Here is a 54486-nt window from a genome sequence, read left to right as displayed (position 1 = left end):
GCAAGATGACGTATAGGGGCTGACGCCTGCCCGGTGCTGGAAGGTTAAGGGGATGGGTTAGCGCAAGCGAAGCTTTGAACCGAAGCCCCAGTAAACGGCGGCCGTAACTATAACGGTCCTAAGGTAGCGAAATTCCTTGTCGGGTAAGTTCCGACCCGCACGAAAGGCGTAACGATTTGGGCACTGTCTCAACGAGAGACCCGGTGAAATCATAGTACCTGTGAAGATGCAGGTTACCCGCGACAGGACGGAAAGACCCCATGGAGCTTTACTACAGCCTGATATTGAGGCTTTGTGCATGATGTACAGGATAGGCGGGAGACGTCGAGACCGGAGCGCCAGCTTCGGAGGAGTCACCCTTGGGATACCGCCCTTCATGCATAGAGTCTCTAACTCGCAGCCGTAATCCGGCTGGAGGACCGTGTCAGGCGGGTAGTTTGACTGGGGCGGTCGCCTCCTAAACAGTAACGGAGGCGCCCAAAGGTTCCCTCAGAATGGTTGGAAATCATTCGTAGAGCGCAAAGGCAGAAGGGAGCTTGACTGCGAGACCTACAAGTCGAGCAGGGACGAAAGTCGGGCTTAGTGATCCGGTGGTTCCGCATGGAAGGGCCATCGCTCAACGGATAAAAGCTACCCTGGGGATAACAGGCTGATCTCCCCCAAGAGTCCACATCGACGGGGAGGTTTGGCACCTCGATGTCGGCTCATCGCATCCTGGGGCTGGAGTAGGTCCCAAGGGTTGGGCTGTTCGCCCATTAAAGCGGTACGCGAGCTGGGTTCAGAACGTCGTGAGACAGTTCGGTCCCTATCCGTCGTGGGCGCAGGAAATTTGAGGAGAGCTGTCCTTAGTACGAGAGGACCGGGATGGACGCACCGCTGGTGTACCAGTTGTTCCGCCAGGAGCATCGCTGGGTAGCTACGTGCGGACGGGATAAATGCTGAAAGCATCTAAGCATGAAGCCCCCTCCAAGATGAGATTTCCCTTTGAGTAATCAAGAAAGACCCCTCAGAGACGATGAGGTAGATAGGTCACGGGTGGAAGCATGGTGACATGCGGAGCTGAGTGATACTAATCGGTCGAGGCCTTGTTCTAGCAGATGATTGTTGATGACTTCAGTTTTGAGGGCGCGAGCCCTGTCGTCTGGTGACGATAGCCAAGTGGTCACACCCGTTCCCATGCCGAACACGGAAGTTAAGCACTTGAACGCCGAAAGTAGTTGGGGGCTTCCCCCTGTGAGGATAGGACGTTGCCAGGCAATTAAAAAGGACCGATCTGCATCTTGCAGGTCGGTCTTTTTTCTCTTTAACAGACAGGCAATTCGCTACTTATTTTCTGCTAGGACAAAGTCGATAGGAAGGAAAAAAGAAAAAGATTACTATGTTGTCTACATGCTGAATCAAGCTGACAGCTGCTTAATTAAAAGCAAAAAGAGCATTTTCTGAGTTATTTTAAGAAAATATTTAAATAAAATTAATGAATTCCTTGTAATTTATGAAACGACATGTTATATTAATATCTGTCGAAACGTTATATCATCGCGGGGTGGAGCAGTCTGGTAGCTCGTTGGGCTCATAACCCAAAGGTCGTTGGTTCAAATCCAGCCCCCGCAACCAATTTTTAAATAATTCAAATCCGAAACGTTTATCGTCGCGGGGTGGAGCAGTCTGGTAGCTCGTTGGGCTCATAACCCAAAGGTCGTTGGTTCAAATCCAGCCCCCGCAACCAATTTTAAACTTAACTTCAACTTTACTACGAAACGTTCAGCGTTTCGTATTTTTTTTTGTCTTTTTTGTTCGGTACAATAGATACAATAGAGAAAGATGACAAGAGGAGGGACGCAGGATGATAGAACTTGAAATGGCAAATCTAGAAGAGACGACGGCTCTCGCAGTAACACTCGGACACCGTGCCTTCGCGGGGATGGTCATTACATTGGATGGAGATCTGGGAGCGGGAAAAACAGCGTTTACGCAAGGTTTCGCAAAAGGACTTGGTGTGACGCGTAACGTCAACAGTCCGACCTTTACAATCATGAAGGTCTATAATGGTCGTTTGCCGTTATACCATATGGATGTCTACCGTCTAGAGGGATCGGGTGACGACATTGGCCTTGAAGAATACTTGAACGGCGACGGGGTCGCAGTCGTTGAGTGGTCAGAGTTGATTGCAGACGTCTTGCCTCCGGAACGACTCGTCATCACAATCGAACGGACAGGGGACAATGCACGACGTTTCCGTCTAGAACCGATTGGTGAGGCATACATTAAGATATGCGAGGGATTAAGCTTATGAAAATCGTAGCGATCGATACATCAACAAAACAACTTTCTGTTGCGCTGTCGGACGGAACACAAATCATTGCGGAAGCATCGTATGTGACGTCCTTGAACCATGCCACGAAGTTAATGCCGTTACTCGAACGATTGATGCAAGAAGCGAACTGGTTACCAAAAGAATTGACACGCATTGTCGTCGCAGATGGTCCGGGTTCGTATACGGGACTGAGAATCGGAGCGACGACAGCTAAAACACTTGCCTATACACTCGGCATCGAACTGGTTGCCGTCTCGACGCTCGAGTTGATGGCAGCATCAACAGGACGGACGGGACGGGTCGTCGCGATTCAAGATGCACGCCGCGGAACGGGATTTGTTGGTATGTACGAAAACGGTGAGCGCGTTGGCGACGAACAACACACGACAGTCGCTGACTTTGTTGCGACGTTACCGACAGATACGTTGATGACAGGTGATACGGAAAAATTCGTTGAAGCACTGCAACCGTTTGAAATCGTTGCGCCTGCGTTTCGGACACCACGGGCAGGTGTATTGGCTTTACTAGGCGCGACACGTGTCCCGGTCGATGTGCATGCATTTGAACCACGCTATTTACGCCTTGCCGAGGCAGAAGCGAAGTGGATTGAGGCGCAACGTCATGACTGACGCGCGTATTCGTAAAATGACAGTCGCCGATGCACCCGGTGTGCATGCGGTCGAACTGGAGTCCTTTGCGACACCTTGGACGCTCACAGCCTTCATCGCGGAAATGACGCAAAATCCGAATGCCTATTACCTTGTCGCAGAAACGGACGAAATCATTGGCTTTGCCGGACTTTGGCATATCGCGGATGAAGGTCATATCACGAACGTCGCTGTGAAACGTACGGCACGTGGGCTCGGGCTTGGTGAAGGGTTGCTGGAGGAATTGATTGAAGTCGCACGGGAACTCGGTCTGCGGGCAATGACGCTTGAAGTCCGCGTCTCGAATACACCGGCACGTACCTTGTATGAAAAACTCGGTTTTTTATATGCCGGAACACGCAAACGTTACTATCAAGACAATAATGAAGATGCAGCCATCTACTGGTTGGAACTAGAAGGAGACGAGACATGACACAACCATTGATACTTGCTATTGAATCAAGCTGTGATGAGACGGCAGCTGCCGTCGTCCGGGGAGGAACGGACGTCTTATCGAACGTCGTCTCGTCTCAAATCGAGAGCCATAAACGCTTTGGCGGAGTCGTCCCGGAAGTCGCATCACGTCATCACGTCGAGCGAATCACTTATGTCATCGATGATGCTTTGATGGAAGCGAACGTAACGATTGACGACATCGATGCGATTGCGGTTACGGAAGGGCCAGGTCTTGTCGGTGCACTTCTCGTTGGGGTCAGTGCAGCGAAGGCACTCGCTTTCGCGCACGGTAAACCATTGCTCGGCGTCCATCATATCGCTGGACACATCTATGCGAACCGCCTCGTCCAGGAACTCGAATTTCCGCTCGTCTGCCTGATTGCTTCAGGCGGTCATACGGAATTGATTTATATGCCAGAAGATGGTGTGTATGAAGTGATTGGTGAAACACGTGATGACGCAGCAGGCGAGGCATACGACAAAGTCGCACGGACATTGAAATTACCGTATCCCGGTGGACCCCGGATTGACCAATTGGCACAAACAGGACAAGACACATTCCACTTCCCACGGATTTGGCTCGAAAAAGATTCGTATGATTTTAGCTTCAGCGGCTTAAAATCGTCTGTCATCAATGCGGTGCATAATGCAGAGCAACGGGGTGAAGTGATCATCCCGGAAGATTTGGCAGCAAGTTTTCAAGCGAGCGTCGTCGAAGTGCTCGTCGCTAAAGCGATTCGTGCCGTCAAAGAGAAGGGTGGAAAACAACTCTTACTCGCAGGTGGTGTCGCAGCGAACAAAGGGTTACGCCACGGATTGACGGAAGCTTGTCAGCGTGAAGGGATCACCCTCGTCATCCCACCGATGCACTTATGTGGCGATAACGCAGCGATGATCGGAGCCGCCGCGATTCATCCCTATCGGGCGCAGCGCCAATCGACACTTGCCATGAATGCAGAACCTGGGCTAGATTTAAAGTAAGGAATACGAGAGACATGGGGGAACCAACATGAAAAAAGTCATTATCGTCGTACTTGGTATACTCGTCGTGGTTGCGATCGGACTACAGATTCGCGAAATCGTCGATGCCTATCAAGTCGCTTACAAAGAGGAACTTGTCCCGGATAAGAAAGCAGTCGAAACGAATACGAAACAAGAACCGTTGTACGAAATCGGTCGTGCTGAAGGAGAGCAAACGCGGATCGAGAAGCTGTATGCGTTTGACCGGACGGTAAACGGTGAACTAAAAAATGTTGTTCTCGTCGACCGGAAGTACGGATTGACGAACAAGGCAAGTGACGATTACTTCACGATCGCACCGGGGAAACCGGCGACCGATGCGGAAAAGGAATCCTTCCAGCCGATGGTCGACCGTCTTGACGCGGAGCAAGTACAAGCAGAAGTCATCTCAAAGCACGAAGTAATCGCAGTCGAGAATGATAAGAAACGCACACTGACGCTCTATAAAGTTTTTTATAAAGATACAGATCAAAAAGAGTACCTCTTCTTCATCGAAAAAGACGGTGGACTGAAGCTAGATCTCTTCAAAAAAGGATATTCGCGTCTTGCGAATTACTAAAAAACAGCCGATTTTCCTCGATGTAACGGAGGAGTATCGGCTGTCTTTTTAGTTAACTTCATTTCCATTCGAGCAAACCGTTCAAGTCGTCATAGATGCTGTCGGGGTCGAGGTTCAGTTCTTCGACCGGTAAGCCGGACCGGTTGATCCAGGCCGTCCGGAAACCGAAGCTCTTCGCTCCTGTGATGTCCCATCCGTTCGAGGACATGAACAAGACTTCTTCGCGTTTCAGACCGAGTGTGTTCAACGCATGCATATAAGCAGCAGGCGTCGGTTTATATTGTTTGATGTCGTCGACGCTGATGATGTGATCAAACAGTGATCCGAGTCCGGACTGCTCGATTAACGGATCAAGCATATCGTGGGAGCCGTTTGAAAAGACGGCCAATTGTTTGCCGCTCATCTCTTGTAAGACTGCTTCGACTTCGTCGTAATGCGACAGCTCGAGATAGGCCTCCATCAAGGCAGCAATATTTTCTTCCGTTACATGCAACTTCAATTGTAAGAGGGCATAACGGAGTGCATCACGCGTCACTTGACTGAACGGAACGTATTGTCCATTCAGTTGACGTAAAAAGGAATATTCCAGTTGCTTTTGACGCCAGACTTGGCTGATGTCTGCGCCATGCTCCGGGTAGAGTTCTTCTGCTTTGACTTTAACAGCATGAACGTCAAATAATGTACCATAAACATCAAAGACGAGTGCTTTTATTGATTGTGTCATAGTTATCACCTTTCTACTTTCCGTGGTCTCTTTTAGTAGTTCCCAACATCGTCGGCAGACGAAACCTGTCCAGTCAGGCGTGATATGTAAGAAAAGGGGGAAACGACTGAAAAGGGCTTGTCGTGAAAAAATGGGGGGATATGATGTCACAACAACGAAAAATCTTAAAGATTGTAGGTATAATAGCGATCGTCATCGGACTGATTTGGTTCAGTCGATCGTATTTGAACATTAGTCCGACAGAAATCAAGGAATGGATTCTATCGTTCGGAATGTGGGCACCGATTTTGTATATCTTCCTCTATACCGTACGTCCGTTGATTTTCTTTCCGGCGTCCGTCTTGTCAATCACAGGCGGACTGGCCTTCGGTGCCTTGATGGGAACGGTCTATACCGTCATTGGTGCAACACTAGGAGCAGTCGTCGCTTTTTTAGTCGCGAAAAAGCTCGGCAAAGGAGTTATTAAGAACGGTGCCGGAAAAGTCGATCAAATCCAGCAACAGCTCGAGAAGAATGGGTTCATCTATGTCTTAATCTTCCGTCTGTTACCGATTTTTAATTTTGACTTGATTAGTTACGCAGCTGGACTCTCGAAAGTTCGTTTGTTGCCGTTTTTCTTAGCTACGTTGATCGGAATCATTCCCGGAACGTTTGCCTATAACTTTTTAGGGAGCAGCATCGTTTCGAAAGACCCACGGATCATCATCGGTGCAATCATCGTCTTTTTAATTTTGACGATCGTGCCGTGGTATCTTCAAAAACGCTGGAAAGCGAAAAAGAATCTTGGTTAAGCATTACATCACGGGACTCTTCCGACATCGGAACAGTCCTCATCGTGTGACAACGTGATATTGGGCAATACAAGTGCATTCCGTCTTGAATCGCGTGAAGCGAGTAAGTCCTTTTGAACGAGATAAGGGTAGCAGATGTAATATCTGTTACCCTTCAGCGTGTAGACAAAGTAGTATGAGTGATAAAAGCTTGTCACCTTTCCGTTGCTTTCCTCGGGCGAGGGACAAGCCGTTGCTCCTTGATCCTAACGGACAACGAGCAGGGTCTTGCCTGCCTCTGAAAGTGCGTTAAAAACGCACTTTTCCCGTAGGAGTCAACGAAACGTGACGCTTTTTAGGTAATACCGTGAGGGAAATCCAGGCATACAGCCGGTTTAGAGCCCATTCCGTCTTGAATCGCTTTTAAAGCGAAAAGTAATCGGTCGCGACCCTGCAGCTTTGCTGTAGCGGCGCGGAAGATTGCCGCTTTGAAGACGAGGCAAGACAAGGAAGCGCGAACTGATTGCATCCTCATGTAGAATTTTCATGATTTATAAGAGTTTGTCTACAGCCTGAAGGGTAGCGGATGTAATATCTGCTACCCTTGTCTGCTCTTTATTACCTCGTCAGTTCATGACAAGCTGTTCGACGTGCTTGAAAAATTCTTGCGCAAATGACCGGCAAGCCTGTTGTTTGTCGGCCGTATCTGGGTCAAATTCAATCTTTAGACCAGGTAAGACGATTTGTGCATCAGCTGACGTCAGGGCTTGTTCAAGCAAATCGACGGCAGCACAATATTTCGGATAATCGCGGTCTCCGGAACCAAAGGCAGCAGCCGGAATGACGATTGAACTGGCAGCGAGCTCATCGACGAAGTCTTCTGCTTCATAGGGGAGATCACCGTCGCCCCACGTGTAAGAGCCAAGCAGGACGGCGTCATACTGCGCTAAGTCACTTGGATATAGTTGATCGAGTTCTTCCGTCTGCACAAGGCAGCCGTTTTGCTCGAGTTCTGATTTAAGTAAGTGCATGATGTCTTCCGTATTGCCAGACATGCTGACGAAACCGATCATGATTTTCATGACATGACACATCCTTTCAAGAGTGGGGCACGTCTTCATTCTAATTGAAAATGATTCTCAATGCAAAAAGAATAAAAAAAGACACCACATGCCCAGCATGGATGTCTTCTTTTCAGTCAATCTTGTAACTCAGCCCATTCTTCGATCGAACGAATTACAGGCTCAAGCTGACGACCTTTGTCTGTCAAACTGTATTGAATTTTTATCGGACGTTCCGGAATGACGGTCCGGGCTACGATACCTTCCGCCTCAAGTTCCTTCATGCGTTCCGTTAACATACGACCAGAGAGCTCGGGAATCGCATCTTGAATTTCATTGAAACGACAGGTCTTCGTCAAGAGATGACGTAAAATCAAACCCGTCCACTTCTTGCCCAATATTTCAAAGGCATGTTCGACTTTCGGACAAAGGGCCGTCGGAATTAGTGTATTCTCCATCAGCGCTCATCCTTTCTTATATATGTAGTATACCCACTTTGATGCGAAAATACGAATTATTTTACTTATAGTAATAAAAATAACGAAAACAAATCTATTTACTTTTAGTAAGTAATAGTTTATTATCGATATTAAGTTACTAATAGTAATTAAAAAACATTAAGTAAAAGGAGTTTTATACATGATGGATTTAGGATTATTTCTGATTCGGTTGATTATCGGCTTAACATTTGCGGCACACGGAACACAAAAATTATTTGGATGGTTCGGTGGACATGGTATCGCAGGGACAGGCGGTTGGTTTGAGTCCATCGGGATGAAGCCAGGGAAAACACTTGCACTGATGGCAGGGATTGCTGAACTGGTCGGAGGATTATTATTCGCCGGTGGATTATTCCTGTGGATTGCAGCCCTCCTGATCATCGGTTCGATGATCGTCGCAATCGTCAAAGTGCATGGGACGAATGGTTACTGGGTGACACAAAACGGGTACGAATACAACATGGCACTGATCGTCATCGCCTTAGGCGTTGCGATGATCGGAGCTGGAGACTATTCACTCGCAGCACTTATCGGGTGATCGAAAAGGACGGTTTTTATGAAATTTGATGCAGCAGACTTAAGTCCAAAAGAAAACTATAAATTGTTGATCGGCAGCATCATTCCACGGCCCATCGCTTTCGTGACGACGAAAGGTGCAGATGGAGTCGTCAATGCAGCACCATTTTCCTTTTTCACGGTCGCCTCAAGCAACCCGCCACAACTGGTCATCGCCGTCCAGCAGACGGAGCAAGGGCAAAAGGATACCGCAAAAAACATCTTGCTGAATCAGGAATACGTCATCCATATCGTCAGTGAAGAAATCGTCGAGGCAGTCAATGAAACCGCGGCACCACTCGCATATGGTGAAAGTGAACTCGAACGGACGAATTTGACGTTAGTCGATAGTGATTTGATCGATGTTCCGGCTGTCGCGGAAGCGAAGATCCGCTTTGAACTGAAGTTGACGAATCATCTCGAACTCGAAGGGGCGAACCTCCTGATTGGAGAAATCGTCCGGTATCACGTCGCGGACGAACTCGTCGAGTCGTTCCGGATTGATCCGGATGGTTTAAAAGCGATCGCCCGTCTCGCAGGTAACGACTATGCGAAAGTCGGAGACATCTTTACAATTGCCCGACCGACGAGCTGAAGGCGGATTGACGAGTAGAACCAGTATTTTTTAGAAGCAAAAAGGCACGTCCCGAACGCGGGGCGTGCCTTCAGCGTATAGCCAAACTCTTATAAATCACGAAAATTCTACATGAGGATGCAATCAGTTCACGCTTCCCTGTCTCGCCTCGTCTTCAAAGCGGCAATCTTCCGCGCCGCTACAGCAGAGCTGCAGGGTCGCGACCGATTGCTTTTCGCTTTAAAAGCGATTCGAGACGGATTGCGCTCTAAACCGTCTGCAATCTAAAAAGCGTCACGTTTCGTTGACTCCTACGGGAAAAAGTGCGTTTTTAACGCGACTTGCCAGAGGCAGGCAAGACCCTGCTCGTTGTCCGCTAGGATCAAGGAGCAACGGCTTGCGCCTCGCCCGAGGTAATCAACGAAAACAGACGCTTGATTGTGATAGTACCTTGTCTACAGTCTAAAGGCACGTCCCGAACGCGGGACGTGCCTTTTTATGTCGGACAACTGAAGAAGTTACTCTGCATGGTGACGTTTTTCGTACTGGAAACCATCGAGTAGAAAAAAGAGAATCGCCAGTGCCCAAATCCCGAGACAGCTGATCAAAAAGGCGACGAGCGGTGACACGGCACCGTAATAGCTGATGATTAACGGGTCATTCAGTTCAACGAACATCTGGGTCGTCAGCAACGTACAGATTAATCCGGATAAGAGGCTGATGAAGAGACCACTCCACGTCTTAATCACGAGGCCGATCATGCACGAGATGAGGATGAACAACAGGACGACGGCATTAAAGGCATCCGGCCGGATGAAGGCCGACACGTAGTCGGCATACATCGGAACGAAATAGAGAACCCCGGACAATAACCCTTGAACGAGGTTGATGACATAGCTTTTCGAGCGCATTAGTGGAAACTCTCCCATCGTTCCATCAGTTCGAGGAGGTCCGTATCAATCTGATCCCGTTCTGCCGACAGCGCCGTCGCCTTCGGAATATCGTTGAAGACTTCCGGTTCGCAAAGCAGTTGTTCGATTTCAGTTGATCGAGTTTCCAGGCGTTCGATGTCTTGTTCGAGTTGTTCAAGCTGTTGTTTCTTTTTTCGTTCTTCTTTTTGCGCATCTTTGTCGATGCTTTTCGAAGCAGCGACTTTGATTGCTTTTTCTTCCTCTGCTTCGAGGCGGGCGATTTCTTCTTTCTCGGCCTTCTTCTCCATATAGTAAGAGTAGTCGCCGAGATAATCCGTCACACCTTCCGGGTTCATCTCGATGACGCGTGTCGCAACCCGGTCGATGAAGTAACGGTCGTGGGAGACGAACAGGAGCGTGCCTTCATAGTCGACAAGCGCGTTCTCAAGCACCATCTTCGAATCAAGATCGAGGTGATTGGTCGGCTCATCGAGAATGAGGACGTTCGTTTTGCGTAATTTTAACTTCGCGAGAGCGAGGCGTCCGCGCTCGCCGCCGGATAATTCATGAACGAGCTTGAAGACATCATCACCACTGAACAGGAATTGACCGAGGACGGACCGGACTTGTTGTTCCCGCATCAACGGCCACTCGTTCCAAATTTCATCGATGACCCGGTTGCGGTCGTTGAGCTCGGCTTGCTCCTGATCGTAGTAACCGACGGAAACGCCGGTCCCGAAACGATGTTCACCGAATAACGGTTTAATCCGGTTGACAAGAACTTTCAGTAACGTCGATTTTCCGATTCCGTTCGGACCAACGAGGGCGAGGGATTCGCCACGTTGTAAGCGGAACGTGATGCCTTTTGAGACGGCTTCTTCATAGCCGACCGCGAGTTGCGTGACTTGTAACACATCGTTCCCACTTTGTTTTTCAATCGGGAACGACAGGACGGTGCTGCGTTCATCCCCATCCGGACGATCAATCCGGTCGACTTTTTCAAGACGTTTGCGGACGCTTTGTGCGCGTTTCGTCGTCGTCGCCCGTGCGATGTTACGCTGGATGAAGTCTTGCATCTTCGCGATGTCTTCCTGTTGCTGTTCGAACTGCTTCATCTCTTGTTCATACAGTGCTGCCTTTTGTTCCAAGTACTTCGTGTAGTTGCCGGTAAACTTCCGGCAGACGTTGCGTGACAGTTCATAAACGACGTTGACGACCTGGTCGAGGAAATAACGATCGTGGGAGACGATCAAGACCGCTCCACGGTAACCAGCCAGGTAACTTTCGAGCCAAGAGAGTGTATCGATGTCGAGGTGGTTCGTCGGCTCGTCAAGAATCAACAGCTCAGGTGCCTGGAGCAACATCTTCGCCAGTGCGAGTCGCGTCCGTTGTCCACCGGATAGCGTCTGGATCCGGCGTGAATAATCGTCCGGATAAAAACGCATCCCGTGCAGGACGGAGCGGATGTTGGCTTCGAACTGATAACCGCCGGCGTCCGAGAAGTCATGTTGGGCCTGATCGTATGTTTTCAACAGACGGTCGTAAGCAACAGCATCATTCAAGATATGGTCCATCCCCATCTCAATCTCCATCCGACGGAGCGAACGTTCCTGCTCTTGCAGGTGCTCGAACACGGTCAACATTTCATTCCAGATCGTTTCATTCGACTCAAGACCACTGTCCTGGGCGAGGTAACCGATTTTCACTTCCTTACTCTTCATGATCTCACCAGAGTCATGACTGAGCTCTCCGGCGATGATTTTTAAAAGTGTCGATTTTCCGGCACCATTTCGTCCGACGAGCGCAATCCGGTCCCGCTCCTGCACTTCGAGTTTAATATTGTCTAAAATCGGCTCAACACCGAATGATTTTGATAGTTGGTTCACTTGTAAGAGAATCATAAAAACATCCATCCTTCCACCCTTTAGTCTATCATGAAAAAAACGCAGGAGTCCCGTGGAATATATTATTTGTTAGTCTATGTGAAGTGGTTTACAATCAAAGAGAATAGAATTCTTTGCATTGATTTGGGTGCCACGTCAGAACGTGGCCGAAGGGGGAACTGCAGTATGAATGGGCCAGACACAAAAATACCACAAGCGACGGCGAAACGACTGCCGTTATATTATCGTTTCATTCAGAGTCTTTATAACTCAGGCAAGCTGCGCGTCTCTTCAGCAGAGCTCAGTGAAGCGGTCAAAGTCGATTCAGCGACGATCCGCCGCGATTTTTCCTACTTTGGGGCGTTAGGGAAAAAAGGATACGGTTACAACGTACAACATCTATTGACGTTTTTCCGAAAGACACTGAATCAGGATGAAGTCACGAATGTGGCACTTGTCGGGGTCGGACATCTCGGAACGGCGTTTGCAAATTATAACTTTTTAAAGAATAATAGTACTCGGATAGTCGTTGCGTTTGATGCGGACGAAAACAAGGTCGGAACAACGACGCAAGACGTTCCTATCTATCATGTCTCTGACATGAAAGAGCAAATCGAAGCGAACAAGGTTGATGTCGCCATCTTGACGGTCCCATCCCAGTTCGCACAGTCAGTAGCGGATGAGTTAGTTGAGTATGGTGTGACCGGAATCCTGAACTTTACACCGGCGCGGTTGAACGTACCGGCCCACGTTCGGGTCCATCACATCGATTTGTCGATCGAGTTGCAGTCACTAGTTTATTTCATGAAGCATTATTCGCAATCAGCTGAAGGAGTGAAATCATAATGGAAAACTTAATCCCATTTACACTCGGTATTGGACCAGGAAGTATCGCTTTAATCGGTGCCGTCGCCTTGATCATCTTCGGACCGAAAAAGTTACCGGAGCTCGGTCGTGCTGCCGGTCAGACGTTAAAAGAGTTCAAGAGTGCGACAAACGGCATCATGGACGATGATAAAGACAAAAAGGATGAATCGAAAGAGAAGTGATTAAATTATGGCGATTGATCAAGAACAGAGTGTGACATCGCATCTAGACGAATTGCGAAAGCGGATCGTCTGGTCACTCATCATCGTCGTCGTCTTGTTCGCCGCGGCCTTTCCGCTCGTCCGACCGCTCGTGCGTTTTCTGCAGTCGGACCTGAAAGAGCTCGGCATCGGATTGAATGCCTTTAATGTGGCCGATCCCCTGATGTTGTACTTGAATTTAGCGTTCATCATCGCGGTCGTCCTGGCTTCACCATTTTGGATGTACCAGCTATGGGCGTTCATCCGACCCGGTTTATTCGAACAGGAACAAAAAGCGACCTTGACGTATATTCCGGTCACGTTTTTCTTATTTTTGTCCGGAATCGCGTTCTCTTATTTTTGGTTACTTCCGTTTCTACTCAAAGTATCGACGGAACTTGGGCAAGAGCTCGGCATCGAGCAAGTCATCGGGGTCGAAAACTATTTCAGTTTCTTAATCCGGCTGACGATTCCGTTCGGTATCTTGTTCCAACTGCCGGTCGTGACGATGTTCTTGACCCGTCTTGGACTCGTGACGCCATTGTTCATGCGGAAAAATCGGAAATATGCGTACTTTGCGCTGTTTGTCATCGCGGCTTTAATCTCACCACCGGATGTGACGTCACATCTGATGATTTCGGTACCGTTGTTCGTCCTCTATGAAATCAGCATCATGATTTCAGCCCGGACGTACAAAAAAGTACTGATTCTTGAGCAACAAGCGGAGCTTGAACGGCAAGCGGATTTGATGCGTGAGTTGAATAAGTAACAGTCTCCTCTCGGTCGTTTCGGCGACGGAGAGGTTTTTGTTTGGAAGCGCTCTTTTTATATTGAAAAAGTGAATCGATATGGTTTATACTGATTACAAGAATATGAGGGGGCTTAGCTCAGCTGGGAGAGCGTTTGGCTGGCAGCCAAAAGGTCGTCGGTTCGAGCCCGATAGTCTCCATATGTACATCACTTGGCATTTGCCGAGTGGTGTTTTTTGTTATAGTGGTGGCGGCAAAACAGAAGCTTACAGCCTGGATGATGTTGATGAACCGATTGAAGTCGTTTTCTGTGTTTATCCTTTTGAGGGAATGGGAAATTTCTTAATAGGTAATCAAGAGGGGGAAGCATTATGAATCCATTTACGACGTTAATTGCCTTCATCGTCGGCTGTCTTGTTCTGTATCTCGGAATCCGTGATAAGAACGGTTGGTTGATTGGTGTCGCACTGATTCCGTTAGCAATTGTTGCGTATAGCGTCATCTATCTCATCATTCAAGTTTCAGCCTAGAAACTCCTTTTTTAAGGAAGTTTCTTTTTTTTTGAAACATAACTGGTAAACTGTAAGTATATGACAGTATAGACAGTTGAAACGAGGGAGGGCATTTCAGGATGGAACAAACGCTCCGAGAGGAACGATTACAGGCGTTGACGGTTGCTTATATCGAAAAAAATCAATTGCAGAATAAAAGTTGGATCATCGCTGCCTTGATGGCGACAGCAGGAACGTTTACGGAAATCTTCAGCACGACCATGTATTTGAGTCTGTTACCGCTTGTCTTTCTCGTGTTTGATCTCCCGTTTCGACTCGAAAAACGAAAAATCCTGGCGCGCTATCTCTCAAGCGACCAAGTGACGAACCAATCGTTGCTGTGGCTCGGGACTCAATTCGTCCTGTACGGTTCGCTGTACACCGTGATACTTGAGACGAAAGAGATGTCGATCTGGAAAATTGCCCTTTCGATGCTGATCATCCTCGCACCGGTCTATTACGTTACGGACTGGTTGTTTAAAAAGATTGCCCGGTCAGGCGATCCCGACTTCGTCAGTGATAAAGAAATTCATGCGAATGTCAAAGAAGTGGAGGAGTGACAGGGTGAGTACATTGATTGAAAAAAATACACGGCTCCAGCTGTTGGCAGCGCCGATTAAGAAAGTCCAGATGGGGGTGTTAATTCCCTTACTTTTGATTGGAGTCCTGTTTTGGTTCATCCCGAGCTTGCGACAAACGGGTTTATTTACAACGTTCGCACTCTCTTTACTGGCGTTAGGTGCTGCAGTGAGAGAAGTCATTCGCCTACAGGTTTTAAAGCAACGCCTCGCGAAGGACGTCTATAAAAAGACGGTCTTGAAAGTGGCACGTGTGTCGATGATCGGTTCGTTCATCCCGATCCTTCCACATTATGTGGGGACTGTTTTTCCACAATACGCCGGTATTTCTTTTACGGTCTTTCTTATGTCGATCATCGTCGCCTATTTGATTGTGTCCCGATTGAACAAACAAGCGAAACAATTAGATCCGGCATTCGTCACGATGCGTGAGATTGAGCGTTACCGTAAGTAAGCGAAACACACAAGAGGAGTGAACGGATGAGAAACACTTTAAGCACGTATCAAAAATGGACAAAAATCAGCCGGCAAATCCGGACGTATGTAATTGCGGGCGTATTTTTTGCGGTGCTGCTCTTCTCCGGAAGCGGGCACCTGACGGATTCAGCAGTTGGATTTTTGATTCTTACGCCGTTACTCGCCTATAATGGCATGCAGCGAGTGATCCAATCCGTTCTGTTAGTTCGGTCGAAGGTACAGGCGCGACCACTTGGTCTGCTGTTCGGTGGGATCACTTTGCTCGAAGCGGTCTTTATTGCGGGTGCCGCAGTTGTCGCCCCACACCTTGGACAGTGGGGCTATCTGTTTCCGCTAATGTTGTGGATTTCAGGGATGCTGCAATTTCAAAAGTGGACGGACCGGACGGTAACGAAGCTCGATAAAATGGATTTGCTTGAGATACCGGACCGAAAAGGAATCGAACACTGTCATCCGACGGGGGAAGGAATCAGGATGTAACGAGGAGGAAGACGATGGATAACATACAACACGAGCGGAAAATGGATTATATCCGATTTTCAAAACGGGCACGTTACATTCAAACGGCATTGTTTGGACTGGTATTGTTTACATTTCTTTTTTTAGCGGACGACTGGCACCTGACGGAATCATCGTTTCAGTACTTTTTGCTAGTCCCTTTGTTGTCCTATCAATGGATCGTCCGATTTTTGAAATACCGGTATTTCAAGAAGCGGTTTGACGGGCTTGAGGTCTGGGATCATCTCGGACTACCGTATATATTGATCAGTATCATCGAAGTACTGGTCGTCGTCCTGGGGCAAATCATCACGCCCTACGTAGCGCGTCCCGAATACATCGGACCGTTCCTTGTCTTTTTCCTAACGGTGCTGTCATTGGACCGGATTGTTGATAAACGGATTAAACGACTCGATCCGACACACTTATCGGAACAGGAATTGATCCGGGCGGAACGGGAAGAAAAACGAATCAAATATTAAAAACTGTTTTTTGCAAAAGGAGTCGAGGTCAGAAGAATGGCAAATCTAATCATCACAGTGATACTTTTTACATTGATTACAGTCGTTATCGTTTCTGTAGTCACGTTAGTAGTGAAAAAAATTAAGAAATAAGTCGACTTGAATGTTGATTTCTAAACGAAAGAAGGAGCGGACTCGAAATCCACTCCTTCTTTCGTTTTCATTTTTTTCGGTGACACGTGGATTGTTATTTCTTTGACAGCAAATAAATGAAGTAAGGAGCACCGATGATCGCAACGACGATTCCTGCCGGGATGCCTTGCGGGTCAGCGATGTTCCGACCAATCGTATCGGCGAGGACGAGTAACCATCCGCCAATCAAGACGGCGATCGGTAAGAACAGTTGATGCCTTGGTCCGACGAGGGCGCGCGCGATATGGGGCGCCATCAAACCGATGAAGGCGATCCCGCCTGTTACAGAAACGGCGGATGCAGCGAGTGCGACAGCGGCGAGTAACAGTTGGATGCGCTCCTTTTCAATCGCGACGCCGACGCCGATCGCAACCGGTTCATTCAGCGCCAGCAGATTGAGTTTGTTTGCTTTATAAAACGTAAACGGTACGAGAATAAGCAGCCAAGGCAATAACGCGTAGACGAATGTCCAGTCCGTTCCCCAGATGTTCCCGGCGAGCCATTTGGCGATGAAGTCGACCTTCTCGCGGCGCGCGGATGAAATCAGGACGACCATGATGCCGGATAACGCCATCGAGAATCCGACCCCGGTCAAAATCAGACGAATCGGTTGCAGGCCACGGACACGGTCATACGATAAGGCATAAATGGCAATCGCTGTGATCAATGCCCCGATGAAGGCAGCAACTGGTAACCCATAGATGAACGCACCGACATCGACCGGGAAGTAAAGGAAGAAGGCGGCGATGGCGACACCAGCACCTGTATTGATACCGATGATGCCGGGATCTGCGAGTTCGTTGCGGGTGATGCCCTGAAGAATCGCACCGGATAAGGCGAGTGCCATGCCGGCGAGTACCGTGATTAAAATCCGCGGCAGGCGGAGTGAGAACAAAACAAACTCTTCTTTGAACGAGCCTTGACCGAACAGTGTCGGCAGAAGCCGGTCGTACGAGAGGGAGGCGGGCCCAAGCCCGATACTGATGATGATCGTTCCGAGCAATAACAGACTAAAGACGATAAAGATCAACCGCTGACGGCGGCGGAGCGATGTTTCAATCATGAGAACGCACGACCTCCTTTGCGGACGATGAGTAAGAAGAACGGCAGTCCGAGCATCGAGACGATTGCAACGACCGGTGTTTCGTATGGAGCATACAGTGTCCGGCCAATCGTGTCCGCGAGTAACATGAACGTTGCACCGAAGACGGCGGTCATCGGGAGGATGAAGCGGTAATCGGTGCCGACGATTGCGCGGACGATGTGCGGAATCATCAAGCCGATGAATGCCATGTTACCGACTAAAGCAACGGCGGCCCCGGCGAGCAGGATGACGACGACGTAGAGTACACCTTTAATCCGGGTGATGTTTTGCCCGAGCCCGAGTGCGACTTCTTCTGATAAGCTTAAAATCGTTAATTGACGTGAGAAGATCATCGCAATCGCGATGCCAATCAGGATGACGGGGGTGATGATTTGCAGTTGCCCCCAGGTCGTTCCAATCAGCCCGCCGGATGTCCATTGCGAGACGTCTTGAGCGATTTTGAAGTAAATGCCGATCCCTTCTGCGATTGCGTATAAAAAAGCAGAAATCGCGGCCCCGGCGAGGACGATTCGAAGTGGTGAAAACCCGCCACGTTTTGAGGCACCGATCCCGAAGACAAGTAGGGCACCGGCTGCTGCTCCAAGGAAACACGCGAGCATGATGCCATAGTAATTGATACCGGGAATGAAGACGAGCGCAAGAGCAAGGGCCGCGTTCGCGCCTGCCGTCAGCCCAAGCAGTCCGGGATCGGCAAGGGGATTACGTGTCATCGCCTGCATGATCGCACCGGAGACACCGAGTGCAGCCCCGACCAGCATCGCAGCGACTTCGCGCGGTAACCGGATTTCCTGAATGATTTTTGCTTTATCGTTCAAGGGACCGAACGTCAAAGCGTTCCAGACCTCACGTATCGTCGTGTCGGCGGCACCGAACGTCATCGAGATCCAGAACATGACGACGAACAGGAGTAAACCGAACGTGATTTTCAGTCCGAACGGGAATCGACCGGATGACATAGTTATCGTCTCACTTTCATTAGATAGTCAAAAAGGAGGGACCGAAAAATCGGTTCCCTCCTTATTTTTGTTACGCGCCAAGGAAACTTTTCTTGAAGAACTCGAGCTGACGTTCGAGCGTCAATGGATCATTGAAGTAAAATTCTTTCGAATCGACTTCGAAGACGTGGTTGTTTTTAACAGCAGGAATATTTTTGTATGTGTCTGTTTCTGTAAACGAGTTATCTGCTTCTGCCGTCTTACTGAAGATGAGGTAATCCCCTGCATATTCAGGTAAGACTTCCGGTGATAGCGCGTAATAGCCGTCTTTTAAGGCCATTTCCGTAACTTTTTCCGGCATCTTTAATTTCATTTCCTGGTAGAGGATTTCTGTACCGCGTCCCCAGTTGTCGCCGAAGACGTAAAGCTGTTTATCGAAGCTTTCGATGACAGAGACCGTCGCATCGTCACCGATTTTTGCTTTAATCTCTGTTCCGGCGTCCGCTGCGCGTGTTTGAAAGTCTTTGACCCAATCGCGTGCTTCTTGTTCTTTATTGAGCAATTTACCGATTTCGATATGTTGTGTCAAATAGTCGACTTTGCCGTACGTGTACGTGACGGTTGGAGCGATTTCTTTAAATTTATCGATGTTTTTCGTTGTATTGTAGCCGATGATGAGATCGGGTTCGAGTTCGATGACTTTTTCGACGTTTTCTTCCGATACTTCCTGGACGTCTTTCAAATCAAACTTCGGATTCGATTTTGACCACGAATCGACACCGACGAGTGGGACGTCGAGTGCCATGACGTTTCCGGCGAAACCGGCAAGGACGACGACGCGTTTCGGATCAGCCGGGACTTCGACGTCACCTTCTTCCGATTTATAGGTGATCGTTTCTTTTTTCGTATCAGAAGACGTATCTTCTGTTTTATCTGTATTGCCGCAGGCGGCGATGACAAGCGTTAAGAGTAATAAAATCGGTAAGAGTACTAGTTTCTTCATGTGGTTAATCTCCCTTGATTAAGTTGTAGGTGACACACATCGGCTTATTCGTCCGTGGATCACGACCGATTTCGGCATCGATGTGGAATACTTCTTTTAAGACGTCATGCGAAATGACTTCCTCGCACGTTCCGGCTTTGACGACTTCGCCTTCTTTCATCGCGATGATGTAGTCGGCAAAACGGGCGGCCTGATTTAAATCATGTAACACCATGACGATCGTCCGGCCTTCCGTCCGGTTGAGATGCTCGAGCAGCTCGAGGACTTCGAGCTGGTGGGCGAGATCAAGGTAAGTCGTCGGCTCATCGAGGAAGATGATATCCGTTTCCTGCGCCAGCGCCATCGCAATCCAGACGCGTTGCCGTTGACCACCGGACAAGGCGTCGACCGGACGGTGTTTGAATGCCGTCGTATCCGTTGCCTCTAACGCCCAGTCAATGATCTCGTAATCATGTTTCGTTAAGCGACCAAATCCTTTTTGATAAGGAAAACGACCGTATGAGACGAGCTCTGCGACCGTTAGACCGCTTGCACTTTCCGGTGTCTGAGGCAGGATCGCCATTTTCCGGGCAAGCAGCTTTGTACTTTCCTTCGCAATATCGAGACCGTCAAGCAGGGCACGACCAGACTGATGGGGGATGATTCGGGTCATCGCTTTCAATAAGGTCGATTTACCGCAACCATTCGCACCGATGATTGTCGTGATTTGCCGATCCGGAATCTGAACCGTCAAGTCTTTGACGATGGTACGATCTCCGTATCCGATACTGATTTCTTCTGTTGCTAGACGTACCATACGCAGAGGCTCCTTCTCGTTTAAAGCTATTTTCATTGATAATGATTATCACTATCGTCTCCCTAACCATACCAGTCTCATAAAAACGCTGTCAACATTTTTTCTTGTCTTCAAGAGATGTTCACGTTATCATTGGGAATGAGAATGATAATCAGTCGTAGTCGAGAGCGAGGAGTGAGTGGGATGGAACAGCAGGAATTGTTTGATGTAACGGTAATTGGTGGAGGCCCGGCCGGGTTATACTCGACTTTCTATAGCGGATTACGCGGGATGAAGACGAAAATCATTGAATACCAGGCAGAGCTTGGTGGCAAGATTCATGTTTATCCGGAGAAGATGATTTGGGATGTCGGGGGACAGCCACCCATTACCGGAGCGAAGCTGATCGAGCAACTCGTCGAACAAGGCTTAACGTTTAATCCGTCCGTGCACCTGAATGAAAAAATCATTTCAATCGCAAAAGACGTATTCGGAAACTTCGTCCTCGAAGCGGAGTCGGGAGAAATTCATTATTCGAAGACAGTCATCGTCGCTGTCGGTGGTGGGATACTCAATCCTCAAAAACTGAAGATTGAAGGGGCCGAACGGTACGAAGTGTCGAACTTGAACTATACCGTCAAATCGATTGAGCGGTTTAAAGATAAGACGGTCCTGATTTCAGGTGGCGGTAACTCAGCGATCGACTGGGCGAACGAGCTCGAACCGATTGCGAAAAAAGTTTACGTCACATATCGGAAAGACTGTTTCACAGGTCACGAGGCACAAGTCGACCAACTCGTCCGAAGCTCAGCCGTCTGTCTCCTCAACACGACGATTCATAAGTTGATCGCAAGCGACGATCACCACCGGATTGCGTCCGTCGAATTGATTGATTGTGCGACGGACGTGACAAACATCGTTGACGTCGATGAAGTCATCATCAACCATGGCTACGAACGGGAAGCAGAGTTGCTCGCGAACTCGGAACTCGACATCAAACAAGTCGACGACTTTTACATCGCCGGTAACGCGTCGAGCGAATCAAGTGTACCGGGATTGTATGCAGCAGGAGATATTTTGACGCATGACGGCAAGGTGAACTTGATTTCGGGGACATTCCAGGATGCGGCAAATGCCGTCAACCGGGCGAAGCAGTTCATTGAACCGGATGCTGCCAAAGTCGCGATGGTCTCATCCCACAATGAAGTTTTCAAAAAACGGAACCGTGAATTGATTCAAGAAATGGTCAACGAAAAGTAAAAAACACCTGTCTTAAAGATCGCCCCTCGTCACATGGACGTCGGTCGTCTTTAGAGCAGGTGTTTTTTTGTTTAAGGATTAATCTTCATCTTCATCTTCATGCTCGTCGTCCGAGTCATCATCTGAATCATCATCTTCGTCCTGACCTTGATCATCGTCTTGCTCGTCTTCTTCAACGTGACGGTGCTCTGATTTCGTTTCTTCGTGATCGAAGTACTCGAGTTCAATCTCCAACTCGTAAGAACCAGAGAGAGCGAATAAGCTGACGAGTTGTGCCCGTAATTCCTCTTCCGTCATCTTCGGATGTGACTCGATGAACTGAATCAATTGGCGGACACGGGTTTCATCGACCGTTGCGTCATTCGTTTTGACACGCAGCTGACTCTTCTTCTTTTTAAACTGGTATTTAATCTGACTTTGCGTCGTCTCTGTCGCGAGAGCAATCTTCATTTTTTTCAGCATATCTTCATAGTGGTGACCGGCCTTGTTGCGTTCTTTGCCATCGAGAATTCCATCACCATCAGAATCCCGTTTATATGGTTTTGTCCCAAGCTCGAGTTCGATGGCGTTAGTTAAGCCATCACGGTCCGTATCTTCATGTGCGTCGCTGATCTTATCGCGGTCGCTGTCTTTCTTCCGTGGATTGAGTTTGAGCTTATATTCGGTGTAGTTGCTTAAGCCGTCATGGTCCGTATCTTGCTGCGCAAGTTTTTTCCCTTTAAGCTTGTACTTCTTTTCCCAGCTGTCATGGATTCCGTTCTTGTTGCGGTCATGCTTCGATGTCTTACTCTTGGCATCGATTGAGCCGAGCGGCGTCAGCATCAAGGCACAAGCAAGACCGGCAGTAACGACATAATTGATTTTTTTCATGTGAACGTAGTCTCCTTTTGTGAACTTCGGTAACTGGCAAGCATAGCTTGAAGCGGTAGCCCCTATAGTTTTGCGTCACCACATTTCTGTGGGTTTGCCCGTTCGATTCCGGTGAAGAACCGTATATTCAGTATAAGTGATTTGTTTCTATGGATAGATAAGGGTTTTCGATAATGAGTCAGTAAAATATAAATTATTTGAAGTGAGATAATAAATATATTCTAAATCACTTTTTTTAATAAAAGTAACTATTTTTAAAATAATATTTAAATTAAATTAAACTATGTTGACTTTTTATTTAATATAATTCATATTTGGATTATATTAAATAGAAGTGGGGTCTAGTTTATGGGGAGTTTATCGATTGCGATTGGTGTTATTATTTTCATGGTTGGACAATTTTATTTATCTAGGAAAAATGGAAAGCTCGCGTGGGTATTACCGGTACTGATTGTACTCGCTGGGATATACACCTATTTCTATGGAGGCGTCTGGTCTGAGGACAAAAAATCTTTAATACAAATCGGTACAATGATTAGTACTTCGACGTTGATTGGTATTGGATTGGATGGGGAAAAAGCGCGTAAAAAACGTTTGAAGCAGGAAAAGGATCGACTCGAAGTGCAAGATTTGTAACGTAAAAATAGATAGAGGAGTACACTACAATGGACAGAAATGAAGTTCCTCCATGGGTATTGGCATTAGAACAAGAACATCTTGAATTCATACGGAAGTTTGTTTTAAATTCAGGATCGCTTAAAGATATGGCAGCTGCGTATCAAGTCTCGTATCCGACGGTTCGAACGAAGCTGAATCAACTCATTCAACGGATTGAGTCAGTACAGGAAGATGATGTCGAATTCGTTAACATGATTAAGAACCTTGTCATCGATGAGCGGATTAGTTTAGATGTCGCGAAAGTAATCATTGATAAGTATCGAATGGATAAATCTCATTAAAAGAAAACAAGCGCGTCTTCGAATAGCGAAGGCGCGCTTGTTGATGAAAATACTTACTTATTCTTTATCATTTTTTTTGTTTTGTTCCTTCTCAATCATCTTCTTCGCAGCCATCCGGAAGCGGAAAATCAGATAGAGACGGTAAAAGTCGATTGCTGCGAACAGCGTCAACAGAATCGTCCAAAAGTTAAAGACGGTTCCTGCCTCGATCGAGTTGCTGTACGCGAGGTACATGAAGAGAATACCGAACAGGGCATAAAATAATGCCATGAAGTTTGAGCCTTGGCGCATGAAAACACTACCTTTCGTAAGTTAAGTCATTGCATAGAGTGCGAGTACGACAATTCCGTTATTGAAAACGTGAATCGCAATCGGTGCTATGATGCGGCGCGTTTTGACGAAGACGAGTGAGAAAACAAAACTCATCGCGACATAAATCAAAAACTTGTTGTCTCCGTGGATGAACCCGAAGATAACACCACTGAGAACGAAGCTGAAGACGAAGTTCAGTTTTGTCGACAAGTTCCCGAACATAATGTGGCGGAATAAAAATTCTTCCATAATCGGTCCGAGTAAGACGACCATCAGCTGTAAAATCGGGATGACTTGGATTGCTTTCATGATGTCATCCGTATTTTGTGATTTCGCGACGTTTTCGAGTCCACCAGACATCCAGGCATCAAGCAGGTTGACGCTAATCAGTAAGGCGTAAAGCAACACGATTCCGATCCCGATCCACTTTAATGTGTCAATCGGATCCGTCTGATTGCCCTCTGCTTTCCACTTTTGCCAGTCAGGACGAAGACAGAAGAACGAGACGATGACGGCAACGGTAAAGCCAATCGCAAGCCACCAGCCGAGGACACCCGGAATTTGGCTTTTTGAGAGAAAGCTCGGGAATGTTGCCGGTACGAGCTGGACGATCAAATAAATCACAATCGGAATGATGTGACGGATTTGCCACTTATCAGCCATGTTGAACGGCAGATTGACGGAATTTTTCATCGGTCGGGACACAACTCCTTTGTATTGAAGGTACTGTCCCGATTGTAACAAACAAACCGGCCGGGCGCACGAATGGTGATGGTTCAAAGATGGCGATTTCGGGAAAACGGATAAGGGTTCAGGGTTGAATTTCGATTGAAAACCGTTTAAGATAAAAATATGTTAGCACTCCATTAAAGTGAGTGCTAAAAAACAGTCATTTTCAAGGAGGATGTTTCGCATGTTAAAACCACTTGGTGATCGCATCGTGATCGAAGTCGTTAAAAAAGAAGAAACAACACTCGGAGGAATCGTTCTTCCTGGGTCAGCGAAAGAAAAGCCACAAGAGGGTAAAGTCATCGCTGTCGGTACAGGCCGTGTGACAGAGCAGGGTGTACGTGTACCACTTGAAGTGAACGTCGGCGACCATGTCATCTACGCGCAGTACGCCGGGTCAGAAGTCAAAGTCGATGGCAATGAATACTTAATCTTACGCGAAAGCGATATTTTAGCAGTAGCACAATAATAAAAGGGGGATTTCAGTCATGGCAAAAGATATCTTATTCAGTGAAGAAGCACGCCGCGCGATGCTCCGCGGTGTCGACGCATTAGCAGACGCAGTCAAAGTGACGATCGGACCAAAAGGACGTAACGTCGTCCTCGAACGTAAATTCGGTTCACCACTCATCACGAACGATGGTGTGACGATCGCAAAAGAAATCGAACTTGAAGACCACTTTGAAAACATGGGTGCGAAGCTCGTCGCGGAAGTCGCGTCGAAAACGAACGAAATCGCAGGGGATGGTACGACAACAGCGACAGTCCTCGCACAAGCGATGATCCGTGAAGGACTCAAAAACGTCACAGCGGGTGCGAACCCGATGGTAATCCGTAAAGGAATCGAAAAAGCCGTCCGTCGTGCCGTCGAAGAGCTCCACGAAATCGCAAAACCGATCGAAGGTAAAGAAGCGATCGCACAAGTTGCGGCGATTTCTGCTGCTGACGAAGAAGTCGGTCAATTGATCGCAGAAGCAATGGAACGTGTCGGTCAGGACGGTGTCATCACGATCGAAGAATCACGCGGCTTCACGACAGAACTCGACGTCGTCGAAGGGATGCAGTTCGACCGTGGATATGCGTCACCATACATGATCACGGATTCCGACAAGATGGAAGCGGTGCTTGAGAACCCGTACATCTTAGTCACAGATAAAAAAATCTCGAACATCCAGGAAATCTTGCCGGTCCTTGAGCAAGTCGTCCAACAAAATAAACCGCTCTTAATTATCGCGGAAGACGTCGAAGGCGAAGCACTTGCGACACTCGTCGTCAACAAACTCCGTGGTACGTTCAACGCGGTTGCGGTGAAAGCACCGGGCTTCGGTGACCGCCGTAAAGCAATGCTCGAAGACATCTCGATCGTCACAGGGGCAGAATTGATCACAGAAGAGCTCGGTCTTGATTTGAAAGAAACACAAATCATGCAACTCGGCCGTGCGTCGAAAGTCGTCGTCTCAAAAGACAACACGACAATCGTCGAAGGACACGGACACAGTGATTCAATCGAAGCACGTGTCGGCGCAATCCGTGCGCAAATCGAAGAAACATCAAGCGACTTCGATCGTGAAAAACTGCAAGAGCGTCTCGCGAAACTTGCTGGCGGCGTAGCTGTCGTCAAAGTCGGGGCAGCAACCGAAACGGAACTGAAAGAACGCAAGCTCCGGATTGAAGATGCACTCAACGCGACACGTGCAGCCGTCGAAGAAGGAATCGTTGCCGGTGGGGGAACAGCCTTCATCCACGTGACGAAAGCCGTCGAATCGATTCTTGCCGTCTCAACAGGCGACGAAGCGACAGGCGTCAACATCGTTCTCCGTGCGCTCGAAGCACCACTCCGTCAAATCGCGGAAAACGCCGGTCAAGAAGGTTCAGTCATCGTCGAGCGTCTTAAACATGAAGCACAAGGCATGGGCTACAACGCCGCGACAGACGAGTACGTCGACATGATTGAAGCGGGAATCGTCGACCCGGCGAAAGTGACGCGTTCAGCACTTCAAAACGCAGCGTCTGTTTCAGCGATGTTCTTAACGACGGAAGCCGTCATCGCCGATAAACCGGAACCAGCCGGATCTGCTCCTGCAATGCCTGATATGGGCGGCATGGGTGGAATGGGCGGAATGATGTAATATAAGCATTCAACCCGTTGATTGGTAGAATTAGATCGAAGGATTGCTATTCTACTTTTGATTTTTGGGAAGACCCTTTGTAAGTTCACTGAACTTATAGAGGGTCTCTTTTTTGTTTCGTTAATATAGAATTTTATTGAGAACTGCTTTAAATATCAGGGTTTCAATTGAATTGTATGCGTCTACTTCTGATGGTTTTGGGGATTAGAGTAAATTTTTTTGTTGAAATATAATCTGGGAGCAGGAAAATTATATAATTAGAAACCGGATAAACAAAGAATCTATAAAGGAGAAGAAAAATGAAAAATAAAATTCATATCATGGGAGCTTCGGGATCTGGAACGTCAACACTGGGTAAAGCTTTAGCAGAAGTTCTTCCCCACAAAATTTTTGATACAGATGATTACTTTTGGATATCTAAATTTACCGAACAACGACCTATACCTGACAGAATAGAAATGCTAAAGAATGATTTATCACAATCCGAACAGTGGATTTTATCGGGAGCCACGGTAAACTGGGGAGATTATTTCAAGTCTTATTTCGATCTCGTTATTTTCTTGTGGGTTCCATCGGAAATTAGACTCGAAAGATTGCAGAAGCGAGAAATCGAAAGATATGGGAAAGAAGTATTACCGGATGGGGATAAGCATGAACAATCGCAAATTTTTTTGGAGTGGGCTTCACTATATGATCATGCTGGTCCAGAAGTTAGAAGCAAAGTTCTGCATGAGCAGTGGATGAATGAATTATCTTGCCCGATATTAAGAATTGAAGGTGATTACTCGGTTGAAGAATGTGTGGCGATGGTTAAGGGGTACTTGAGTAAGTCATATTAAAATTAACTCTAAATTGAGAAGAAACTTTCGATATTTAACTGAAGAATTAACTTGGAAAATACATAGTGAAGGGTGAAATTAATGAATCAATCTAAAAAAATCGTGATTCGGCCTTTAAAAAATCAATTTATAACTATCATCAACGACACAAATGAATCGTTCCCGATCATCGGCAAAATTCTCCCGAGTTTTTCGAACGGTCTTTGGTCATATGAAGAACAGTTATACGATGCTCCATCAGAAATCCGTTTCCCGGATGACAAACTGGATTGGTCTACTTATATCGACAGTAGTGAAAAAATTGTTTTGTTAGCTTTTCATGAGAACGAATGCATTGGAAAGATCCGTCTCTTCAAAGACTGGAATCGTTTTGCCTACATTGAAAATATCGCTGTCCGAAGCAGTTTTCGGAAAAGTGGCGTCGGCCATTTGTTGCTTGAAGCAGCTGAAACCTGGGCGAAGGAACAGTCGTTAATCGGACTGTCGCTTGAAGCACAAAACGATAATCTGATTGCCTGCCGTTTTTACGTCAAAGAAGGATTTGTTCTTGGCGGGGTAGATACGCTGAAGCAGTCTGCTAATCCGGAAATCGATATCACGTTGTACTGGTATAAACTTTTTTAAACGGTCCGGACGCACACTCATACGAATAGAACAGAGGGAGCCGGAATTAACATTCGGCTCCCTCTGTTCGTTTAGCAGAAATCATTTGAATCACGCGACTCCTACAGGAAAGCGCGTGAAGAAAAAGTGATTTCTTAATTCGTTTATTGTTCCAAGCCGTTCTTCTCAATGATGGCGTCCGACAAGCGCAAATCCTTCCGGACGTCCACTTGTTTTTTACATAAATCAAGGTCGACTTTGCTTGTCGTCGAGACGTCATAACAGACACCGTTGCCGGCTTTTTTCGTTAAGTCCGCTTCATAATAATAGTTTTGATACCGGAACGAGCCGTCGCGGAACGCCGTCACGTTCGGTTCATCATCGACGAGCGAGTTGCCCATCATGTAGGATGACTCGAGGTTGAGCAAGTCGACGATCGTCGGAGCAATATCGATTTGTCCGCCGTTTTCTTTGATGATCTTTCCGTCCTGTTGATTCGGTTTCTTGATGAACAGCGGGACTTGGCGATCGAGTTCGAACAGGTCGACCGGGTTGTCGATTCCGGCTTTCTCCCGCAGTTCGCTGCCTTCGTTCGTCAAGCCGCTGTCGTGGTCGCCGTAAAAGATTACGAGCGCGTCATCCCACATGTTTTTCGCTTTCAATTCATCAATCATCAGTCCGACACCTTGATCGACATAATGAACGGTCTGGTAATACCGTTTCAGCATCGGATCGTCGTACCCTGTTAAGTCGAGTTCGCGTTCGTCTTTTGGAATCTCATACGGCGTATGACTCGTCAAGGCGACGAGGAACGAGAAGAACGGCTCTTGTAGCGTCTCCATATGTTCGATCGATTTCGTCAAAAACTGTTTATCATTTAATGCCATTCCGATTTCTTTGTTGTCGGGGTAGTCTTTGTTGCTGAAAAAGTGATTGAATCCGAGGTTGTCGTAAACTTTGTCCCGGTTCCAAAACCCTTTGTCGTAGGCATGCATTGCGGCTGTGTCATAGCCGCTGTCTTTTAACAGTTGCGGTAAGGCGCCGAACTCATTGTCCGGGAAACGGGTGTAGACCGAGCCCGACTTCAACGGGTACAGCGATGTATTCGTAATGAATTCCGCATCCGACGTCCGTCCTTCGTGCGTTTGGTGATAAAACGACTCGAAGTAGAGCGACTCCTGTTTGAGTTCGTTTAAGTGCGGCGTCAGCTCCTGCCCGTTAATCGTCTGTCCGATGACGGACCCTTGGAAGGATTCCAACTGGACCATGATGATGTTCGGTGTGTTGACAGCACCAGCCGTTTCATCCGGTGCGGATTGTTCGAGCCGTCGCCGCTCCGCTTCCGTCAATGATTCGTCCGGACTGATGGCCCGCGTGATTCCACGGGCGAGATCGACACCGTGATATCCCCAAAACCCGAGCTGGTAGTAGTCACGCATGTCGGAAATCGACTGGTCGAGCCGCTGCTCCTGTTTGACGACGGCATAGGTGAGCGGTGCTGCGAACAGCACGATGCCGGCGAGAAAAGCGGCAACCGCCGAACGACGTTGTTGTCGCTTCGCAATGTCAAACCGTTTCTTCCGTAAGAAGATTAAAACGAGTCCGAAGATGATGCTATCTGCGAACAGGAAAAAGTCGGTCGGGACGATCAGTGCCATAAAACCACTGCCGACATCACTCATTTGAAGCATTTGTGACATCAGGGAAACGGACAGTAAATCGTCAAAGTAGCGGTAATACCAAAGATCTGAGACTAACAGGAAACTATGTAGCACTAACAGACCAAGCCAAATCCACCGCCGTTTCTTCCACTGGATGAGCAGCGTCCAGCTCGATAACAGCAACATCCCGGCGAGATTCAACAGGACGAGCTTAAATGAAACTTCTGTGTTCGTATAAAAGCTAAAGAGTGAAAATTTTAGCATGCCTAACAGTAAATAAAATGCATAACCGAATCCGATCATCAAAGCCAACCTCCTTGTCTGTATCATCGTTGTCTAATGATATGTACCCTAAAGTCGAGGCTTGAGAACGTCAGAATGTGCTAAGCCTAGAGAAGATGTAAAAGGAACAGTGTCATTTATTTTTCTTTAATTTGGAAAACATTTGCACGAATGTGCATTGTGGTGTACATTTGTGCAAAAGGGGGTGCATAATGAGCGATCCACAAGAAATAAACGTGCTGTACCGGGTAGCACGTATGTATTACGAACAGGATATGACGCAAAGTGAAATCGCAAAAGAGTTAAGTGTTAACCGAACGAGCATCAGTCGGATGTTGAAAAAAATTCGTGAACAGGGAATCGTCCAGATTCGAATCAATTATGATGCCTTTCGTGATGTCGCAGTCGCAGAAAAACTAAAAGCACGCTATAACTTGAAGGAAGTCATTCTCGTACCAACGAAACGAGCGGAGTCAAAGCCGCATAGATTGATGGCGATGGGACAGGCCTGTGCGAGTTATTTGAACGAAATCATCAATGAACAGGATGTCGTTGGCTTTTCTTGGGGCAGCTCGTTAGCCGCCGTCGCGGAAGCATGGCATCCGACAAAAGGACTCGACATTACATGTGTACCGTTAATTGGGGGACCGGACGGAAAACTAGCCAGTCGCTATTATGCAAATACGATTGTCTATGAAGTGGCACGAAAAACAAACGGTCAGTCCAAGCTGATCGATTTTCCGGCAATCGTCCAGACATCGGATTTAAAAACAGCGCTGACGGATTCAGGACATTTTCGTGAAGTCGAAGGGTTATGGGGTCAATTACAGGTTGCGGTCGTCGGAATCGGCTCACCGTTGATCAATGACGGTCCGAACTGGCTTGGGTTTTACGGGGAACGGCTCGACCGGTCGATGCAAGACGGACAAGTCGTCGGAGATATTTGCTCGAACTTTTTTGACGCGTCAGGGAAACTCGTCGAAACCGAGCTGACGGGGCGGACGATTTCAATTGATTTGGCACAATTGAAGCAAGCAAACTATGCGATTGGAGTCGCTGAATCGACAGCGAAAGTGAGTGCAATCCGGGCAGCGTTGACGGCAGGATACCTGAACGTCCTCGTCACGACGGAAGAGACGGCATACGAATTGTTGGCAGAATGAGTACGGATTATAAGGGAGCGATTGAAGATGGAACAAGTGAATTGGGGAATCGTTGGACCAGGCGGCATCGCAGCGGAATTTGCCGCAGCAATCAAAGAAGTGAATGGACGGATATTCGGCGTGTGGGGAAGAAATACGGACAAAACGAACCGATTTGCTGAACAGTTCGGGATTGAGCAGGTGTATGCCGATACGGAGACGATGTTCCAGGACGGGCGAATTGATGTCGTCTATATCGCGACACCACATAGCGTCCACTATTCGTATATCGTCGATGCCTTAAACGCCGGAAAACATGTGTTATGTGAAAAGGCAATCACGATGAACAGTACGCAACTTCAAGAAGTGATTCAGCTTGCGCAGGCAAAAGATTTAATCCTCGCCGAAGCAATGACGATTTATCATATGCCGCTGTATCGAAAGCTCCATGAAGTGATTGATCAAGGGAAAATCGGCAAAATCAGCATGGTCAATGTCACGTTCGGTAGTAGCAAGGAAGATGATCCGACGAATCGGTTCTTCAATCCGGATCTTGCCGGCGGGGCGATGCTCGATATCGGAACGTATGCACTCTCGTTCACACGCTTGTTCTTATCGAGTCAGCCGACCGAATTGCATACGACACTTAAAAAATACAAGACAGGTGTCGATGAACAGTCAGGCATCGTGATGAAAAACAATCAAGAGGAGCTGGCCGTCGTGTCACTGGCGATGCGGGCGAAGATGCCGAAGCGGGGAATCGTCGCTGGAGAAAAGGGCTTTATCACGGTCGATGATTTTCCGCGGGCAGACAAGGCGACCATCACCTATACGGCGGATGGGACCGTCGAGACGATCGAAGCCGGAGATACGGGTAAAGCTCTCGTGTATGAAGTCGAAGCGATGAATGAGATGGTGATGAACGGACGAGAAAACTGGACGTTACCACTCTCACGTCAAGTGATGAGCTTGATGGATGAGGCACGCCAACAATGGGACTTATCCTATTCTTTTGAATAATTAAACGGAATCATGCGAAAGGAGCGAGTACGATGATGAGAGGAATCGATCATGTCGGGATGACTGTACCTGATATGGAAGAGGCGACGACATTTTTCAAGCAGGCCTTTGACGCGGAGGTTTGTTATGATGTGCAACGCCCTGAGCAAGAACCGATGCAAGGTGAGGAAGTCGAACAGCAACTCGGATTACCGTCTGGGAAAACAATCATCCACATGCGATTACTGCAAATCGCGAAGGGACCGACGCTCGAACTGTTCCAGCTCGGCACGCCGACGGATCAGGAACCGGCACGGATTTCTGACCTCGGTCTGCACCACTTCGCAATCTATGTCGATGACATGCAGGAAGCGACGCAGCGGTTTAAAGACGCAGGAGGAACGCTTCTTTCGGCACCGCATCCGTTAGCTGGTGTCGAGGATGGTCCGCGTAACCGTGGCGTCTATGGTGTCACGCCATGGGGCAGCTTGATTGAATTAATCGCTTATCCGGACGGTATCGATTATCCCGATGGTAGCGAAGCAAAGCGGTGGACACCACCGGCTTAAAATCGTAGAAACGAGTGATGTTATCCTTCTTAAGGAAGCGTGCATCGCTCGTTTTTTTTGCCCTGCTTAAAAAAAGGTTTTTGGAAGGATTTGGTGAATTTCTAATAAAAGAATGAAACAAGGGGGAAGATGGATGACACATGAAGAATTAGCGGTACGGTTTCAGACGTTCGCGGAACGCGAGTGCAAGGACTCGAGTCCGTTTTACGACTACTTGTCGCGTCACGTCGCGTGTGACACAGCGATTTTGACAATATGCCAACAGGCACGGGACGGACAACCGGTACCGAACCTCTTGTTTGGTGCCGTCCATTATCTGTTACTAAAAGGGGTCGAGCATCCGTTAGCCCGGTATTATCCGAGTGTGACGACGGACGCCGCACCGTTCGATGAGTCATTTCCGGCTTTTCAGGATTTTTGCCGGGTCTACGAAACGGAATTGATTGAGTTGCTGACGACGCGTCTCGTCCAAACGAACGAAGTCCGTCGCTGCACGTATCTCTATCCGGTCTTCGGGATGATTCATCAAGCCGAACAGCGTCCGCTCGCGTTACTTGAGATCGGTACGAGTGCCGGTCTGCAGTTGCTGTTCGACCAGTACGCATATGACTACGGAACGGGGGAGACGTTCGGAAATCCGGCGTCGCGTCTTCGCTTGACGTCGACGATCGAGGGCGAGCATGTTCCGCCGCTTGCACGGACAGCACCGCCGATCGCGGAGCGAATCGGACTCGACCTGAATACCGTTGATTTGACGGATGACGACGAACGACTATGGTTAAAGGCCTTGATTTGGACGGAACACCGTGAGCGGCTCGAATTGTTTGAACAGGCGGCCCGTTACGTCGTCGAACATCCGCTCGAGCTGATTGAAGGGGACGGGATTCAACTTCTTGAACCATGTGCCGAGCGAATTCCGACAGCGCATATCCTCTGTATTTTTCATACCCATGTCGCGAATCAGTTGCCGCTTGCGCTGAAAAAAGAACTGCTCCACGTCGTTGAACAAATCGGACAGATGCGTGACGTCTATCACCTGTACAATAACGTCCAGGACCGTTATTTGCACCTCGATCTGTACCGGGACGGGACACTCCAGGAACAGACGATTGCTGAAACGGACGGGCATGGGCGTTGGTTCAAATGGTTGTTGCCGACTGCATCCGTTCTTCCGAACTAAGGAACACACGGAAGTAACCGGTTGAAGTTGAATAAGACACGAGAAAGAAGGGACGGTCTATCGCTGATAGGTGACCGTCCCTTTTTCTCGTTTTCTGGACACCGTCAGTTGTGCGCAACAGCATGTTGTGTGAGGGAATTACATCAAACCGCCGGCTCGAAGGGGTCCCTGCGTCGTGATCGTAAAAATGATTTTTGCGATTTCTTCCGGGGATTCATCGCGGTCTTGGATGAGCCATTCCTGCATGACACCGATATGGGCAGACGCGATATAGGAAATGAGGTAATCGCTTGGGACAAGTGCTTTTTGTCTCAAGAACAACGAACCGGACGCCCGCTTAAAGAGTGCGTCATGCATGAACTGCTTTAGACGGGATTGAAAGTGCGGGTCCCCCGTCGGACCTAACAGTGACTTCATGATGACACGGTTGCGTTGAAGGAACTCTGAAAAAGGAACCAGCACCCGGTAAGCGTCCGGTGGAAAGCCGGTTGGATTTTCCTGATGGAACAGACGTTGCAGGTTCTTGATCAGCTTCTCTTCCACTTCTTCAAAAATCTCGTCGATGTACGCATTCATCAAATCATACTTATCTTCGTAGTGACTATAGAATGTCCCCCGGTTGATTTCTGCTTGTTTTGCGATATTTTTTACGGTGATGCTGTCAAACCCCTGTTTTTCAATCAAGGTCAACAAGGCTTCTTTAATCAATTTTTTAGTGCGGATTACCCGTAAATCTTGTTGTTCCTTACTCATTTCGTCACTCCTTTTCAACACTTTGAACGGATGTGTCGCCAAAGCAACACAATCCGGGTGATTGCTTATTGTCGCCTTCTGGACGGACTCGCTATACTTTAATTATAAACAACACGGTGTCTAATATCTTGTTTAATTACTCAAAACGAGAGAAATACAAAGGAGCGATTTTTTATGAACATTCAAGTAAAGGAAACGAGTAAATCGTTTGATCAGATAGAGGTGATTCGCCACGTCGACTTAACGATCATGTCCGGTGAAATCTGTTGTCTGTTAGGACCGTCGGGTTCAGGGAAAACGACATTGATTCGCTTGATGATCGGCGCGATTGCCCCAAGCAAAGGAACGATTCATATCGGAGAGACATTGATGCCGGACATGAAGCTGCTGAATGATATCGGATTTATGCCGCAAAACAATGCGCTCTATGAAGATTTAACGGCAGAAGACAACTTAAAGTTTTTTGGTTCACTGTATAAGTTGGAACGGCAGGTTCTTAAACAACGGATTGAGGAGGTGTTGACGATCGTCGAGTTGACGGCACATCGGAACAAACGGGTCCACGCCTTTTCAGGTGGGATGAAAAAACGGTTATCGTTAGCGATTTCGATTTTACACAAACCGAAAGTTTTGTTTTTAGACGAGCCGACTGTCGGAATCGACCCCATCTTACGGCGGGAAATTTGGCGGCAGTTCCATCAGATTAAACAGGACGGAACGACAATCGTCGTCTCGACACACGTCATGGATGAAGTCGTCGAATGTGACCGGGCTGCCTTGATTTACAACGGTGCATTGATTGAATACGATACGGTCGATAAGTTACTTGCGAAAACAGAGACGGGTCGTGTCGAAGAACTGTTTATTTTAGCGGCAGACCAGCAAAAAGGAGGCGACCCGCGATGATGCAGTTAGCGAAACGTGTTGTCCGTCAAACATTAAACGATAAGCGGAGTGTGATGATGATTTTGATTGCGCCGTTACTGATTTTGACACTGATCTATCTGCTGCTCGGTGATACGGATTATGTCCCCGTCGTTGCGGTCGATGGGGTGACACCCCCGCAAGTCACGACAATGTTAGAAAAGCAGGAGCTTGAAGTGATTGCGTTGCCTAAAGACGTAGATTCGGCTAAAACTTATCTCACCAGTCATCCTGACGTCGATGCGGTATTCCGTGCTGACCGGGAAGCGACGAACATCACGCTCCAGGAACCATCGACGAAATCTTCAATCGCTGTCAAAGAAATTCAAGCGGGTCTTACTTCGCTCAATCCAGCGGCAGCAATAGAAACGGGTTACGTCCATGGTTCGACCGACCAGTCGACGTTTGATTCACTCGGGTATGTGTTTTTGTCCTTATTCTCGTTCTTTATGGTCTTCGTCATTTCTGCGATGGCATTCGTCAAGGAACGGAGTGATGGGACGCTTGAGCGTCTGTTGATGACGCCGATCAAACGAAGTGAAGTCATCCTCGGGTATACGATGGGGTACAGCGTGTTTGCCGTCATGCAAGCCATCCTGATTGTCCTGTACACGGTCTATGTCTTACAAATGGCGTCTAACGGTAACGTCTTTCTCGTTTTACTTGTCTTATTGTTACTCGCGACGACAGCTGTTTTATTCGGAGCGACGATTTCAGTGTTCGCGAGTTCAGCGCTACAAGTTGTTCAGTTGATTCCGTTTACAATCATCCCACAAGTTTTTTTCTCCGGTTTGATTGTGCTCGACTTGATTCCGTACCACCTCGGTAATTTAAGTTACGTGATGCCAATCTTCTACGGGGCGAGTGCGATTAAGGAAATCATGATTTATGGGAACGGTTGGAGTGCGATTTGGGGCTATCTGTTAGGACTCGTCGGTTATATTATCGTACTGTACGTGATCAATATACGAGCGCTTAAAAAATTCAGAAATGCCTAACTCATAAAAAATCTTAAAATCAAGGTAAAGACGTTTTTTTACAGACAAAATGGGAAAAGATAACCTGTACATCCATTGTCCGTCACTGTCGTAGAAAAAGGAGCGATTCCATGTCTAATGTGAAATTAGCAGTCATTTACTACAGTTCGACCGGTACCAATCATCAACTCGCCACGTGGGCGAAAGAGGCAGGGGAAGCTGCCGGAGCAGAAGTCCGCCTTGCAAAAGTTAAAGAAACCGCACCGGCGGAAGCGATTGCCTCGAATCCACTTTGGCAAAAACATACGGACGCGACACGTGACATTGAAGAAGCAACCGTCGATTTACTCGACTGGGCGGATGCGATTATCTTTAGTGTGCCGACGCGTTATGGACATGTCCCGGGTCAATTCCAACAATTCCTTGATACGACGGGAGGACTTTGGGGACAAGGAAAACTTGTCGATAAAGTCGTCAGTGCAATGTCTTCTGCACAAAACCCGCATGGTGGTCAGGAAACGACCGTCCTTGCCGTCTATGCGACGATGTTCCACTGGGGTGCAATCGTTGCGGCACCTGGCTATTCGGATTCGGTGCTGTTTGCAGCAGGAGGGAACCCGTACGGAACGACGGTCACCGTCGACCAGGAAGGGAAGATGGTTGAGTCAGTTGAACCTGCCGTCCGTCATCAAGCAAAACGGACAGTCGAAGTGGCGAGCCGTCTCCTGAAGTAAGAGCGCAAATTCAAGCAATCAAAAAAGGACGATCGATAGCGTTTATCGATCGTCCTTTTTGTATGAAGTGTGTAGTTGAAATCAAGCATTCGGATGGCGCAATGGCAAGTCGACCGTAAAAGTCGATCCTTCACCTTCGATGGATTCGACGTGGATTTCACCGTCATGAGCACGGGCGATTTCGCGACAAATCGATAGACCCAGTCCAGTCCCGCCGATTTTGCGTGTATCCGAGTTATCGACCCGGTAGAATTTTTGGAATAATTCACCCATCGCAGAAGTCGGAATCCCGATTCCGTGGTCACGAATCGCGACGGAAGCCTGCGTATCGCGAACCGCTAATTCGATATCGATGGCTCCGCCGGCCGGTGAATATTTGATGGCATTGTTGATTAGGTTCCCGAACAATTGACGGATTTTTTTCGCATCGCCTTCGATTAACAGATGCGTTACATCGTGTGAGACGGTAATCACATGAGTCGTCGAAGAGAGACCGTGGAATTGTTTCAGGTCTTCAATCAGTTCGACTAAATCAAACGATTCAAACTCATATTCCTGACGGTCTGCTTCCATCCGTTGTAAATCAAGGAAATCGTTAATCAGTAGAGATAAGCGTTTTGTCTCTGAGTGAACGGCTTCGAGGTAAGTCTTTTGCCGCTTCGGTGACAGCTCACGTTCAATCATCAATTCGGTAAATCCGTAAATCGATGACAAGGGTGTCCGTAATTCGTGCGAAATCGTCGAAACGAGTTCATTTTTTAAACGATCGATTTCGACTTCGTTCGTGACGTCACGCATAACGAGCATGATGCCACGGAACTGACCACCGTAGTGGATTTTTTCAGAATACGTTTTGATGAAACGTTTTTCCTGATCGATCGAGAACAGGATACCTTCACCGGTTTCGTGCTCAATAAAGGTTTGATGCAAATAACGCTCAAACTCAGGCAGTTGGTCAACCCGGTATTTTAAATTGACGATCGATTCATCAATATCAAGCAACCAGTCGACTTCCGAATCTTGTTCGATTGAATGGTTGAATAGATCAAGTAACGGCCGGTTAATTAATTGATTAGAGCCGTCCAGTTCAATGTAGACGACGGATTCTCGGATGGAGTTGAGGAGACGGGATGTCTTCTCGCGTTCACGGTCGATTTCATCAAACGTTCGCATCCGAAGCAGGGATAGGGCGAGTTGACGTGAGAAGGTCGCAAGTTCTTCTTGTTCTTGTTTGTTGAAGGCCATGTCTAGACGCATTAAATAGATATAGGCAATGATTTCATCCGTGCTCGGATCAAGAACCGGAGTAACGGCTAAGGCGCGTTCATCATTTTGTGCCGTATGCGGCAATTTGTCACGGCGCGCCTGACGAATCAATGGTTCAATCGTCGCGATCAAGGTGTCCTGTTCTTGATCTGTCATTGCGTGCGAGATGATGTTGGTTACAGTCGTTCCTTCTTTAAAGATAATTGATCCATGCGTCGATCCTGTAATTTCAACCATTTTTTCGATGACTGCAGGGTAAGCCGTCACGGAGTCACGGGAAGCAAGCGTCTCTGTCAGTTGGTTTCGTGTTTTTAGTAACGCTTCATTGCGTAACGTCACTTTGAGTGCTTGTTCCAAGTTATCGTTCGTCGACATCAAGCGATGCTTGTTATCAATCAAGGCAGATGCCATCTGATGAAACGACTTACTAAGTTCTCCGATTTCGTCAGATCGTTCAATCGGAATCAGTGGTGGCGTATGTTGTCCTTGCGCGAGCAATTTACTTTCTTTACTCAGCAGTTGGATTTGACGCGTCGTTCGTTCGATGAAAGGACGAACGAGGAGTAACACGACGAGAAACAGGACTGCTAGGTTAATTAACCAAATCCAACCGGCGTATTTCGTCTGTTGAACGAGTTGGTCTTTTGCTGTTGCTTCCTTTGCGTTTAAGCTGTTTCGGTAACTCGTAAAGACACTCTCCATCGTGTTGACACTCGTGCGCATCGTTTCGCTATCGGAAGCATCCATTTTAAATTTCCGGTCAGGATCTGATGGAATGTCTGGCATCATTGCTTTTAAACTCGGCATCTCAAGAAACGTTTCATCAATCGCTCCTGACTGTTTCGCTTGGACGTAACGGATGAGACTCGGCATGACGAATTTCGTATACGACGTATAGAGCGATCGGATGTCAGTCGCATAAATTTGATCAGCTTCATAAATCCGATTTTGTTCGAACCATTTCGTCTGGCGCTCGAGTGATGCTTGTTTCGACTCGATCACATCCATGACGGCGTCATCTCCGAAGACGACATAGCCCCTGACTTCATACTGAAGCGACTGCCATGTATCCCAGAGCTTCGTCGCGCGGTCTTCTCTGGTGCTGATATCGTCAATCCTACTTTCGGCATTAGCGACTTGATAATTTGTATAAAAGTAAGCAGCAATCGAGGTCGCTGAAAGTACAAGTAAGATAAGATAAAAAGCGAACATGATTTGCCGACTGATTTTTTTATTTAACCATTTATTCATATAATTTTTAAATGCTCCTTTACGTCAGCGTATATATGCATTAGATGTAACTTGTGTACATATTTTTCTTATCATAATCGTACATTTTTTAGACTTAAAAATATAGAAGAAAAATTAAAATACCTTTAATATGAGAAATTAACATTAGAAAAGACATACTGATTGACAGTATGCCTGAGCGTAGAATTGACCTTAGTTAAGTTAGTGTTTTACTTGAATGGCTCGGGTGAAGTGACCGGATCATGCTTCTGCGACGACGACCTTCCCGATCGTCTTTCCGCTTTCGACGAGCCGGTGTGCTTCTTTTAAGTTTGCTGCATTGATGCCGGTCAAGGTTTTCGTGACCGTCGTTTCTAACTCCTCTGCATCGAGCCACGCCGCGACTTGCGTCAAGATATCGTGTTGGCGCATCATGTCAGGCGTTTGGAACAGGGACCGGGTGAACATGAATTCCCAGACGAAGTTCGCACTCTTCTGTTGCAGGGCACTTAAATCAAGCAATTTGTCGGTCTCGACGATGCTGCAAATACTTCCTTGCGGTGCAATGACATCGACCATCGCTTCAAAATGCTGATCGGTCGCATTCAAACAAAAGATGTAGTCGACGTACGAATAACCGAGTGCTTCCAGTTGCGGGCGGAAGTCCTCATGGTGGTTGATCGTATGGTGTGCCCCGTGTGCTTTTGCCCAGTCGATCGTTTCACTGCGCGAAGCCGTCCCGATGACGGTCAGTCCGGCTTTGTTCGCGAGTTGCGTCGCGATGGAACCGACACCACCGGCTGCACCGATGATTAAAATCGTCTTGTCGAGGTTCGACTTGGCGTCAAACGAGATATGGAGGCGATCGGTCAATGCTTCGTATGCCGTCAGTGTTGTCAACGGCAACGCCGCCGCTTCGGCGAACGTCAACCGTTCCGGTTTTTTCGCGACGATTCGCTCGTCGACGAGTTGGAACGTACTGTTTGATCCCGGACGGTTGACGGCACCTGCATAATACACTTCGTCACCGACTTCGAACCGTCCGACGTCATTCCCGACTTCGACGATGATTCCGGCAGCATCATACCCGATGACTTTCGGTTCCGTTTCATCTTGACCGTGTGCCCGGACTTTCGTATCGACCGGATTGACGGAAACGGCTTTAACTTCGACGAGTACATCATGACCAGTCGCTTCCGGACGTGGCAGTTCAAGATCAATCAAACTATTCTCTTCTGTAATCGGCAAGTGTTGGTGAAATCCAACGGCTTTCATCTGTGTCATCTGTCGTCATCCTTTCCTGTTTCAGGTATCTCTTCAAAATGTTCCACCGTGTAGCTGAAATGAAACGTCTACAGAAAGAAGGAAACGCTAACGCTTTGAATGCTAATTGTGCGTCAACAAAAAAAGCCCCATCGATCAGACGACGCATTTAAAGATGCGCAGCCGTATGAGTAAGGGGCTTTTTGAACGAGTATTATAATGCAGGTGTTTTTGTCGGGGCGACTCCAGTAGTTGCGTAAGCCGCATCGATGTCTTGGCGGATTTTTTTGATCGGTGTTCCTTGTTGGTAGGCGACGATGGATTGTGCCGCGATATCGAGACATGTCCCGCATGTGATGCCGTGTGTCGTCCACGTCGTTTCACCTGCTGCTGTCTGATCGGCGATGAAACAGTCATAGTTACTCGTATGACCGGCCGTCTCACCGCATCCACAGTAACACGGCATTTTTTCAAGTAAGTCTTGATGCTTGGCGACGGCAAGATAAATCGTTTGGATCGATTCATCGGTTTCTTTTAAGAAAGCGGGTGCAACCGTCTTGGCACTCGTTTTTTCGAGTTGATCCCCTGCACCGTGCGTCTCGTGCTCTGCATGTTCTGTGCTCATCTGTTTGTCTGTATGTTGTTCCGCTGGGGCACAAGCGCCGAGCGCTAGACTTGCCGTCAACGTTAGTGTAAACCAACGTACTTGTCGTTTCATGAACTTCCCTCCAAATCGATTTCCTCTATCAGTCAGTATACCGTGTCGTTTAATCGATTTGAGAGGAGGATGATGACGATTCGATGACTAGCTCATTTCAATTGTTGTTCAATCGTATCGAAGTTCGCTTCCATCATCGTCAAATAGGTCGATCCGTCTTTTCCTTCGGCACCGAGTGAATCGGTGTAGAGCGTACCACCAATCGGGACGCCGGTTTCACGCGAGACAGTTTCCATGCTCCGACGATCGACGCTCGTTTCGACGAACAGGACGGGAATCTCTTGTTGTTTAATCAAGTCGACGACGCGGCGAACTTGATCCGGCGTCCCTTGATTATCTGAATTGATTTCCCAAATGTAATCGGCTTTAAAATCGTAAGCATCACTAAAGTATTTAAACGCACCTTCGCTCGTAATCAGGTGGCGTTGTTCTTCCGGTATCCGGGCAAAGCGTTCTTTTGCTCGCGTATCGAGTGTTTCAAGTTCTTGAATATAGGACGATGCATTTTTTTCATAATCAGCTTTATGTTCCGGGTCTTCTTTAATGAGACCGTCTTTAACATTTTCGACATACTGAATTCCGTTTTGAAGATCGAGCCACGCATGGGGATCGGTTTCCTGTTCTTTCCCTTTAGATGTCAGGTACTTCGGATCGACACCTTGACTCAGTTCATAGACAGGAGCATCTTTATCGTCTTTGTTCGTACTTGAACGTAATTTGTTGAACCAGGAACCTCCAGCTTCAAGGTTGAGTCCGTTGTAAAAGACGACATCGGCATCGGCCATTTTTCGAACATCCGTCGGAAGCGGGTCATATTCATGCGGGTTTGCTCCGATTTTGACCATACTATGGACCTCGACGTGTTCGCCGCCGACGACGCGGGCCATGTCCTCTAAAATCGAATAGGTCGTTACGACCTGAAGTTTATCGTTGTCTGTAGATTCACTTGAACATCCAGCGAGTAGGGCGCTGAGACCGACGAGTGGAATGAGATTTTTTAGTTTCATGAAGCAACCTCCTTTGTTGATGTTTTCCATTTCCGCATCAAGCCGTGGCGCGGAGAAAAAATGAAGACGAGCGCAAACAATGCGGTTGCGACGAGAACAATCGACGCACCAGAAGATAAATTATACGTGAAGCTCAAGTAAAGACCGATGATGGCGGAAATCGTTCCGAAGCTGGCCGACAGGAAAATCATCCGTGAGAGCCGGTTCGTCAACAGGTAGGCTGTCGCAGCAGGCGTAATCAGCATCGCGACGACGAGAATGATGCCGACGGTCTGTAAGGAGGCGACCGTGACGAGCGTCAACATCATCATCAATAAATAATGGATGAATCGTGTCGAAAGACCGTAGGCAGCTGCCATCGTCGGGTCGAATGAGGTCACGAGTAATTCCTTGTAAAAGAGATAAATGCCACCGAGGACGATGATACCGATGATGAGGGTCATCCACATATCACTCGGACGGACGGCGAGCACGTTACCGAACAGGATGTGGTACAGGTCGCTGCTACTGCGTAAAAATGAAATCAGGATAATCCCGAGAGCGAAGGCGGACGTAAAGAGAATCCCGATCGCTGTATCATTCTTGATACGACTGTTTTGGCTGACGAATCCAATCCCGAGTGCCGTCAACAGACCCGTCGCGACCGCTCCGATGAAGAAGTTGATTCCAAGCAAGTAGGAAATCGCGACACCGGGTAAGACGGCGTGCGAAATCGCGTCGCCCATCAAAGACATGCCGCGCAAAATGATGAAACATCCGATCACGCCGCAAATCACACCGACCATGATGGACGTGATGAGTGCTTTTTGTAAAAAATCGTATTGAAAAATCGCTTCGATGAAATTCATGAGGAGACCTCCGCTTTCTTCAAGAAGGCAAGTGGATTCCCGTAAGCCCCTTCAATCGTATCTGCTTGCAAGACCTCTTCCGGTCGACCGTACGCGATTGCCGTCTTGTTAAGGAGTAACAATTCGTCAAAATAATCAGCTGCCTTACTCAAATCGTGATGGACGACGATGATCGTTTTGCCTTCGTCACGCAACGTGCGCAGGAGATCGATGATGACACGTTCACTGACGACATCGACACCGACGAACGGTTCGTCGAGTAATAAAAGTTCAGCTTCCTGGGCAAGCGCACGAGCTAAGAAGACCCGTTGTTGCTGTCCACCAGACAGTTCACCGATTTGGCGGTCGGCGAATTCACTCATGCCGACGCGTTCGAGACAAGCACTCGCAAAAGCGCGGTGGTGTTTGTTCGGTCGTTTGAACAACCCGAGCTTCGGATAACAACCGATCAGTACGGCATCGATGACACGAATCGGAAAATCCCAATCGATGACACTCCGTTGCGGGACATAAGCGATTTGAGTTCGCGTCGCATCAATCGTTTGTCCGAGCAGGGTGATTTTTTCAGCTTGAGCAGGAATCAACTCCATCAAGGCTTTGATGAACGTCGATTTTCCGGCACCGTTCGGACCGATGATGCCGACGAGCTGACCGGATAAAATGTTTAACGACACATCTTCAAGTGCCGTCGTCTCAAAATAGGAGACAGATAAGTGTTCTACTTCTATCGCGTACATCGTACATGCTCCTTTCAAATTTTAATGAAGGTATAAAAAGTTTCCTTAGGGCAAAAAAAGAACTAAAAAAATTAGATTGCATAAAGTCATGTATCATTCGCTAAACTATAAATGTTTCCTTAGGGCAAACTTTAACGGGTTTGTCTGCAAATGTCAACTGGATTCAAAGGGGGAGCTTTTGAACATCTCATGCTAAGATATAGAAGGAGAAAACGTGGGGGTGGTAACGTGAGTCAGTCGAATGAACAACAGTGGAAGTTATTGTTGCTGGATGCGCTGTTAAAAGAGCGTCGTGAACAAGCACAACAAGCGATTGAGGAAGTCTATCCCTATGACTTAGCAAAGCTTTATGTTGAGCTAGAACCAGTCGAGCAAGAACAGCTGCTTCGTTATCTCGATCACGAGCGTTTAGCAGATGTCATTGAGGAACTTGAGCTTGAACAACAATTAGAAGTCTTGCGTCGACTCGATGTCGAACATGCGGGTCACGTAATGGACTTGATGGAAAACGATGATTTAGTCGACATCTTAGAAGAGCTGCAAGAAGAGGAAGTCGACCGCCTTCTGTCCGGTATGCGTCAGGATGAAGCGCTCGTCGTCCGAAACCTGCTGACCTATCCGGTCGAGACAGCCGGTCGCTTGATGACAAACCGTTTTATTTGGGTTCCGGAGGACTTCACGGTCGGAGAGACCGTCGAAAAGATGCGTGACTATATCGAGTATTCGGAAACGATTAATTATGTCTATGTCGTCAATCAGTTGAGTGAACTCGTCGGTGTCATCTCATACCGGAATTTAATTCTCGCGAATAATGCCGAGCGGATTGGTGACGTCATGGATCGAAAAGTCATCCGTGTATCGGCTGAAACCGATCAGGAAGATGTCGCGAAGATGTTCGAACGCTATGACCTCGTTTCGTTACCTGTCGTCGAAGGCGATGTACTCGTCGGTCTGATTACGGTCGATGATGCGTTAGATGTTTTACGGGAAGAAGCGAATGAGGACATCGAGAAGCTGGCAGCGTCCGGTAAGTCGATTGATTTTGAGACGAAACCACTGATTGCCGCAACACGTCGGTTGCCTTGGTTGATTTTATTACTGTTCATCGGCCTCGTTTCCGGTTCGATCATCAGTCAGTTTGAGGAGACACTATCGAAAGTCGTTGCGCTCGCCTTCTTCATGCCGATGATTGCCGGGATGACCGGAAACACAGGAACGCAATCACTTGCGGTCGTCGTCCGGGGGTTGATTACACGGGAAGTCGACAAAAAGGTCGTTACGCGTTTGATTTTACGGGAATTCCGCGTCGGTTTAATCATCGGGGTGACGTGTGGAATTTTAATCGCCATCATTGCCTATGTCTGGCAGGGAAATCCGATTCTTGGTCTCGTCGTCGGTAGTTCGTTAATCATCACGTTGATTTTCGGAACGCTCGCCGGCACAATCATTCCGCTGATTTTGCACCGGTTGAAGATTGACCCGGCGATTGCCTCGGGTCCACTCATTACGACGCTCAATGACATTTTGTCGTTACTCGTTTATTTTGGGATTGCGACTGCCTTTATCAATCATTTGATGTGAAACATTGAAGAAGCACGCCTGACGATTTGTCAGGCGTGCTTCTTTCGTGTAGACAAAGTTGTAGTCGTGAAAAGAGAGCGTCGTTCTTTTCGTTGCTTTCCACACAGGAGTTAACGAAATGTGACGCTTTTTAGGCGTGTCGCTTTGAAGACGAGAAAGCGCTATAAGGCAGTGCACCTACATGAACTCTTCGACCTCGATAAGCGATACATCGCCTGAATCAAGGCGTCATCCGTGTCCAAACGGCGAGCGGACCGATATCATCAAATCCGGCCTCGAGTGCTGTGATCAGTTGATCGCCATACTCGTAGCCGACGATTCGTTGCCCGGGAAAATGGGCTGAACTGAGCCGTATGACATCGTCCCATAAGCGCTCGTCGAGATAATCCGATGTTAAATGCGAAAGTCCCGTCGTCTGTCCGTTCGAAAAAGCGATAAAGGCAGCTTGTTGTTGATCGGAGAAAAACAGGCGGACCTCTTTTCGATTGAATAGGTCACGTGGTAAGTCATGGACGTCGACGAGTTTGAAAAACTGTTCTGCAAGCCGCACGTTTGTCACGACCGTCCAGTCAGGCGGCAGGGCCCGACGATCATAAATCGGTTGGCGTGCAATCCACTCTGCTGTAAAGAGATGAGTCAGACCGTCTTTTGAAAAATCATAGCTCGCCGTACAATCTTTGATACTGCTTGCTGTATCGAACGTCAAGTGTTGATGGGGCGTCCGAATCATCACTTCTTGATACAGTGCAGGCACGTCTCCGGTCGCGATCCATTGATCGTCCGTTTCCTTTACGGTACAGCCGTGGAGCTCACAGATGAGCCGACACCAGTCGAAGTTGTTTTGAATCGCGGCTTGTCGCATCGGACGTTCTCCCTTCATCAATCTTCGTCGGGTTGCTTAATCAATACGTACGAGAGGGTAGCAATCAAGGTCAGGAACAGACCGCATCCAATCGTAATGTAGGCCATCGTGAAGATTTTACTAAGTGTCGTCGTCGGGACGAACGTCGGGTGACCGATCGTACTGAGCGTCGTGATGCAGAAATAGAGAGCATCGACGATCGATAAATTTTCTTCGGTGCTATAGAAAATTGTCCCGGAAACTAACGTCAACAAACAGAGGAACAGGAGTCCCTGGAAATAAGAAATCTGAAACGCTCGTCGAATGCCTTTGAACAACCGTGAAAAAATCGCTAAAAATGAAATCATACAAATCTCCTTAATGCTGACGCAATGTTTTGTCCATCGTATCATGAATCCGGTAATCATTTTTACCGTTGTTTTTGACGTCATACATCGCCTGGTCTGCATGGTGAATCAATGTATCAAGGTTGATCCCATGGTCAGGTGAGAAACTGATCCCGATACTCGTTCGGATGTCGATTAATTCTTCAGCTAGCGTGAAAGGATTGACTTGGAACCGCTCGAGCAAGGACGTCGCGAAGTGGTGCAGCTGTTCTGGTGTCTGGTCATAGAGCAATAAGAAAAATTCATCGCCTCCGACACGTGCCGCAAATCCGATTTCTGCGACATGTTCTTCTAGCAACTGTGCGATGTGAATTAAATATTCATCACCGATTTGGTGACCAAACGTATCGTTGATCGCTTTGAATCCATCGAGATCGACGACGACAATCGAGCAACTCGCGTGTTGTAAAAGTTCCGCCGCGGCTGTTTCGTAAAAACTGCGCCGGTTCGGAATCTTCGTCAAGGGGTCGTTATAGGCGAAGAAACGAATCGCTTGTTCCGCCTCTTTCGAAGCTTGAATATCACGAATGAGCAACATCCCATGCAGTTCTTGTTCGATGAAAACGAAATCCCCATCCATGACGACATACCGTTCCTGTTTTTGAATCGTCGCGACTTTCGTTTCGTATTCGATGAATTGATTAGAAGAGTCAAAGTGGTGCGTGTAATGTTCGAGCCAGTCCGTTCGCTTGTTTTGCGGCAAGTAATCAAGGAACGACTGTCCGACGAGTTCCGTTTCTTCGAGCAGTTGATAGGCGGCCGGATTAGCACTTTCGATGACGCCACTGCGGTCTAGAAGAACGATGGCTGACGGGTTCAAGTTGTAGAGTGTCGCGAAGCGTGTTTGATAAGAAGCCAAGAAATCAAATCGACGCATTGACATCGTGATGGCAGCCGCCCAAAAGAGTCCACCATACATATACGCATACGGTGGGATCTTGCCGTAAAACGAAAAGTAACCGAACAAAATGTTCCAGATGAGTGTGAGCGAAGCAGCGAAAATCAGTAAGGTGATAATCCCCCGCCGCGCATCGTTTAATTGTTTGCGTGTATAAACAAGTAACGTGAAGACCAAGGTGTGAAAAACGTTTCCGACGGTGATCGTAATTAAATAAGATGAATTGAATTCTGGGTAGATGAACAGACCGACTTGTTCAAAACGTTGGCTGTTGATGACGTTCGTTTGAAAGAGATAAGTGACGAGGACGATGAGCATCGGTGCGTAAAAAATCCCGGGATACAAAAAACGAGGGATTTTTTTTCGAAGATTTGAGACACGAAAGATAAAGTGAAGAGACGTACTAAATACAAGTAATCCGGCATTCCCGAACCAGTACGTCACGAAAGCCGGACTCATTTCGATCGGCGAAGAATTTCGGAAAAATTCGCCTAAGAACATCATCCCGTAAGCAAATGTGAACAAACTTAACAGGCGGTGTTCCGCTCGTTTCGGGTTGCGTAAAAAAATGTCGACGGACATATAAAACATGATGAACGTGGGTAGTAGATAAACTGCGGTAAACAAAAATAATGTCGTCATGACAAGACCGCCCTTTCTAAGCTGTAGGTATATAGTCTCAGTATAGGACGTCTGACGAGAGGATGACGGCGTTTTTTTTACAAGAGGGAAATCATTCAAGATTTAATGTCAATTGACGTGTCTTCGTGATACCGATTAATCCAGACGGATCGGCAGATGTCTTATGCGCGACGAAAGCCTCGTCGACCGGTGTCGTGCGGACGCGCAGCGGTTTTGGTTCTTTCATGTGGACGAGGGCATAAACCAACTCAGCGATTTCACGCGATGCTTGGCGCGTCGCATGGTGTTTCCGGTACAGACGTAAATAATTTTCGACGATTGGTTTAAAATCATCCTCATGCAAGCCGCCTGACTGCTCGAGCTGGTCAAGAACGTTTGCCGTGAAGTTCGTCTCGACGGCACCGGGCTCAATCAGTGTCACATCAATTGAAAAGAACGGTTTGTAATAGGTCGCGAGGCTTTCGAGTAAACCTTCGACGGCAAATTTGCTCGCACAATAAATTTCATTGAGTGGTTGTCCGACGAGTCCGCTCGTACTTGAAGTCGCGAGCAAGTGACTCCCGTGCGGTGCCGCTTTTAACAGGGGCAGACACTGTTCAATCGTTCGCATCACGCCAAAGACGTTCGTCTCAAACAGTTGGTTGATCTCATAACTCGTCGCCTGCCCGATTGCCCGCAGTAAGCCTTGGCCGGCATTACAAAACAAGACATCGAGATGACCGACCTCTTGTTCGATTTGGTGAGAAGCTGCTTTCAAACTTTTCGTATCCGTGACATCAAGTGTAATGAAGCGAAGGTGAGTGGAACTAAAGTCTTCAAGTGTTTCCGTTCGTTCGCGTACCCCCGCGTAAACCGTCCATCCGGCTTCAGCAAAGCGACGAGCTGTCGCTAATCCGATTCCTGACGAGGCACCCGTAATTAACATGGATTTCATATCGTCGTCCCTCCTTATCTAATGTGGCGTTAGTTTCCTTTACCCGAATCCGGATACGTTTTATTTGCATTAAAATTGCAATTTTTAATGAAAAAAATTAAAATAAAGGGAAGGATTGAATATAGGGGAGGTGCTTTATGGGTCAAGCAGAACGATTACAAAAGATGCGTGAATGGATTAAGACGACGCCGGAGCTGACGCTCGATCAACTGGTCGAAACGTATCAAATTTCGCGGGATACAGCACGGCGTGACATCATTCAACTGGAAAGTGAAGGCGATATCATTCGCATCAAAAACGGGCTTGTTCGTGCGGGGGCGAAGCGCACCTTGAAGTACGATCAACGGACGGAGCAACCAGAGAAGGAACGGATTGCAAAACGGGCTTCGATGCGAATCAAGCAGGATGACCGGATTGTACTCGATGCGGCGACGACGGTCGCGAAGATGACGGCGTATATTCCGTTCTATTCCTTACAGGTCATCACCAATTCACTCGAAATCGCGGAGCAGATCGGCGAACGGGCAAACGTCGACTTGTATGTCACGGGTGGCAAGTTCGATCCGCATGCGAAGAGTCTCGTTGGTATCAAAACAGCGGATGACATCCTGCATTATCAAGTCGACCGCGTGTTCCTCGGAGCGTGTGGACTGACAAGTGAAGGGGTGTTCGCAGAAAATTTAGAAGAAGCGATCGTCAAAAAGGCGATGATTCGGAGCGGGGCAGAAGTGATTGTCTTAGCCGATCGGACGAAGTTCGACAAACGTTTTTTCCATAAAGTCTGTAGCTTAGAACAACTCGATGTCCTGATTACGAACGAGCGCCCATCTGCGGATTGGGAAGAACGACTACATCAAGCAGACGTCACGATTGAAGTGGCGAAGGAGGAATTGACATGACACCGATTCAAACCACGATTGTCGGATTCGGCTTTTCAGCCGTGACGTTCCATGCCCCGTTACTCGATGCGTTACCCGAATTCCATGTGCGACAAGTCGTCTCACGTGACGCGGAAAAAGCCCACCGTGTCTTTCCGGAAGCGCGTGTCGTTGCGACGCTCGACGAAGCCTTGCACGATCAAGCGACAGAGCTCGTCGTCATCACGACACCGACAGGTCTTCATTTCGAGATGGCGAAACAAGCAATCGAAGCAAACAAACATGTCTTACTCGAAAAACCGGCCGTTGTTACGATTGAGGAAGGGGAGGCGCTACTGGCACTTGCCGAACAACATCGGGTGCATGTCGCCGTGTATCACAACCGTCGCTATGACGGTGACTTCCTGACGGTCGAGCAATTGATAGAAGCCAATGAAATCGGTGATTGGCAACTTCTTGAGTCACGTTTTGACCGTTACCGTCCGGTCGTCCGTGACCGCTGGCGGGAGAAGCAGGGAGCGGGTTCCGGCATCTTGTTTGATCTCGGTTCCCATTTGATTGATCAAGCGCTTGCCTTGTTCGGTGAACCGGACAAATTGACGGGTGACGTCTTGATGCAACGTGACGGGGCAGAGACGGATGACGGCTTCCATATCACGCTGCACTATGGCAAACGCCGGGTGATTCTTCGCTCGACATCGTTCGTCCAAGGACCGACACCACGTTTTGAGTTGCACGGTACGCGGGGAAGCTATGTGAAATACGGGATGGACCCGCAGGAAGCGCGACTTGCTTCAGGACGGGAAGCGGACGGGACATTAGGTGAGGACGACCCGGAGGACTTTGGTCATCTGCAGCTGGCAGAACAGGCAGCAGAACGGCTGGAAACGCTATCCGGAAACTACCTCGGCTATTACCGCGACCTAGCGGACGGGTTAGCGACAGGACGACTGCCGGTCGACTTGCATGATGCTTTGAAGACGATGAAGCTGATTGAAGCCGTCCGCAAAAGTAGTGAAGACGGACGGACGATCCGTCGGAAGGAGTGGGACAGATGAACATCGAAACTTTACTCGAACAAGAACAACAGCTCGTCTTGACGAGTTTGACGAATCAAGAGGCGATTGCTGCCGGACAATACGTCATTGAGCGGGCACTGCGCGAAGAGTTAGCGGTTGCCGTCGAAATCAAACGCAATGGACAACGTCTTTATTACGCGGCACTCGAAGGAACGGCTCCCGATCAAGAAGAATGGATTCGCCGGAAATCAAACGTCGTCACCCGTCATGGGCACAGCTCGCTCTACATGCGTGTCTACAATGAACTGAAACAACGGTCCTACCATACGATGTACGCCGTTGCGCCAGCCGATTATGCGGATGCGGGGGGATCGTTTCCGATTCAGGTCGCAGGCGTCGGGATCATCGGTACACTGACCGTGTCCGGATTGTCGCAAGAGGCCGATCATCAATTAGCGGTCGATGCGTTGACCTTCTTAAAACAACAGCAGTCGATGGCGTAAAAAACCCGATCACTTTCGCGATGCAGCAGCGGAAGTGATCGGGTTTTTGTTAAATCGTCTACTTAAGACGCGATTGAGTCGGCATCTGTTGCCTCGACCCGTCGTTTATTTCCACGGTAGATGAAGAATAGGGCGGCCAACATGAACAGGAGACCGATAAAACGTTTCAAATCGAACGTAACTTCGACACCGCCGAATGCTCCGAAATGATCGATGACCATACCGGCGGACAATTGACCGACGACTGTTGCGATACTCGCAGCCGTGACCCCGATTTTTGGGACCGCTAAAATCGTTAAGAACAGGTAGCTGACACCAAACAACACCGCACTGAGCTGCCAACGCGGAGCATCAAGTAGAAGTAAGACATCGCCTTGACCGAAAAAGAGAACGGCAAGTGCTAAAAAAAGCATCCCCGTAAAGAAGGTCAAAAACGTACTTTCGAGTGCCCCGGCTTTTTGACCGAAGACGCCATTGATCGATGATTGCGCACTGAGTAAGACGCCTCCGAGTAATGTGGCACTAAGTAATAATATATTCACGAATGAGACCTCCTTAGAAAATTAAGAACAAGGCGACGATCATCAGACCGGACGCGATGAGTTTATCTTTGTTGATGGCGAAGCGCCGGCTTCCAAGCCATCCTTTATGCTCGATGACCATGCTGGCGATCATTTGACCGATGATGACGCTGATCATCGCGAGTCCAACCCCGACGAGAGGGATACTGATGATCAAAATCGTTAAGTAAATACTTCCGAGCAGACCGCCGAGTAACGTCCATTTCGGTGCTTTGAACGTGTAGGCGAGGGAACCTTTTCCGAAAAACAACATGATTAAGCCGATGATGATCGTACCGGCGAAAAAGTTGTAGAAACTGCTTTCGAGCTTGCCGATGCTATTTCCGAGTTCGCCATAGATGGCCCCCTCGATGCTGAGCGCGATTCCGGCAAGTAGGGCGAATACGTAATAAATCAATTTCAAAACAAGTCACTCATTTCCATTTATAAATCTATATATCGAAAAATGTCGATATATGAGGTGCGGAGAACGTTTATAGTTCTCCTTTGAAGTACTCTGCTAGTTCTTGAATCTTTTCCTCATTTCGTCGATAATACGTCCACTTACCATGACGCTCCGATTCGAGAAGACCTACTTTTTGGAGCATCGCTAAATATTGAGATACCGTGGATTGAGAAAGATTTGCTTTCTCCTGGATATCTCCGACACAGACGCCTCCTTTTTCTGAAGAGTTCGCGGACAAGTGGGCAGTCGGTTTACCGAAATGAGTTTGCGGATCCTTGAGCCAACGCAGGATATCGAGCCGCACTTCGTTCGATAAGGCCTTAAATAAATCGACTTGAGTTATCATGTCCCTAATTTAATCGGAAATTCGCGATATGTCAATTCATCCGTTCATAGATTGACAAAGGAAGACTTATCGAGGGCGTGGGTGACTTTCTCACCGGATGCAGGTACGAATCCGAGGCGCCGATAAAAACCATCTGCGGCATCAGAGAAGAGTACGAGCCGGTCGTAACTTAAGAAAGCTTCCCGAATCATTTTCTCGAGTAAGCTCGTTCCGACTCCTTTGGACCGTGCTTCAGGTAAAACGTAGACGTGGCGAATCCGGCCGGTCGAAGCTTCGTGCGGTTGTTTCGTATAACCACCACAGGCGATAGGTTGCCCCATCGGCGAAAGAACGATGAATAGCGCCTCACCGGTCTCTTGAAAGGTTTCATCGCGACGATTTCGTAACATGTACTCAATAAATTGAAATCCTTCCTGCGAGCTTTTCGCAAGTAAAGGCAACCAATTATAGCTGTCAAAATCGTTCACTCGTTCAACTGTCATCTCCATCGTCAATTCCTCCTTCTTCTCCCTGCATTATTCCTTTTTTAGTGAGGACAGAAACACAAAAATGAAGCAAATTAATCTTTTTTCGAATAGAGACTGGATTTTTAAAAGCCATTTTGCGTATAATGAGAAGTAATGGATTGAACGCAAATGAAAGGAAGTGGCCGTCACAATGAGCCTCAGCCGTTTGAGTAAAGAAAAAATTACTGAACTTTCACTGATTGAATTCGTCAATGAAATGCTTCAAGAAGCTGGCGAACAGCCAATCACTTTCGATGACATCACGAAAGAAATTGAAAAGTATCATTCGTTTACAGGTGAAGAAGACAAGTTCGAGAAACTTGCTCAACTCTATACAGACATGAATATCGACGGAAACTTCGTTAACGTCGGAGCAAACCGTTGGTCACTCCGTGCTTGGTATCCGTTTGATAAATCAGACGAGGATCTCGTCATCGAAGCACGTCAACGTGGTGAACTCGACGAGTTCGAAGAAGAGTTCAACTATGACGCAGAAGAAGATGAATTCGAGACGATCGAAGATGACCTCGATACATTCGCGAAGACAGC

Annotated in this window: 64 protein-coding genes, 3 tRNA genes, 2 rRNA genes and 1 riboswitch (2 of these 70 running past the window's edge); of the genes, 41 read left to right on the top strand and 28 right to left on the bottom strand. The window is 47.8% G+C overall.

Annotated features, from left to right (window positions below; genetic code table 11):
- The 9 genes from AC0VYQ_RS14210 to AC0VYQ_RS14170 all read left to right on the top strand — a co-directional run.
- Positions 1–1093, top strand: a 23S ribosomal RNA gene (locus AC0VYQ_RS14210) (it extends 1822 nt beyond the left edge of the window).
- Between the two features lie 47 nt (positions 1094–1140).
- Positions 1141–1256: ribosomal RNA gene (rrf, locus tag AC0VYQ_RS14205) — 5S ribosomal RNA — on the top strand.
- A gap of 281 nt (positions 1257–1537) precedes the next feature.
- Positions 1538–1614 (top strand) — tRNA-Met (locus AC0VYQ_RS14200).
- A gap of 35 nt (positions 1615–1649) precedes the next feature.
- Positions 1650–1726, top strand: a tRNA-Met gene (locus AC0VYQ_RS14195).
- 117 nt (positions 1727–1843) lie between these two features.
- A complete protein-coding gene (tsaE, locus tag AC0VYQ_RS14190; RefSeq protein ID WP_475403855.1) occupies positions 1844–2293 on the top strand; it encodes a tRNA (adenosine(37)-N6)-threonylcarbamoyltransferase complex ATPase subunit type 1 TsaE in 450 nt (149 codons plus the stop codon).
- On the top strand, positions 2290–2943 hold the full coding sequence (gene tsaB, locus AC0VYQ_RS14185; RefSeq protein ID WP_214802960.1) for a tRNA (adenosine(37)-N6)-threonylcarbamoyltransferase complex dimerization subunit type 1 TsaB: 654 nt from the start codon (positions 2290–2292) through the stop codon (positions 2941–2943). The genes tsaE and tsaB overlap by 4 nt, the downstream gene beginning before the upstream one ends.
- On the top strand, positions 2936–3394 hold the full coding sequence (gene rimI, locus AC0VYQ_RS14180; RefSeq protein WP_029331901.1) for a ribosomal protein S18-alanine N-acetyltransferase: 459 nt from the start codon (positions 2936–2938) through the stop codon (positions 3392–3394). Before tsaB ends, rimI begins: the two co-directional genes overlap by 8 nt.
- On the top strand, positions 3391–4398 hold the full coding sequence (tsaD, locus tag AC0VYQ_RS14175) for a tRNA (adenosine(37)-N6)-threonylcarbamoyltransferase complex transferase subunit TsaD (protein ID WP_475403854.1): 1008 nt from the start codon (positions 3391–3393) through the stop codon (positions 4396–4398). Before rimI ends, tsaD begins: the two co-directional genes overlap by 4 nt.
- Before the next feature lie 28 nt (positions 4399–4426).
- Complete coding sequence (locus tag AC0VYQ_RS14170; RefSeq protein ID WP_475403853.1) at positions 4427–4996, top strand: hypothetical protein; 570 nt, start codon at positions 4427–4429, stop codon at positions 4994–4996.
- A 58-nt stretch (positions 4997–5054) separates the two neighbouring features.
- Here the strand turns inward: AC0VYQ_RS14170 and AC0VYQ_RS14165 are convergent, their stop codons facing one another.
- Positions 5055–5720, bottom strand: coding sequence for a haloacid dehalogenase type II (locus AC0VYQ_RS14165; protein WP_088838048.1), 666 nt, complete (start codon positions 5718–5720; stop codon positions 5055–5057).
- 143 nt (positions 5721–5863) lie between these two features.
- Between AC0VYQ_RS14165 and AC0VYQ_RS14160 the strand changes: the two genes are divergently transcribed.
- Positions 5864–6511, top strand: a complete 648-nt coding sequence (locus AC0VYQ_RS14160) for a TVP38/TMEM64 family protein (protein ID WP_214894516.1) — start codon at positions 5864–5866, stop codon at positions 6509–6511.
- 605 nt (positions 6512–7116) lie between these two features.
- Here AC0VYQ_RS14160 and AC0VYQ_RS14155 read toward each other — a convergent pair.
- Both AC0VYQ_RS14155 and AC0VYQ_RS14150 read right to left on the bottom strand, forming a co-directional pair.
- Positions 7117–7572 (bottom strand): flavodoxin domain-containing protein, encoded by a 456-nt coding sequence (locus AC0VYQ_RS14155; protein WP_475403852.1) that lies wholly within the window; start codon positions 7570–7572, stop codon positions 7117–7119.
- A gap of 116 nt (positions 7573–7688) precedes the next feature.
- The gene (locus tag AC0VYQ_RS14150; protein WP_029331888.1) at positions 7689–8009 is read right to left on the bottom strand and encodes a winged helix-turn-helix transcriptional regulator; all 321 of its coding nucleotides are present in this window, start codon (positions 8007–8009) and stop codon (positions 7689–7691) included.
- Between the two features lie 181 nt (positions 8010–8190).
- On the opposite strand from AC0VYQ_RS14150, the gene AC0VYQ_RS14145 reads away from it, so the two are divergent.
- The 3 genes from AC0VYQ_RS14145 to AC0VYQ_RS14135 all read left to right on the top strand — a co-directional run bounded on the left by AC0VYQ_RS14145 (position 8191) and on the right by AC0VYQ_RS14135 (position 9468).
- Positions 8191–8589: a DoxX family protein gene (locus AC0VYQ_RS14145; protein WP_029331885.1), complete on the top strand. Its 399-nt coding sequence runs from the start codon at positions 8191–8193 to the stop codon at positions 8587–8589.
- Positions 8590–8607: 18 nt separating this feature from the next.
- Entirely contained in the window at positions 8608–9201 is a 594-nt protein-coding gene (locus AC0VYQ_RS14140) for a flavin reductase family protein (protein WP_088838043.1), read from the top strand.
- A 117-nt stretch (positions 9202–9318) separates the two neighbouring features.
- Complete coding sequence (locus AC0VYQ_RS14135; RefSeq protein ID WP_475403851.1) at positions 9319–9468, top strand: hypothetical protein; 150 nt, start codon at positions 9319–9321, stop codon at positions 9466–9468.
- Positions 9469–9698: 230 nt separating this feature from the next.
- Here AC0VYQ_RS14135 and AC0VYQ_RS14130 read toward each other — a convergent pair whose 3' ends face one another.
- Together AC0VYQ_RS14130 and AC0VYQ_RS14125 are read right to left on the bottom strand one after the other, a co-directional pair.
- Entirely contained in the window at positions 9699–10091 is a 393-nt protein-coding gene (locus AC0VYQ_RS14130) for a hypothetical protein (RefSeq protein ID WP_029331882.1), read from the bottom strand.
- Positions 10091–11992, bottom strand: coding sequence for an ABC-F family ATP-binding cassette domain-containing protein (locus AC0VYQ_RS14125; RefSeq protein ID WP_475403850.1), 1902 nt, complete (start codon positions 11990–11992; stop codon positions 10091–10093). The genes AC0VYQ_RS14130 and AC0VYQ_RS14125 overlap by 1 nt, the downstream gene beginning before the upstream one ends.
- Positions 11993–12160: 168 nt before the next feature.
- Between AC0VYQ_RS14125 and AC0VYQ_RS14120 the strand changes: the two genes are divergently transcribed.
- The 9 genes from AC0VYQ_RS14120 (at position 12161) to AC0VYQ_RS14080 (ending at position 16376) form a co-directional block, all read left to right on the top strand.
- Entirely contained in the window at positions 12161–12820 is a 660-nt protein-coding gene (locus AC0VYQ_RS14120) for a redox-sensing transcriptional repressor Rex (protein WP_088838040.1), read from the top strand.
- Complete coding sequence (locus tag AC0VYQ_RS14115; protein ID WP_088838039.1) at positions 12820–13023, top strand: twin-arginine translocase TatA/TatE family subunit; 204 nt, start codon at positions 12820–12822, stop codon at positions 13021–13023. Before AC0VYQ_RS14120 ends, AC0VYQ_RS14115 begins: the two co-directional genes overlap by 1 nt.
- Before the next feature lie 7 nt (positions 13024–13030).
- Positions 13031–13810, top strand: a complete 780-nt coding sequence (gene tatC, locus AC0VYQ_RS14110) for a twin-arginine translocase subunit TatC (protein WP_029331875.1) — start codon at positions 13031–13033, stop codon at positions 13808–13810.
- 107 nt (positions 13811–13917) lie between these two features.
- Positions 13918–13990, top strand: a tRNA-Ala gene (locus tag AC0VYQ_RS14105).
- Between the two features lie 171 nt (positions 13991–14161).
- Positions 14162–14320 (top strand): hypothetical protein, encoded by a 159-nt coding sequence (locus AC0VYQ_RS14100; protein WP_034801002.1) that lies wholly within the window; start codon positions 14162–14164, stop codon positions 14318–14320.
- A 101-nt stretch (positions 14321–14421) separates the two neighbouring features.
- Positions 14422–14901 carry a hypothetical protein gene (locus AC0VYQ_RS14095; protein WP_475403849.1) on the top strand — a complete coding sequence of 160 codons (480 nt, stop codon included), beginning with the start codon at positions 14422–14424 and terminating at the stop codon, positions 14899–14901.
- A 4-nt stretch (positions 14902–14905) separates the two neighbouring features.
- On the top strand, positions 14906–15373 hold the full coding sequence (locus AC0VYQ_RS14090; protein ID WP_475403848.1) for a hypothetical protein: 468 nt from the start codon (positions 14906–14908) through the stop codon (positions 15371–15373).
- A gap of 26 nt (positions 15374–15399) precedes the next feature.
- Positions 15400–15876 carry a hypothetical protein gene (locus AC0VYQ_RS14085; protein WP_475403847.1) on the top strand — a complete coding sequence of 159 codons (477 nt, stop codon included), beginning with the start codon at positions 15400–15402 and terminating at the stop codon, positions 15874–15876.
- A 14-nt stretch (positions 15877–15890) separates the two neighbouring features.
- Positions 15891–16376: a hypothetical protein gene (locus tag AC0VYQ_RS14080; protein WP_475403846.1), complete on the top strand. Its 486-nt coding sequence runs from the start codon at positions 15891–15893 to the stop codon at positions 16374–16376.
- Positions 16377–16602: 226 nt separating this feature from the next.
- On the opposite strand, the gene AC0VYQ_RS14075 is transcribed toward AC0VYQ_RS14080, so the two are convergent.
- The 4 genes from AC0VYQ_RS14075 to AC0VYQ_RS14060 form a co-directional block, all read right to left on the bottom strand.
- Entirely contained in the window at positions 16603–17610 is a 1008-nt protein-coding gene (locus tag AC0VYQ_RS14075) for a FecCD family ABC transporter permease (RefSeq protein WP_251132527.1), read from the bottom strand.
- Positions 17607–18608, bottom strand: coding sequence for a FecCD family ABC transporter permease (locus AC0VYQ_RS14070; protein WP_029331866.1), 1002 nt, complete (start codon positions 18606–18608; stop codon positions 17607–17609). Before AC0VYQ_RS14070 ends, AC0VYQ_RS14075 begins: the two co-directional genes overlap by 4 nt.
- Positions 18609–18678: 70 nt before the next feature.
- The gene (locus tag AC0VYQ_RS14065; RefSeq protein ID WP_088838032.1) at positions 18679–19590 is read right to left on the bottom strand and encodes an iron-hydroxamate ABC transporter substrate-binding protein; all 912 of its coding nucleotides are present in this window, start codon (positions 19588–19590) and stop codon (positions 18679–18681) included.
- Positions 19591–19594: 4 nt separating this feature from the next.
- Positions 19595–20386, bottom strand: coding sequence for an ABC transporter ATP-binding protein (locus AC0VYQ_RS14060; protein WP_029331864.1), 792 nt, complete (start codon positions 20384–20386; stop codon positions 19595–19597).
- A 183-nt stretch (positions 20387–20569) separates the two neighbouring features.
- Here AC0VYQ_RS14060 and AC0VYQ_RS14055 point away from each other — a divergent pair, with 183 nt between their 5' ends.
- Positions 20570–21625, top strand: coding sequence for an NAD(P)/FAD-dependent oxidoreductase (locus tag AC0VYQ_RS14055; protein ID WP_088838031.1), 1056 nt, complete (start codon positions 20570–20572; stop codon positions 21623–21625).
- Positions 21626–21703: 78 nt separating this feature from the next.
- Here AC0VYQ_RS14055 and AC0VYQ_RS14050 read toward each other — a convergent pair whose 3' ends face one another.
- A complete protein-coding gene (locus AC0VYQ_RS14050) occupies positions 21704–22495 on the bottom strand; it encodes a hypothetical protein (RefSeq protein ID WP_475403845.1) in 792 nt (263 codons plus the stop codon).
- Positions 22496–22520: 25 nt separating this feature from the next.
- A riboswitch (cyclic di-GMP riboswitch) is annotated at positions 22521–22604 on the bottom strand.
- Between the two features lie 239 nt (positions 22605–22843).
- Here AC0VYQ_RS14050 and AC0VYQ_RS14045 point away from each other — a divergent pair.
- Both AC0VYQ_RS14045 and AC0VYQ_RS14040 read left to right on the top strand, forming a co-directional pair.
- The gene (locus AC0VYQ_RS14045; RefSeq protein ID WP_475403844.1) at positions 22844–23131 is read left to right on the top strand and encodes a hypothetical protein; all 288 of its coding nucleotides are present in this window, start codon (positions 22844–22846) and stop codon (positions 23129–23131) included.
- A 29-nt stretch (positions 23132–23160) separates the two neighbouring features.
- Complete coding sequence (locus tag AC0VYQ_RS14040) at positions 23161–23454, top strand: DUF2089 family protein (protein WP_088838028.1); 294 nt, start codon at positions 23161–23163, stop codon at positions 23452–23454.
- A gap of 57 nt (positions 23455–23511) precedes the next feature.
- On the opposite strand, the gene AC0VYQ_RS14035 is transcribed toward AC0VYQ_RS14040, so the two are convergent.
- Together AC0VYQ_RS14035 and AC0VYQ_RS14030 are read right to left on the bottom strand one after the other, a co-directional pair.
- On the bottom strand, positions 23512–23745 hold the full coding sequence (locus AC0VYQ_RS14035) for a DUF4305 domain-containing protein (RefSeq protein WP_029331862.1): 234 nt from the start codon (positions 23743–23745) through the stop codon (positions 23512–23514).
- A gap of 21 nt (positions 23746–23766) precedes the next feature.
- Positions 23767–24459, bottom strand: a complete 693-nt coding sequence (locus AC0VYQ_RS14030) for a CPBP family intramembrane glutamic endopeptidase (protein ID WP_088838027.1) — start codon at positions 24457–24459, stop codon at positions 23767–23769.
- A gap of 220 nt (positions 24460–24679) precedes the next feature.
- On the opposite strand from AC0VYQ_RS14030, the gene groES reads away from it, so the two are divergent.
- The 4 genes from groES to AC0VYQ_RS14010 all read left to right on the top strand — a co-directional run bounded on the left by groES (position 24680) and on the right by AC0VYQ_RS14010 (position 28087).
- A complete protein-coding gene (groES, locus tag AC0VYQ_RS14025; protein WP_029331860.1) occupies positions 24680–24964 on the top strand; it encodes a co-chaperone GroES in 285 nt (94 codons plus the stop codon).
- A gap of 19 nt (positions 24965–24983) precedes the next feature.
- Complete coding sequence (groL, locus tag AC0VYQ_RS14020; protein WP_029331859.1) at positions 24984–26624, top strand: chaperonin GroEL; 1641 nt, start codon at positions 24984–24986, stop codon at positions 26622–26624.
- Between the two features lie 299 nt (positions 26625–26923).
- A complete protein-coding gene (locus AC0VYQ_RS14015; RefSeq protein WP_029331858.1) occupies positions 26924–27463 on the top strand; it encodes an ATP-binding protein in 540 nt (179 codons plus the stop codon).
- Between the two features lie 81 nt (positions 27464–27544).
- Positions 27545–28087 carry a GNAT family N-acetyltransferase gene (locus AC0VYQ_RS14010; RefSeq protein WP_475403843.1) on the top strand — a complete coding sequence of 181 codons (543 nt, stop codon included), beginning with the start codon at positions 27545–27547 and terminating at the stop codon, positions 28085–28087.
- Between the two features lie 143 nt (positions 28088–28230).
- Here the strand turns inward: AC0VYQ_RS14010 and AC0VYQ_RS14005 are convergent, their stop codons facing one another.
- Complete coding sequence (locus tag AC0VYQ_RS14005) at positions 28231–30030, bottom strand: LTA synthase family protein (RefSeq protein ID WP_475403842.1); 1800 nt, start codon at positions 30028–30030, stop codon at positions 28231–28233.
- Between the two features lie 191 nt (positions 30031–30221).
- Here AC0VYQ_RS14005 and AC0VYQ_RS14000 point away from each other — a divergent pair, with 191 nt between their 5' ends.
- The 4 genes from AC0VYQ_RS14000 (at position 30222) to AC0VYQ_RS13985 (ending at position 33899) form a co-directional block, all read left to right on the top strand.
- Positions 30222–31172, top strand: a complete 951-nt coding sequence (locus tag AC0VYQ_RS14000) for a sugar-binding transcriptional regulator (protein WP_475403841.1) — start codon at positions 30222–30224, stop codon at positions 31170–31172.
- Between the two features lie 27 nt (positions 31173–31199).
- Complete coding sequence (locus AC0VYQ_RS13995) at positions 31200–32171, top strand: Gfo/Idh/MocA family protein (RefSeq protein WP_475403840.1); 972 nt, start codon at positions 31200–31202, stop codon at positions 32169–32171.
- A gap of 32 nt (positions 32172–32203) precedes the next feature.
- A complete protein-coding gene (locus AC0VYQ_RS13990; RefSeq protein WP_159173277.1) occupies positions 32204–32719 on the top strand; it encodes a VOC family protein in 516 nt (171 codons plus the stop codon).
- Positions 32720–32852: 133 nt separating this feature from the next.
- Entirely contained in the window at positions 32853–33899 is a 1047-nt protein-coding gene (locus tag AC0VYQ_RS13985; RefSeq protein WP_475403839.1) for a DUF2332 domain-containing protein, read from the top strand.
- Positions 33900–34037: 138 nt separating this feature from the next.
- Here the strand turns inward: AC0VYQ_RS13985 and AC0VYQ_RS13980 are convergent, their stop codons facing one another.
- Positions 34038–34652: a TetR/AcrR family transcriptional regulator gene (locus AC0VYQ_RS13980; protein WP_475403838.1), complete on the bottom strand. Its 615-nt coding sequence runs from the start codon at positions 34650–34652 to the stop codon at positions 34038–34040.
- A gap of 174 nt (positions 34653–34826) precedes the next feature.
- On the opposite strand from AC0VYQ_RS13980, the gene AC0VYQ_RS13975 reads away from it, so the two are divergent.
- The 3 genes from AC0VYQ_RS13975 to wrbA all read left to right on the top strand — a co-directional run bounded on the left by AC0VYQ_RS13975 (position 34827) and on the right by wrbA (position 37287).
- The gene (locus AC0VYQ_RS13975) at positions 34827–35558 is read left to right on the top strand and encodes an ABC transporter ATP-binding protein (protein WP_475403837.1); all 732 of its coding nucleotides are present in this window, start codon (positions 34827–34829) and stop codon (positions 35556–35558) included.
- On the top strand, positions 35555–36574 hold the full coding sequence (locus AC0VYQ_RS13970; protein ID WP_475403836.1) for an ABC transporter permease: 1020 nt from the start codon (positions 35555–35557) through the stop codon (positions 36572–36574). Before AC0VYQ_RS13975 ends, AC0VYQ_RS13970 begins: the two co-directional genes overlap by 4 nt.
- 110 nt (positions 36575–36684) lie before the next feature.
- A complete protein-coding gene (gene wrbA, locus AC0VYQ_RS13965) occupies positions 36685–37287 on the top strand; it encodes an NAD(P)H:quinone oxidoreductase (RefSeq protein WP_475403835.1) in 603 nt (200 codons plus the stop codon).
- A gap of 81 nt (positions 37288–37368) precedes the next feature.
- Here wrbA and AC0VYQ_RS13960 read toward each other — a convergent pair whose 3' ends face one another.
- The 6 genes from AC0VYQ_RS13960 to AC0VYQ_RS13935 form a co-directional block, all read right to left on the bottom strand.
- The gene (locus AC0VYQ_RS13960) at positions 37369–39804 is read right to left on the bottom strand and encodes a HAMP domain-containing sensor histidine kinase (RefSeq protein WP_475403834.1); all 2436 of its coding nucleotides are present in this window, start codon (positions 39802–39804) and stop codon (positions 37369–37371) included.
- A 240-nt stretch (positions 39805–40044) separates the two neighbouring features.
- Positions 40045–41067: a zinc-binding alcohol dehydrogenase family protein gene (locus AC0VYQ_RS13955; protein ID WP_475403833.1), complete on the bottom strand. Its 1023-nt coding sequence runs from the start codon at positions 41065–41067 to the stop codon at positions 40045–40047.
- Positions 41068–41260: 193 nt separating this feature from the next.
- Positions 41261–41764 carry a PCYCGC motif-containing (lipo)protein gene (locus AC0VYQ_RS13950; protein ID WP_475403832.1) on the bottom strand — a complete coding sequence of 168 codons (504 nt, stop codon included), beginning with the start codon at positions 41762–41764 and terminating at the stop codon, positions 41261–41263.
- A 92-nt stretch (positions 41765–41856) separates the two neighbouring features.
- Positions 41857–42771 carry a metal ABC transporter substrate-binding protein gene (locus AC0VYQ_RS13945; protein ID WP_475403831.1) on the bottom strand — a complete coding sequence of 305 codons (915 nt, stop codon included), beginning with the start codon at positions 42769–42771 and terminating at the stop codon, positions 41857–41859.
- Positions 42768–43619, bottom strand: a complete 852-nt coding sequence (locus AC0VYQ_RS13940) for a metal ABC transporter permease (RefSeq protein ID WP_029331835.1) — start codon at positions 43617–43619, stop codon at positions 42768–42770. Before AC0VYQ_RS13940 ends, AC0VYQ_RS13945 begins: the two co-directional genes overlap by 4 nt.
- On the bottom strand, positions 43616–44356 hold the full coding sequence (locus tag AC0VYQ_RS13935) for a metal ABC transporter ATP-binding protein (RefSeq protein ID WP_214767820.1): 741 nt from the start codon (positions 44354–44356) through the stop codon (positions 43616–43618). The genes AC0VYQ_RS13940 and AC0VYQ_RS13935 overlap by 4 nt, the downstream gene beginning before the upstream one ends.
- A gap of 228 nt (positions 44357–44584) precedes the next feature.
- Between AC0VYQ_RS13935 and mgtE the strand changes: the two genes are divergently transcribed.
- Complete coding sequence (mgtE, locus tag AC0VYQ_RS13930) at positions 44585–45937, top strand: magnesium transporter (RefSeq protein WP_475403830.1); 1353 nt, start codon at positions 44585–44587, stop codon at positions 45935–45937.
- A 220-nt stretch (positions 45938–46157) separates the two neighbouring features.
- Here the strand turns inward: mgtE and AC0VYQ_RS13925 are convergent, their stop codons facing one another.
- From AC0VYQ_RS13925 to AC0VYQ_RS13910, 4 genes are all read right to left on the bottom strand, one after another.
- Positions 46158–46799 (bottom strand): hypothetical protein, encoded by a 642-nt coding sequence (locus AC0VYQ_RS13925; RefSeq protein ID WP_475403829.1) that lies wholly within the window; start codon positions 46797–46799, stop codon positions 46158–46160.
- A gap of 17 nt (positions 46800–46816) precedes the next feature.
- Entirely contained in the window at positions 46817–47146 is a 330-nt protein-coding gene (locus AC0VYQ_RS13920; protein WP_029331830.1) for a potassium channel family protein, read from the bottom strand.
- Between the two features lie 10 nt (positions 47147–47156).
- Positions 47157–48725: a GGDEF domain-containing protein gene (locus AC0VYQ_RS13915; RefSeq protein WP_475403828.1), complete on the bottom strand. Its 1569-nt coding sequence runs from the start codon at positions 48723–48725 to the stop codon at positions 47157–47159.
- 91 nt (positions 48726–48816) lie between these two features.
- Complete coding sequence (locus AC0VYQ_RS13910) at positions 48817–49659, bottom strand: SDR family NAD(P)-dependent oxidoreductase (RefSeq protein WP_475403827.1); 843 nt, start codon at positions 49657–49659, stop codon at positions 48817–48819.
- 137 nt (positions 49660–49796) lie between these two features.
- Between AC0VYQ_RS13910 and AC0VYQ_RS13905 the strand changes: the two genes are divergently transcribed.
- The 3 genes from AC0VYQ_RS13905 to AC0VYQ_RS13895 are packed head-to-tail and all read left to right on the top strand — an operon-like array spanning position 49797 to position 52059.
- Positions 49797–50558, top strand: a complete 762-nt coding sequence (locus tag AC0VYQ_RS13905) for a DeoR/GlpR family DNA-binding transcription regulator (RefSeq protein ID WP_088838008.1) — start codon at positions 49797–49799, stop codon at positions 50556–50558.
- Positions 50555–51595, top strand: coding sequence for a Gfo/Idh/MocA family oxidoreductase (locus AC0VYQ_RS13900; protein ID WP_475403826.1), 1041 nt, complete (start codon positions 50555–50557; stop codon positions 51593–51595). Before AC0VYQ_RS13905 ends, AC0VYQ_RS13900 begins: the two co-directional genes overlap by 4 nt.
- Positions 51592–52059, top strand: a complete 468-nt coding sequence (locus tag AC0VYQ_RS13895; protein ID WP_475403825.1) for a heme-degrading domain-containing protein — start codon at positions 51592–51594, stop codon at positions 52057–52059. The genes AC0VYQ_RS13900 and AC0VYQ_RS13895 overlap by 4 nt, the downstream gene beginning before the upstream one ends.
- A 62-nt stretch (positions 52060–52121) precedes the next feature.
- Here AC0VYQ_RS13895 and AC0VYQ_RS13890 read toward each other — a convergent pair whose 3' ends face one another.
- The 4 genes from AC0VYQ_RS13890 to AC0VYQ_RS13875 all read right to left on the bottom strand — a co-directional run bounded on the left by AC0VYQ_RS13890 (position 52122) and on the right by AC0VYQ_RS13875 (position 53919).
- Positions 52122–52601 (bottom strand): DMT family transporter, encoded by a 480-nt coding sequence (locus AC0VYQ_RS13890; RefSeq protein WP_159173292.1) that lies wholly within the window; start codon positions 52599–52601, stop codon positions 52122–52124.
- A gap of 13 nt (positions 52602–52614) precedes the next feature.
- A complete protein-coding gene (locus tag AC0VYQ_RS13885; RefSeq protein ID WP_159173293.1) occupies positions 52615–53043 on the bottom strand; it encodes a DMT family transporter in 429 nt (142 codons plus the stop codon).
- Between the two features lie 70 nt (positions 53044–53113).
- Positions 53114–53431: an ArsR/SmtB family transcription factor gene (locus AC0VYQ_RS13880; RefSeq protein ID WP_214850855.1), complete on the bottom strand. Its 318-nt coding sequence runs from the start codon at positions 53429–53431 to the stop codon at positions 53114–53116.
- Positions 53432–53475: 44 nt separating this feature from the next.
- A complete protein-coding gene (locus AC0VYQ_RS13875; RefSeq protein WP_475403824.1) occupies positions 53476–53919 on the bottom strand; it encodes a GNAT family N-acetyltransferase in 444 nt (147 codons plus the stop codon).
- Between the two features lie 169 nt (positions 53920–54088).
- On the opposite strand from AC0VYQ_RS13875, the gene rpoE reads away from it, so the two are divergent.
- A protein-coding gene (gene rpoE / locus AC0VYQ_RS13870) for a DNA-directed RNA polymerase subunit delta (protein WP_029331815.1) crosses the window boundary here: on the top strand, positions 54089–54486 show its 5' portion. 127 nt of this gene lie beyond the right edge of the window; only the first 398 of its 525 coding nucleotides appear in the window; its start codon is at positions 54089–54091; its stop codon lies off the right edge, out of view.

Source organism: Exiguobacterium sp. QJM3NY_9 (assembly GCF_056173545.1).
This window is presented reverse-complemented; position numbering and strand designations above follow the sequence as displayed.

Coding starts and splice junctions, on each gene's coding strand:
- AC0VYQ_RS14080 (WP_475403846.1), top strand. CDS start 15,891: ATGGATAACATACAACACGAGCGGAAAATGGATTATATCCGATTTTCA.
- AC0VYQ_RS14155 (WP_475403852.1), bottom strand. CDS start 7,572: ATGAAAATCATGATCGGTTTCGTCAGCATGTCTGGCAATACGGAAGAC.
- AC0VYQ_RS13960 (WP_475403834.1), bottom strand. CDS start 39,804: ATGAATAAATGGTTAAATAAAAAAATCAGTCGGCAAATCATGTTCGCT.
- AC0VYQ_RS14000 (WP_475403841.1), top strand. CDS start 30,222: ATGAGCGATCCACAAGAAATAAACGTGCTGTACCGGGTAGCACGTATG.
- AC0VYQ_RS14120 (WP_088838040.1), top strand. CDS start 12,161: ATGAATGGGCCAGACACAAAAATACCACAAGCGACGGCGAAACGACTG.
- AC0VYQ_RS14160 (WP_214894516.1), top strand. CDS start 5,864: ATGTCACAACAACGAAAAATCTTAAAGATTGTAGGTATAATAGCGATC.
- AC0VYQ_RS14100 (WP_034801002.1), top strand. CDS start 14,162: ATGAATCCATTTACGACGTTAATTGCCTTCATCGTCGGCTGTCTTGTT.
- AC0VYQ_RS13955 (WP_475403833.1), bottom strand. CDS start 41,067: ATGACACAGATGAAAGCCGTTGGATTTCACCAACACTTGCCGATTACA.
- AC0VYQ_RS13990 (WP_159173277.1), top strand. CDS start 32,204: ATGATGAGAGGAATCGATCATGTCGGGATGACTGTACCTGATATGGAA.
- wrbA (WP_475403835.1), top strand. CDS start 36,685: ATGTCTAATGTGAAATTAGCAGTCATTTACTACAGTTCGACCGGTACC.
- AC0VYQ_RS14035 (WP_029331862.1), bottom strand. CDS start 23,745: ATGCGCCAAGGCTCAAACTTCATGGCATTATTTTATGCCCTGTTCGGT.
- AC0VYQ_RS13980 (WP_475403838.1), bottom strand. CDS start 34,652: ATGAGTAAGGAACAACAAGATTTACGGGTAATCCGCACTAAAAAATTG.
- AC0VYQ_RS13880 (WP_214850855.1), bottom strand. CDS start 53,431: ATGATAACTCAAGTCGATTTATTTAAGGCCTTATCGAACGAAGTGCGG.
- AC0VYQ_RS14125 (WP_475403850.1), bottom strand. CDS start 11,992: ATGATTCTCTTACAAGTGAACCAACTATCAAAATCATTCGGTGTTGAG.
- AC0VYQ_RS14085 (WP_475403847.1), top strand. CDS start 15,400: ATGAGAAACACTTTAAGCACGTATCAAAAATGGACAAAAATCAGCCGG.
- AC0VYQ_RS13925 (WP_475403829.1), bottom strand. CDS start 46,799: ATGCGACAAGCCGCGATTCAAAACAACTTCGACTGGTGTCGGCTCATC.
- AC0VYQ_RS14075 (WP_251132527.1), bottom strand. CDS start 17,610: ATGATTGAAACATCGCTCCGCCGCCGTCAGCGGTTGATCTTTATCGTC.
- AC0VYQ_RS14015 (WP_029331858.1), top strand. CDS start 26,924: ATGAAAAATAAAATTCATATCATGGGAGCTTCGGGATCTGGAACGTCA.
- groES (WP_029331860.1), top strand. CDS start 24,680: ATGTTAAAACCACTTGGTGATCGCATCGTGATCGAAGTCGTTAAAAAA.
- AC0VYQ_RS14150 (WP_029331888.1), bottom strand. CDS start 8,009: ATGGAGAATACACTAATTCCGACGGCCCTTTGTCCGAAAGTCGAACAT.
- AC0VYQ_RS14030 (WP_088838027.1), bottom strand. CDS start 24,459: ATGAAAAATTCCGTCAATCTGCCGTTCAACATGGCTGATAAGTGGCAA.
- AC0VYQ_RS14055 (WP_088838031.1), top strand. CDS start 20,570: ATGGAACAGCAGGAATTGTTTGATGTAACGGTAATTGGTGGAGGCCCG.
- AC0VYQ_RS14065 (WP_088838032.1), bottom strand. CDS start 19,590: ATGAAGAAACTAGTACTCTTACCGATTTTATTACTCTTAACGCTTGTC.
- AC0VYQ_RS13905 (WP_088838008.1), top strand. CDS start 49,797: ATGGGTCAAGCAGAACGATTACAAAAGATGCGTGAATGGATTAAGACG.
- AC0VYQ_RS13985 (WP_475403839.1), top strand. CDS start 32,853: ATGACACATGAAGAATTAGCGGTACGGTTTCAGACGTTCGCGGAACGC.
- AC0VYQ_RS13915 (WP_475403828.1), bottom strand. CDS start 48,725: ATGACGACATTATTTTTGTTTACCGCAGTTTATCTACTACCCACGTTC.
- AC0VYQ_RS14130 (WP_029331882.1), bottom strand. CDS start 10,091: ATGCGCTCGAAAAGCTATGTCATCAACCTCGTTCAAGGGTTATTGTCC.
- AC0VYQ_RS13975 (WP_475403837.1), top strand. CDS start 34,827: ATGAACATTCAAGTAAAGGAAACGAGTAAATCGTTTGATCAGATAGAG.
- AC0VYQ_RS13995 (WP_475403840.1), top strand. CDS start 31,200: ATGGAACAAGTGAATTGGGGAATCGTTGGACCAGGCGGCATCGCAGCG.
- AC0VYQ_RS13920 (WP_029331830.1), bottom strand. CDS start 47,146: ATGATTTCATTTTTAGCGATTTTTTCACGGTTGTTCAAAGGCATTCGA.
- AC0VYQ_RS14140 (WP_088838043.1), top strand. CDS start 8,608: ATGAAATTTGATGCAGCAGACTTAAGTCCAAAAGAAAACTATAAATTG.
- tsaE (WP_475403855.1), top strand. CDS start 1,844: ATGATAGAACTTGAAATGGCAAATCTAGAAGAGACGACGGCTCTCGCA.
- AC0VYQ_RS13875 (WP_475403824.1), bottom strand. CDS start 53,919: ATGGAGATGACAGTTGAACGAGTGAACGATTTTGACAGCTATAATTGG.
- AC0VYQ_RS14145 (WP_029331885.1), top strand. CDS start 8,191: ATGATGGATTTAGGATTATTTCTGATTCGGTTGATTATCGGCTTAACA.
- AC0VYQ_RS14060 (WP_029331864.1), bottom strand. CDS start 20,386: ATGGTACGTCTAGCAACAGAAGAAATCAGTATCGGATACGGAGATCGT.
- AC0VYQ_RS13950 (WP_475403832.1), bottom strand. CDS start 41,764: ATGAAACGACAAGTACGTTGGTTTACACTAACGTTGACGGCAAGTCTA.
- tatC (WP_029331875.1), top strand. CDS start 13,031: ATGGCGATTGATCAAGAACAGAGTGTGACATCGCATCTAGACGAATTG.
- AC0VYQ_RS13970 (WP_475403836.1), top strand. CDS start 35,555: ATGATGCAGTTAGCGAAACGTGTTGTCCGTCAAACATTAAACGATAAG.
- AC0VYQ_RS13910 (WP_475403827.1), bottom strand. CDS start 49,659: ATGAAATCCATGTTAATTACGGGTGCCTCGTCAGGAATCGGATTAGCG.
- AC0VYQ_RS14170 (WP_475403853.1), top strand. CDS start 4,427: ATGAAAAAAGTCATTATCGTCGTACTTGGTATACTCGTCGTGGTTGCG.
- AC0VYQ_RS14045 (WP_475403844.1), top strand. CDS start 22,844: ATGGGGAGTTTATCGATTGCGATTGGTGTTATTATTTTCATGGTTGGA.
- AC0VYQ_RS13945 (WP_475403831.1), bottom strand. CDS start 42,771: ATGAAACTAAAAAATCTCATTCCACTCGTCGGTCTCAGCGCCCTACTC.
- AC0VYQ_RS14165 (WP_088838048.1), bottom strand. CDS start 5,720: ATGACACAATCAATAAAAGCACTCGTCTTTGATGTTTATGGTACATTA.
- groL (WP_029331859.1), top strand. CDS start 24,984: ATGGCAAAAGATATCTTATTCAGTGAAGAAGCACGCCGCGCGATGCTC.
- AC0VYQ_RS13940 (WP_029331835.1), bottom strand. CDS start 43,619: ATGAATTTCATCGAAGCGATTTTTCAATACGATTTTTTACAAAAAGCA.
- AC0VYQ_RS13895 (WP_475403825.1), top strand. CDS start 51,592: ATGAACATCGAAACTTTACTCGAACAAGAACAACAGCTCGTCTTGACG.
- AC0VYQ_RS14070 (WP_029331866.1), bottom strand. CDS start 18,608: ATGTCATCCGGTCGATTCCCGTTCGGACTGAAAATCACGTTCGGTTTA.
- AC0VYQ_RS14040 (WP_088838028.1), top strand. CDS start 23,161: ATGGACAGAAATGAAGTTCCTCCATGGGTATTGGCATTAGAACAAGAA.
- AC0VYQ_RS13900 (WP_475403826.1), top strand. CDS start 50,555: ATGACACCGATTCAAACCACGATTGTCGGATTCGGCTTTTCAGCCGTG.
- AC0VYQ_RS14050 (WP_475403845.1), bottom strand. CDS start 22,495: ATGAAAAAAATCAATTATGTCGTTACTGCCGGTCTTGCTTGTGCCTTG.
- AC0VYQ_RS14135 (WP_475403851.1), top strand. CDS start 9,319: ATGCAATCAGTTCACGCTTCCCTGTCTCGCCTCGTCTTCAAAGCGGCA.
- AC0VYQ_RS14005 (WP_475403842.1), bottom strand. CDS start 30,030: ATGATCGGATTCGGTTATGCATTTTATTTACTGTTAGGCATGCTAAAA.
- tsaB (WP_214802960.1), top strand. CDS start 2,290: ATGAAAATCGTAGCGATCGATACATCAACAAAACAACTTTCTGTTGCG.
- tsaD (WP_475403854.1), top strand. CDS start 3,391: ATGACACAACCATTGATACTTGCTATTGAATCAAGCTGTGATGAGACG.
- AC0VYQ_RS13935 (WP_214767820.1), bottom strand. CDS start 44,356: ATGTACGCGATAGAAGTAGAACACTTATCTGTCTCCTATTTTGAGACG.
- AC0VYQ_RS14095 (WP_475403849.1), top strand. CDS start 14,422: ATGGAACAAACGCTCCGAGAGGAACGATTACAGGCGTTGACGGTTGCT.
- AC0VYQ_RS14010 (WP_475403843.1), top strand. CDS start 27,545: ATGAATCAATCTAAAAAAATCGTGATTCGGCCTTTAAAAAATCAATTT.
- rimI (WP_029331901.1), top strand. CDS start 2,936: ATGACTGACGCGCGTATTCGTAAAATGACAGTCGCCGATGCACCCGGT.
- AC0VYQ_RS14115 (WP_088838039.1), top strand. CDS start 12,820: ATGGAAAACTTAATCCCATTTACACTCGGTATTGGACCAGGAAGTATC.